This is a genomic window from Micromonospora sp. C97 (assembly GCF_018070385.1).
Taxonomy (GTDB): Bacteria; Actinomycetota; Actinomycetes; order Mycobacteriales; family Micromonosporaceae; genus Micromonospora; species Micromonospora parva.
Genome location: NZ_JAGPXU010000002.1, coordinates 1 through 57,671, shown reverse-complemented (window position 1 = coordinate 57,671; position 57,671 = coordinate 1). Strand labels below are relative to the sequence as shown.

At 70.6% G+C, this 57,671-nt stretch carries 46 protein-coding genes and 1 pseudogene (1 of these 47 running past the window's edge); 28 read left to right on the top strand and 19 right to left on the bottom strand.

Going from position 1 to position 57,671, the window contains the following annotated elements:
• A protein-coding gene (groL, locus tag KBX26_RS03390; RefSeq protein WP_030330049.1) for a chaperonin GroEL crosses the window boundary here: on the top strand, positions 1-1,398 show its 3' portion. Its footprint begins 243 nt before the window's first position; 1,398 of the gene's 1,641 nt are visible here — the last part of the coding sequence; the start codon falls outside the window, past its left edge; the stop codon is at positions 1,396-1,398.
• A 134-nt stretch (positions 1,399-1,532) separates the two neighbouring features.
• Positions 1,533-3,317 carry a molybdopterin-dependent oxidoreductase gene (locus KBX26_RS03385; RefSeq protein WP_210864725.1) on the top strand — a complete coding sequence of 595 codons (1,785 nt, stop codon included), beginning with the start codon at positions 1,533-1,535 and terminating at the stop codon, positions 3,315-3,317.
• 450 nt (positions 3,318-3,767) lie between these two features.
• Here the strand turns inward: KBX26_RS03385 and KBX26_RS03380 are convergent, their stop codons facing one another.
• Positions 3,768-4,331: a hypothetical protein gene (locus tag KBX26_RS03380; RefSeq protein ID WP_210864724.1), complete on the bottom strand. Its 564-nt coding sequence runs from the start codon at positions 4,329-4,331 to the stop codon at positions 3,768-3,770.
• Between the two features lie 1,136 nt (positions 4,332-5,467).
• Positions 5,468-5,851: a WhiB family transcriptional regulator gene (locus KBX26_RS03375; protein WP_030337862.1), complete on the bottom strand. Its 384-nt coding sequence runs from the start codon at positions 5,849-5,851 to the stop codon at positions 5,468-5,470.
• A gap of 253 nt (positions 5,852-6,104) precedes the next feature.
• Here KBX26_RS03375 and KBX26_RS03370 point away from each other — a divergent pair, with 253 nt between their 5' ends.
• Entirely contained in the window at positions 6,105-6,920 is an 816-nt protein-coding gene (locus tag KBX26_RS03370; RefSeq protein WP_030337861.1) for a response regulator transcription factor, read from the top strand.
• A gap of 93 nt (positions 6,921-7,013) precedes the next feature.
• Here KBX26_RS03370 and KBX26_RS03365 read toward each other — a convergent pair whose 3' ends face one another.
• A complete protein-coding gene (locus tag KBX26_RS03365; RefSeq protein ID WP_030337860.1) occupies positions 7,014-7,433 on the bottom strand; it encodes a DUF5319 domain-containing protein in 420 nt (139 codons plus the stop codon).
• 186 nt (positions 7,434-7,619) lie between these two features.
• On the opposite strand from KBX26_RS03365, the gene guaB reads away from it, so the two are divergent.
• Positions 7,620-9,182 carry an IMP dehydrogenase gene (guaB, locus tag KBX26_RS03360; RefSeq protein ID WP_030337859.1) on the top strand — a complete coding sequence of 521 codons (1,563 nt, stop codon included), beginning with the start codon at positions 7,620-7,622 and terminating at the stop codon, positions 9,180-9,182.
• 30 nt (positions 9,183-9,212) lie between these two features.
• Positions 9,213-10,331 (top strand): GuaB3 family IMP dehydrogenase-related protein, encoded by a 1,119-nt coding sequence (locus KBX26_RS03355; protein ID WP_210864723.1) that lies wholly within the window; start codon positions 9,213-9,215, stop codon positions 10,329-10,331.
• A 61-nt stretch (positions 10,332-10,392) separates the two neighbouring features.
• On the opposite strand, the gene KBX26_RS03350 is transcribed toward KBX26_RS03355, so the two are convergent.
• Entirely contained in the window at positions 10,393-11,502 is a 1,110-nt protein-coding gene (locus KBX26_RS03350) for a sugar phosphate isomerase/epimerase (RefSeq protein ID WP_210864722.1), read from the bottom strand.
• Positions 11,503-11,687: 185 nt separating this feature from the next.
• On the opposite strand from KBX26_RS03350, the gene KBX26_RS03345 reads away from it, so the two are divergent.
• On the top strand, positions 11,688-13,097 hold the full coding sequence (locus KBX26_RS03345; protein ID WP_210864721.1) for a M1 family metallopeptidase: 1,410 nt from the start codon (positions 11,688-11,690) through the stop codon (positions 13,095-13,097).
• A 110-nt stretch (positions 13,098-13,207) separates the two neighbouring features.
• The gene (locus KBX26_RS03340; protein ID WP_210864720.1) at positions 13,208-14,665 is read left to right on the top strand and encodes a M1 family metallopeptidase; all 1,458 of its coding nucleotides are present in this window, start codon (positions 13,208-13,210) and stop codon (positions 14,663-14,665) included.
• A gap of 7 nt (positions 14,666-14,672) precedes the next feature.
• Here KBX26_RS03340 and KBX26_RS03335 read toward each other — a convergent pair whose 3' ends face one another.
• Positions 14,673-15,791, bottom strand: a complete 1,119-nt coding sequence (locus tag KBX26_RS03335) for an LCP family protein (RefSeq protein ID WP_210864719.1) — start codon at positions 15,789-15,791, stop codon at positions 14,673-14,675.
• 144 nt (positions 15,792-15,935) lie between these two features.
• Here KBX26_RS03335 and KBX26_RS03330 point away from each other — a divergent pair, with 144 nt between their 5' ends.
• Together KBX26_RS03330 and guaA are read left to right on the top strand one after the other, a co-directional pair.
• On the top strand, positions 15,936-17,633 hold the full coding sequence (locus KBX26_RS03330; protein ID WP_210864718.1) for an FAD-dependent oxidoreductase: 1,698 nt from the start codon (positions 15,936-15,938) through the stop codon (positions 17,631-17,633).
• A gap of 152 nt (positions 17,634-17,785) precedes the next feature.
• The gene (guaA, locus tag KBX26_RS03325; protein ID WP_030337852.1) at positions 17,786-19,342 is read left to right on the top strand and encodes a glutamine-hydrolyzing GMP synthase; all 1,557 of its coding nucleotides are present in this window, start codon (positions 17,786-17,788) and stop codon (positions 19,340-19,342) included.
• A gap of 7 nt (positions 19,343-19,349) precedes the next feature.
• Here guaA and KBX26_RS03320 read toward each other — a convergent pair whose 3' ends face one another.
• Positions 19,350-19,718 carry a PspC domain-containing protein gene (locus KBX26_RS03320; RefSeq protein WP_210864717.1) on the bottom strand — a complete coding sequence of 123 codons (369 nt, stop codon included), beginning with the start codon at positions 19,716-19,718 and terminating at the stop codon, positions 19,350-19,352.
• A gap of 143 nt (positions 19,719-19,861) precedes the next feature.
• Between KBX26_RS03320 and KBX26_RS03315 the strand changes: the two genes are divergently transcribed.
• The 3 genes from KBX26_RS03315 to KBX26_RS03305 all read left to right on the top strand — a co-directional run bounded on the left by KBX26_RS03315 (position 19,862) and on the right by KBX26_RS03305 (position 23,437).
• Positions 19,862-20,812 (top strand): NUDIX hydrolase, encoded by a 951-nt coding sequence (locus KBX26_RS03315; RefSeq protein WP_030337850.1) that lies wholly within the window; start codon positions 19,862-19,864, stop codon positions 20,810-20,812.
• Between the two features lie 373 nt (positions 20,813-21,185).
• Positions 21,186-22,142 carry an NUDIX domain-containing protein gene (locus tag KBX26_RS03310; protein ID WP_247680185.1) on the top strand — a complete coding sequence of 319 codons (957 nt, stop codon included), beginning with the start codon at positions 21,186-21,188 and terminating at the stop codon, positions 22,140-22,142.
• A 344-nt stretch (positions 22,143-22,486) separates the two neighbouring features.
• Entirely contained in the window at positions 22,487-23,437 is a 951-nt protein-coding gene (locus KBX26_RS03305) for a phosphatidylcholine/phosphatidylserine synthase (RefSeq protein WP_030337848.1), read from the top strand.
• A gap of 56 nt (positions 23,438-23,493) precedes the next feature.
• On the opposite strand, the gene KBX26_RS03300 is transcribed toward KBX26_RS03305, so the two are convergent.
• From KBX26_RS03300 to KBX26_RS03290, 3 genes and pseudogenes are all read right to left on the bottom strand, one after another.
• Entirely contained in the window at positions 23,494-24,747 is a 1,254-nt protein-coding gene (locus tag KBX26_RS03300) for a phosphatidylserine decarboxylase (RefSeq protein ID WP_210864715.1), read from the bottom strand.
• 712 nt (positions 24,748-25,459) lie between these two features.
• Positions 25,460-25,643: pseudogene (locus KBX26_RS32905) on the bottom strand (hypothetical protein); the annotation flags it as partial.
• Complete coding sequence (locus KBX26_RS03290) at positions 25,640-27,436, bottom strand: PspC domain-containing protein (RefSeq protein ID WP_210864714.1); 1,797 nt, start codon at positions 27,434-27,436, stop codon at positions 25,640-25,642. The pseudogene KBX26_RS32905 and the gene KBX26_RS03290, both read right to left, overlap by 4 nt.
• Positions 27,437-27,591: 155 nt before the next feature.
• Between KBX26_RS03290 and KBX26_RS03285 the strand changes: the two genes are divergently transcribed.
• The 7 genes from KBX26_RS03285 (at position 27,592) to KBX26_RS03255 (ending at position 35,862) form a co-directional block, all read left to right on the top strand.
• Entirely contained in the window at positions 27,592-28,860 is a 1,269-nt protein-coding gene (locus KBX26_RS03285; RefSeq protein WP_030337844.1) for an ATP-binding protein, read from the top strand.
• A 2-nt stretch (positions 28,861-28,862) separates the two neighbouring features.
• Positions 28,863-29,549, top strand: coding sequence for a response regulator transcription factor (locus KBX26_RS03280; protein WP_030337843.1), 687 nt, complete (start codon positions 28,863-28,865; stop codon positions 29,547-29,549).
• Between the two features lie 578 nt (positions 29,550-30,127).
• Complete coding sequence (locus KBX26_RS03275; RefSeq protein WP_210857759.1) at positions 30,128-31,765, top strand: ABC transporter substrate-binding protein; 1,638 nt, start codon at positions 30,128-30,130, stop codon at positions 31,763-31,765.
• A 148-nt stretch (positions 31,766-31,913) separates the two neighbouring features.
• The gene (locus KBX26_RS03270; protein WP_030337841.1) at positions 31,914-32,840 is read left to right on the top strand and encodes an ABC transporter permease; all 927 of its coding nucleotides are present in this window, start codon (positions 31,914-31,916) and stop codon (positions 32,838-32,840) included.
• On the top strand, positions 32,833-33,801 hold the full coding sequence (locus KBX26_RS03265; protein WP_030337840.1) for an ABC transporter permease: 969 nt from the start codon (positions 32,833-32,835) through the stop codon (positions 33,799-33,801). Before KBX26_RS03270 ends, KBX26_RS03265 begins: the two co-directional genes overlap by 8 nt.
• A 26-nt stretch (positions 33,802-33,827) precedes the next feature.
• Entirely contained in the window at positions 33,828-34,856 is a 1,029-nt protein-coding gene (locus KBX26_RS03260) for an ABC transporter ATP-binding protein (RefSeq protein ID WP_030337839.1), read from the top strand.
• Positions 34,849-35,862, top strand: coding sequence for an ABC transporter ATP-binding protein (locus KBX26_RS03255; protein WP_210857758.1), 1,014 nt, complete (start codon positions 34,849-34,851; stop codon positions 35,860-35,862). The genes KBX26_RS03260 and KBX26_RS03255 overlap by 8 nt, the downstream gene beginning before the upstream one ends.
• A 130-nt stretch (positions 35,863-35,992) precedes the next feature.
• Here KBX26_RS03255 and KBX26_RS03250 read toward each other — a convergent pair whose 3' ends face one another.
• Positions 35,993-36,382 carry a chorismate mutase gene (locus KBX26_RS03250; protein WP_030337837.1) on the bottom strand — a complete coding sequence of 130 codons (390 nt, stop codon included), beginning with the start codon at positions 36,380-36,382 and terminating at the stop codon, positions 35,993-35,995.
• A gap of 326 nt (positions 36,383-36,708) precedes the next feature.
• On the opposite strand from KBX26_RS03250, the gene pcrA reads away from it, so the two are divergent.
• Positions 36,709-39,114 (top strand): DNA helicase PcrA, encoded by a 2,406-nt coding sequence (gene pcrA / locus KBX26_RS03245; RefSeq protein WP_210857757.1) that lies wholly within the window; start codon positions 36,709-36,711, stop codon positions 39,112-39,114.
• 98 nt (positions 39,115-39,212) lie between these two features.
• Here pcrA and KBX26_RS03240 read toward each other — a convergent pair whose 3' ends face one another.
• Positions 39,213-39,983: a M23 family metallopeptidase gene (locus KBX26_RS03240; RefSeq protein WP_030337835.1), complete on the bottom strand. Its 771-nt coding sequence runs from the start codon at positions 39,981-39,983 to the stop codon at positions 39,213-39,215.
• A 273-nt stretch (positions 39,984-40,256) separates the two neighbouring features.
• Complete coding sequence (locus KBX26_RS03235; RefSeq protein ID WP_030337834.1) at positions 40,257-40,964, bottom strand: M23 family metallopeptidase; 708 nt, start codon at positions 40,962-40,964, stop codon at positions 40,257-40,259.
• A 473-nt stretch (positions 40,965-41,437) separates the two neighbouring features.
• On the opposite strand from KBX26_RS03235, the gene KBX26_RS03230 reads away from it, so the two are divergent.
• The 3 genes from KBX26_RS03230 (at position 41,438) to sucD (ending at position 44,336) form a co-directional block, all read left to right on the top strand.
• A complete protein-coding gene (locus KBX26_RS03230) occupies positions 41,438-41,842 on the top strand; it encodes a cobalamin B12-binding domain-containing protein (RefSeq protein ID WP_030337833.1) in 405 nt (134 codons plus the stop codon).
• Positions 41,843-42,267: 425 nt separating this feature from the next.
• On the top strand, positions 42,268-43,446 hold the full coding sequence (gene sucC, locus KBX26_RS03225) for an ADP-forming succinate--CoA ligase subunit beta (protein ID WP_030337832.1): 1,179 nt from the start codon (positions 42,268-42,270) through the stop codon (positions 43,444-43,446).
• A 2-nt stretch (positions 43,447-43,448) separates the two neighbouring features.
• Positions 43,449-44,336 carry a succinate--CoA ligase subunit alpha gene (gene sucD, locus KBX26_RS03220; RefSeq protein ID WP_030337831.1) on the top strand — a complete coding sequence of 296 codons (888 nt, stop codon included), beginning with the start codon at positions 43,449-43,451 and terminating at the stop codon, positions 44,334-44,336.
• 73 nt (positions 44,337-44,409) lie between these two features.
• Here sucD and KBX26_RS03215 read toward each other — a convergent pair whose 3' ends face one another.
• Complete coding sequence (locus tag KBX26_RS03215; protein ID WP_030337830.1) at positions 44,410-44,676, bottom strand: hypothetical protein; 267 nt, start codon at positions 44,674-44,676, stop codon at positions 44,410-44,412.
• A gap of 200 nt (positions 44,677-44,876) precedes the next feature.
• Here KBX26_RS03215 and KBX26_RS03210 point away from each other — a divergent pair, with 200 nt between their 5' ends.
• Entirely contained in the window at positions 44,877-46,166 is a 1,290-nt protein-coding gene (locus KBX26_RS03210) for a DUF6350 family protein (protein ID WP_030337829.1), read from the top strand.
• A gap of 55 nt (positions 46,167-46,221) precedes the next feature.
• On the opposite strand, the gene KBX26_RS03205 is transcribed toward KBX26_RS03210, so the two are convergent.
• Positions 46,222-46,776, bottom strand: a complete 555-nt coding sequence (locus KBX26_RS03205; protein WP_030337828.1) for a DUF4190 domain-containing protein — start codon at positions 46,774-46,776, stop codon at positions 46,222-46,224.
• 290 nt (positions 46,777-47,066) lie between these two features.
• Between KBX26_RS03205 and purN the strand changes: the two genes are divergently transcribed.
• Complete coding sequence (gene purN, locus KBX26_RS03200; protein ID WP_210858644.1) at positions 47,067-47,687, top strand: phosphoribosylglycinamide formyltransferase; 621 nt, start codon at positions 47,067-47,069, stop codon at positions 47,685-47,687.
• Positions 47,684-49,255, top strand: coding sequence for a bifunctional phosphoribosylaminoimidazolecarboxamide formyltransferase/IMP cyclohydrolase (purH, locus tag KBX26_RS03195; protein WP_210858646.1), 1,572 nt, complete (start codon positions 47,684-47,686; stop codon positions 49,253-49,255). The genes purN and purH overlap by 4 nt, the downstream gene beginning before the upstream one ends.
• Positions 49,256-49,391: 136 nt before the next feature.
• On the opposite strand, the gene KBX26_RS03190 is transcribed toward purH, so the two are convergent.
• The 5 genes from KBX26_RS03190 to KBX26_RS03170 form a co-directional block, all read right to left on the bottom strand.
• Positions 49,392-50,426 carry an ABC transporter ATP-binding protein gene (locus KBX26_RS03190; protein ID WP_210858648.1) on the bottom strand — a complete coding sequence of 345 codons (1,035 nt, stop codon included), beginning with the start codon at positions 50,424-50,426 and terminating at the stop codon, positions 49,392-49,394.
• On the bottom strand, positions 50,407-51,438 hold the full coding sequence (locus tag KBX26_RS03185; protein ID WP_030338351.1) for an ABC transporter ATP-binding protein: 1,032 nt from the start codon (positions 51,436-51,438) through the stop codon (positions 50,407-50,409). The genes KBX26_RS03190 and KBX26_RS03185 overlap by 20 nt, the downstream gene beginning before the upstream one ends.
• A 6-nt stretch (positions 51,439-51,444) precedes the next feature.
• Positions 51,445-52,401: an ABC transporter permease gene (locus tag KBX26_RS03180; protein WP_030338353.1), complete on the bottom strand. Its 957-nt coding sequence runs from the start codon at positions 52,399-52,401 to the stop codon at positions 51,445-51,447.
• Positions 52,402-52,419: 18 nt separating this feature from the next.
• Positions 52,420-53,358: an ABC transporter permease gene (locus KBX26_RS03175; RefSeq protein WP_030338354.1), complete on the bottom strand. Its 939-nt coding sequence runs from the start codon at positions 53,356-53,358 to the stop codon at positions 52,420-52,422.
• A 197-nt stretch (positions 53,359-53,555) separates the two neighbouring features.
• On the bottom strand, positions 53,556-55,157 hold the full coding sequence (locus KBX26_RS03170) for an ABC transporter substrate-binding protein (RefSeq protein WP_210858651.1): 1,602 nt from the start codon (positions 55,155-55,157) through the stop codon (positions 53,556-53,558).
• 483 nt (positions 55,158-55,640) lie between these two features.
• On the opposite strand from KBX26_RS03170, the gene KBX26_RS03165 reads away from it, so the two are divergent.
• Together KBX26_RS03165 and mdh are read left to right on the top strand one after the other, a co-directional pair.
• Complete coding sequence (locus KBX26_RS03165; protein WP_030338359.1) at positions 55,641-56,501, top strand: bifunctional methylenetetrahydrofolate dehydrogenase/methenyltetrahydrofolate cyclohydrolase; 861 nt, start codon at positions 55,641-55,643, stop codon at positions 56,499-56,501.
• A gap of 138 nt (positions 56,502-56,639) precedes the next feature.
• Positions 56,640-57,590, top strand: coding sequence for a malate dehydrogenase (gene mdh, locus KBX26_RS03160; RefSeq protein ID WP_030338361.1), 951 nt, complete (start codon positions 56,640-56,642; stop codon positions 57,588-57,590).
• Positions 57,591-57,671 lie beyond the last annotated feature (81 nt).

Here is a 57,671-nt window from a genome sequence, read left to right as displayed (position 1 = left end):
GACGTCGCCGGCGACGGGACCACCACCGCGACCGTGCTGGCCCAGGCCATGGTCCGGGAGGGTCTGCGCAACGTGACCGCCGGGACCAACCCGGCCGGCCTCAAGCGGGGCATCGACGCGGCGGCCACCAAGGTCTCCGAGGCGCTGCTCGGCAAGGCTGCCGAGGTCACCAGCAAGGAGTCGATCGCGAACGTGGCGACGATCTCCGCGCAGGACTCCACGATCGGCGATCTGATCGCCGAGGCGATGGAGCGCGTCGGCCGCGACGGTGTCATCACCGTCGAGGAAGGCTCGATGCTCACCACCGAACTGGACGTGACCGAGGGTCTCCAGTTCGACAAGGGCTTCATCTCGCCGAACTTCGTCACCGACCTGGAGAGCCAGGAGTCCGTCCTCGAGGACGCGTACATCCTGGTCACCACCCAGAAGATCTCGGCGATCGAGGAGCTGCTGCCGCTGCTGGAGAAGGTCCTGCAGAACAGCAAGCCCCTGCTGATCATCGCCGAGGACGTGGACGGCCAGGCGCTCTCCACCCTGGTGGTCAACTCGCTGCGCAAGACCCTCAAGGTCTGCGCGGTCAAGGCCCCGGGCTTCGGTGACCGGCGCAAGGCGATGCTCCAGGACATCGCGATCTCCACGGGCGCCGAGCTGGTCGCCTCGGAGCTGGGCTACAAGCTCGACCAGGTCGGCCTGGAGGTGCTCGGCACCGCCCGGCGCGTCGTGGTCGACAAGGAGAACACCACGATCGTCGACGGCGGTGGCCAGAAGGCCGACGTCGCCGACCGGGTGTCCCAGATCCGCAAGGAGATCGAGGCCTCCGACTCCGAGTGGGACCGGGAGAAGCTGGCCGAGCGGCTGGCGAAGCTCTCCGGTGGCATCGCCGTCATCAAGGCCGGCGCGGCGACCGAGGTCGAGATGAAGGAGCGCAAGCACCGCATCGAGGACGCCATCGCGGCGACCAAGGCAGCGGTCGAGGAGGGCACCGTGCCCGGCGGCGGCGCCGCCCTGGTGCAGATCCTCTCGGTGCTCGACGACGACCTGGGCTTCACCGGTGACGAGAAGGTCGGCGTCTCGGTCGTGCGCAAGGCGCTCGTCGAGCCGCTGCGCTGGATCGCCCAGAACGCCGGTCACGACGGCTACGTCGTGACGCAGAAGGTCGCCGACCTCAGCTGGGGCAACGGCCTCGACGCCGCCAAGGGCGAGTACGTCGACCTGGTCAAGGCCGGCATCATCGACCCGGTGAAGGTGACCCGCAACGCGGTCACCAACGCCGCCTCGATCGCCGGTCTGCTGCTCACCACGGAGAGCCTCGTGGTGGAGAAGCCGGAGCAGGCCGAACCGGCCGCCGCCGGCGGGCACGGCCACGGTCACGGCCACCAGCACGGCCCCGGCTTCTGATCCGGTAGCGACACCCGTTCCGGGGCGCACCGCCGTACGGCGGTGCGCCCCGGCCCGTTTCCGTCGGCTGGCAGGTCATTACCGAACGCTGACGTTGTTGGCGACCGGCCGAGATGATCGCGCACACTGGGCCGATGAGCACCACGTCACGGCGGTACGCCGCGCTGGCCGGAATCACCGCCGCCGCCGTCGCGATCGGGATCGCCGAACCGGTAGCGGTGCTGACCGGCCCCCGGTCGGCACCCCTGGTCGCGGTCGGCGGGGTCATCGTCGACGCCGTCCCCGAGTCACTCAAGCAACTCGCCATCGACCTCTTCGGCACCGCCGACAAGATCGCGCTGCTGGTCGGCACCGCCGTGTTGCTGGGCGGCTTCGCCGCGCTCCTCGGCGTACTGGCGGTTCGTCGGCTGGCACTCGGCCTGGCAGGCATCGGCGTGTTCGGCGCCATCGGCGTCGCCGCCGCGTTGACCCGCTCCGGCGCGGATCTCGCCGACGCACTGCCGTCAGTGATCGGCGCGGGTCTCGGCGCCCTGGTGCTCTGGCTGTTCATCGCCGGCCCGTTCGAACTGAACCCCTGGCCCTGGTCACCACCCACGCCGACCGTGCGGTCCGCCGGCCCGGCGCCGTCCAACGGTCCTGTGCCGCCTGCCGGTGCGGCGCGGCCTGACGGTGCGGTGCCGCCTGCCGGGCCTGTGTCGTCCACCGGCCCGGGGTCGGAGTCGCGGGACGAGCTGCCGACGGGAGCCTCCTCAGCATCCGAGCGTCGGCCGGTGTCTCCGGCCGCGCCGGTGCCGGTGCCTTCGGCGGGGCCGACGCCGGCGGTTGAGCCGGTTGAGCCCGCCGAGGTGGACCCGGAGTCGCGGCGGCGATTTCTCACCGGGAGCGGGGTGCTGCTCGGAACGGCAGTGGTGGCCGGTCTCGGCGGGCGTTGGCTGGCAGGTCGGCGCGGCGTGTCCGCAGCCCGGGACGCGATCCGCCTGCCCGCGCCGGTCGCCCCCGCACCGGCCGTGCCGGCAGGCGCGAACCTCTCGCTGGCCCAACTGGCGCCGTACGTCACCCCGAACTTCGGGTTCTACCGGATCGACACCGCGCTGGTGGTGCCCCAGGTCGACCCGGACACCTGGCGGCTGCGGATCCACGGACGGGTCGGTAAGGAGCGCACCTACAGTTACGCGGATCTGCTGGCCCGACCGCTGGTCGAGCGGTACGTCACCCTGGCCTGCGTCTCCAACGAGGTGGGCGGGGACCTGATCGGCAACGCCCGCTGGCTCGGCGTACCCCTGCGGGAACTGCTGGACGAGGTCGAGCCCGACGACGACGCCGACCAGGTCGTCGGCCGGTCTGTCGACGGCTGGACCTGCGGCACCCCCACCGCCGCGCTGCGCGACGGACGGGACGCGCTGCTGGCCGTCGGAATGAACGGCGAGCCGCTGCCGGTCGAGCACGGCTTCCCGGTCCGGATGGTGGTGCCGGGCCTCTACGGCTACGTGTCGGCCTGCAAATGGGTGACCGAACTTGAGCTGACCCGGTTCGCCGACTTCGACGCGTACTGGGTGCCGCGCGGATGGTCCCGCGAGGGGCCGATCAAGACCCAGTCGCGGATCGACACGCCCCGCAGACGCAACCGGCTGACCGCCGGGCCGGTGACCGTCGCCGGGGTGGCCTGGGCGCAGCACCGAGGCATCCGCCGAGTCGAGGTACGCGTCGACGACGGCCAGTGGCAGGAGGCCGAACTGGCCCCCACCGTGTCGGTGGACACCTGGGTCCAGTGGTCCTGGCGCTGGGACGCCACACCGGGCGAACACCGGCTCCAGGTCCGAGCGACAGACGCGACCGGTGAAACCCAAACCGACCGTACCCAGGGCGTCGTCCCGGACGGCGCCACCGGCTGGCATACCGTCACCGTCACCGTCCGCTGACCCCGACACACCACGGCCCCTCCGGTCGACAGCGGGGAGGGCCCCACCTGACCGCGGGGTCCGTGGGTGATCTACCGCGGCTGCCTACCGACCTGGCTTGCGGGTCCGTGCCTGTCCTTCGGCGCGGCCGGCGGCTGATGGACCGGCGATGCTCGGACCGTACATGCAGATCTTGGACAGTTTCCGTTCTGTGCTAACGGAAACTGTCCAAGATCTGGAAACGCACGCCGCTTGATGACGCCATCCGCCTCCGCCGAGGAGCCCTTCAGCGCGGCATCTCCCGTTGCGGCCCGCTGCGGCGGTCGGTGGTCGGCGTCCCGGGGGCGGGCGTCCCGGCGGGCCGGCGGCAATGCAAAGGCCGCTGGCCGGCACCCCGGGTTGCGGGTGCCGGCCAGCGGTCGGTGGTCTTGGGTCTTACCGTGCGGTGGTGCTGGTGTGCGGTGGTGCGGGTCAGCTGTTCCAGTGCTGGGCGACGAGGTCGGTGGCCTGCTGCTCCCACTGGGCGTAGGCGTCCGGGTACGCCGAGACCTGCACCGTCTGCGCGGCCACGGTCAGCGGCATGTCCTGCCACCCGTCAACCTGCTTCAGACCCTTCAGGAACGCGGTCGTCGAGTACTCGGGGTCGGTGATCTGCTCCGGCGTACCCCAACCACTGGACGGGCGCTGCTGGAACAGGCCCAGCGAGTCATGATCGTTCCTGTCACCCAGGTGACCCAGGTTCTCCAGCTTCGACTCCTGCAGGCTCGTCGCGATCGAGATGACCGCGGCCCGTTCGGGCAGGCCGGCCTTCTTCGTCGCGGCGATGATCGCCTTGACGTTGGCCGTCTGCTCGTCGTTGAGGGTGATGTGCGACTGCTCGCCCTGCGGCTTCGCCGCCTGCACGGCCACCGCTGCGGCGGCGGGCTTGGCGTCCACGGCCGGGTTGGCGTGGGCGGCGATCGGGCCGGCGAAGACACCACCGGCGAACGCGAGACCAGCAACGGACAGCATGCTCTTACGGAAGATCGTGTTCATGGGGGTAGCTCCTTCGGGGGTAGGAACACCCGAACCGCCAAAGGGGGGAACGGCGGCAGGGTGTGAGCACCTCGTCCGGCGCTGCACAAACAAACCGGGAAAAGTCTGAGGGGTCGGCGGCCTGCGAGCGGGGCTCGTGGCGCCGGGGTCCAGGTGTAACGACCGGGGGGCCGGGGTCATTCCGGGGGTGGCCCATCCCGTCGGCACCCAGGTGGAGGCGATGCCTGCGGTCGATCGTGGGGATTACAACGACCGGGGGGCCGGGGTCATTCCCCGGTGGCCCAACCTGCCGGCACCCCCATCACGGCGGTGCCTGCGGTCGATCGTGGGGACCATAACGACCGGGTGGCGGCGGGCATTCCACCCTGCCGGACCTCGGATCCCGCGCCCGTGAAGACCGGGCGGCGGGAGGTGCTGCTGCGATCGTCAGGGTGTGTAACGACCCCGGCCCGGCCACGATTCCGGCCCACCGGTGAGACCGGTAACCAGGCAAAAGCCCCAAACCGTGCATAGCCTAACGGTACGTCACCCTGCAACGGCCCAGACCGGACAAATCTCCCCTGAGATCATCCCCCGCCGGCTGGTCCCGTGCGCACCAGGGCTTGATCCACTCGTCTTCAGTGAAATCGGGGTGTCCGGGCGAGCGGGACGCCCCGATATCAAGGACCTCGTGTTGATCACGGCCGTAACGGGGTCGGCATCGAGCGCGATGGTCGCGGGTTTGCCAGTTGCCTGAAGCCGTGCAGACCTCGCGAAGCCACCCCGAGCCCGTAACGTGACGCAGACCTCGCGAAGCCAGGCAGGCCCGTAAGGCCGCGCAGACCGGGAAGCAACCCAAGCCCGCAAGGCCGCGCAGACCGCGAAGCAACCCAAGCCTGCAAGGCCGCGCAGAACTCGGGAAGCAACCCAAGCCCGCAAGGACCGCGCAGACCTCGCGAAGCCACGCGAGCCCGCAACGCGGCGCGGACCCTGCGAAGCCACGCAAGCCCGGCAAGGCCGCGCAGACCTGCGGAGCTGCGTAGGCGGCGCGCCGCGCAGGCCGGGTGGACCCGCGCGTTGGTGCGAGACCGCGCACAACCGCGCGAACCGCGCTCCCAGGTCGGGGGCGCGGTTCGCGGATGTTGGGGACGGTCGGGTCAGGCGACCTTGCGCTGGGCCGGGACCGTCGACTTGTGCGGGCGGCCCAGGCGGGCTTCCAGTCGCGCGACGTCGACTCGGGCGTGCCGGCGGTCTGCGAGGTCCTCCCAGCCGACGGCGAGCAGTCGGAGACGCTCCGACTCGCTGAAGCCGCCCCACACGCCGTACGGCTCGCGCACTGACAGTGCGTGGGCGGCGCACTCGGCGCGTACGGGGCAGGTGCGGCAGACCGCCTTGGCGGAGGATTCGCGGCGCAGCCGGGACGAGCCTCGTTCACCGTCGGGGTGGAAGAACTGCGCGCTGTCGCGTCCTCGGCAGGCACCGAGTCGCTGCCAGTCCCAGAGATCGACGATGGGTCCGGGCAGTCTACGTACGTTCGACATCAGCACCCCTCCTCCCGCGCGGCTCCGCGAGAATCCTTGATGGCCGGCGTCCGGGCGGCGGGCCGCGCAGGCGCACCGTTCCCGGCCTGGATCTCCGGTACCCGGGCTTTCGTCAACTCACACGTCTGTGATCGAAAACCTCCGGGAAATTGCGGCTTTCGCCCTATCTGTCGGAAAAGTTCGAACGATTGCCCGGAACCACCTCCCCAGCCGACCGCGTCATGGTCTGCTCGTTGGCGGAGAGGAGACCACAGTGCGTACCGTCCTTGTGTGCGTTCGGACACCGCTCGCGGCCCAGCACCTTACTTCTGCTGCCGCGCGGCTGGGGTTGTCCGCGATCGTTCGTACCGCCGTCTCTGATCCCGAGGTGATGCTGCGGCTGGCGGAGCGGCCGGCCGACGTGGTGTTGGCGGACACCGCCCTCACCCGGCCGGACAGCGCCGGCTTCGTCCGCCGGGTGTTGGCGCGGGCCCCGCAGGCAGCGGTGCTGCTGCTCGGCACCGAGGAGTCCGAGGCTGCGGCGGCCACCATCAGTGCCGGCGCCCGGGGGCTCATCCAGAATGTCGACCACGACCTGACCAGCGCGGTGGCGAAGGCCCTACTGCTGCTCACCGCGCCCGGTCGAGCCTCCCGGCAGCGAAGCACCGATCCGGCCCGCGACGCGGCGGCGGTGGGTGGTTCCGGTCGCTCCGGGCCGGCGCCGCGCGGTTCCGGTGAGCCCGGTTGGACGGCGACGGCCGCTGACGGGTCGGCCGGTCTGGCGTCGGTGCCGGTGCAGCGGGGCGACGACGAGGCGGAGGCGGGGACCGGTGAGCCGGCGGCGCAGACCGACCCGGGCCGTCCCGTCCCGAACGCGCGACCCAGTCGGGCGTCCATCGGCCTCACCGAGCGTGAGCTTCAGGTGCTGCTGGGCATGGCCGAGGGCAAGAGCAACGCGGAGATCGGCCGGGAACTGTTCGTGTCGGAGGACACCGTCAAGACGCACGCCCGCCGGTTGTTCCGCAAGCTCGGTGCCCGGGACCGGGCGCACGCGGTGGCGGCGGGGTTCCGCGCCGGTCTGGTGGCCTGACGTCCGCGCAGCGCCGCCGCAGGGCACGCCGCGCGGAAGCGGGGCACGCCCGCACGGCACCCGAGAGCAGGGGTACGCCGCGCGCCGGTGTCGTCACTTGGTGGCGGTCGGGGCGCCCGGCTCGTCCTCGGTGCCCTCGGACAGGGTGTCGTGCACCCCGTCGGCGTACCCCCGGGCGTAGTCCCAGGTCACATAGTGATCCGGGTCGGGGTCGTACGCGGGCTCGTGCACCCGGGGTCGGCCGGAGTTGAGCAGGTGCCGCAGGTTGCCGCGGAGCAGGTCCCAGTCGAAGTAGTGCGGCTCCCGGCAGTCCTCGCATTCGATCACCAGCCCGCGGACCCCGATCGGGGCCAGCAGCGCCTGGTAGATCTCCAGGTCGGCGAGGTCCTCCAGCACATCCTGCCGCTCGACGTCGGTCAGCGGATCCGGCGTCGCGTCATCGCCCGGGTCATCCAGACCCGCTGTCGGATCGGCCGGGTCGCCATTGAACGGGTCGATGGGCTCGTCGTGCACCCCCTCACCGTAGACCCAACGCGGCGCGAACGTCCGCCCCCCGGCCTCCGCGCCGGGCCGGCCTGCCACGGACGGGTCGCCCAGCTCACTGGGTACGATGAGGCGACGTGCCGGCACCGTGGCGCGCTCCGGTGCCCGCCCGCGCCACCTCGCTGAAGCCCATCCGAGCAGCTCAGGGGAGCAATCGTGGAAAATTCGCCCAGCACCGATCTTCCGGCCGGCGTCGAGCACGCCGACCTGGGCGGCCACCTGCCTGAGCTGCCGGCCGGCTCCGCCCGGGTGGTTCCGCTCGGTCTGACCTTCGACGACGTGCTGCTCCAGCCGGGCGAGTCGGACGTGGTGCCCAGCCGGGTCAACACCCGGACGAAGCTCACCCGCAACATCGAGTTGTCCATTCCGCTGCTGTCCAGCGCCATGGACACGGTGACCGAGGCCCGGATGGCGATCGCCATGGCCCGTCAGGGCGGCATCGGTGTGTTGCACCGCAACCTCTCCATGGAGGACCAGGCCCTCCAGGTCGACCTGGTCAAGCGCTCCGAGTCCGGCATGATCACCAACCCGGTGACCGCCAGCCCGGACGACACGCTGCGTGAGGTCGACGAGCTGTGCGGGCGGTACCGCATCTCGGGCGTTCCGGTGGTGGACGGCGACGGCCAGCTGGTGGGCATCGTCACCAACCGGGACATGCGTTTCGTCTCCGAGCCGAACACCCCGGTCCGCGAGATCATGACCCGCACTCCGTTGATCACGGCCCGGGTCGGGGTGAGCAAGGACGACGCTCTGGCCCTGCTGCGTCAGCACAAGGTCGAGAAGCTGCCGATCGTCGACGACTCGGGCCGACTGCGCGGCCTGATCACGGTGAAGGACTTCACCAAGAGCGAGCAGTATCCGGACGCCAGCAAGGACGACGCCGGTCGTCTGCGGGTCGCCGCCGCCATCGGTGTCGGTGAGGACGCCTACAAGCGGGCCCGTGCCCTGGTCGACGCGGGCGTGGACGTGCTGATCGTGGACACCGCGCACGGTCACCAGCGGGCCGTGCTGGACATGGTCCGCCGGCTCAAGGCCGACGTGGCGGTCGACGTCATGGGCGGCAACGTGGCCACGTACGCCGGCGCGAAGGCGCTCGTCGACGCCGGCGCCGACGGCGTCAAGGTGGGTGTGGGGCCGGGCGCGATCTGCACCACCCGGATCGTCGCCGGGGTCGGCGTGCCGCAGGTGACCGCGATCATGGAGGCGGCCCGGGCCGCCCGCCCGGCCGGCGTGCCGGTGATCGGCGACGGCGGCATTCAATATTCCGGTGACATCGCCAAGGCCCTGGTCGCCGGCGCCGACACGGTGATGCTCGGCAGCCTGCTGGCCGGCTGCGAGGAGAGCCCCGGCGAGCTGATCTTCGTCAATGGCAAGCAGTTCAAGACGTACCGCGGGATGGGGTCGCTCGGCGCGATGCAGTCCCGGGGTCAGGCCAAGTCGTACAGCAAGGACCGCTACTTCCAGCAGGACGTGCTCAGCGACGACAAGCTGGTCCCGGAGGGCGTGGAGGGCCAGGTGCCCTACCGGGGGCCGCTCTCCCGGGTGGCCCACCAGCTGGTCGGCGGTCTGCGACTGGCCATGGGGTACGCCGGTGCGGAGAACATCCCCGATCTGCACCGCCGGGGCCAGCTCATCCGGATCACCGCGGCCGGCCTGAAGGAGAGCCACCCGCACGACATCCAGATGACCGTCGAGGCGCCCAACTACCACACCCGCTGACCCACCACCCCCAACCACCTGGAGTCCCCCATGCGTGACGTGGTCGAGATCGGGCTGGGCAAGACCGCGCAGCGCGGCTACCACCTGGACGACATCGCCATCGTGCCGAGCCGCCGCACCCGGGACGTCGACGACGTGTCGACGTCCTGGCAGCTCGACGCGTACCCGTTCGGCATTCCGTGCGTCGGCCACCCCTCCGACGCCACCATGAGCCCGTCCTCGGCGGTGCGTCTCGGTCAGCTCGGCGGCCTCGGCGTGCTCAACGTGGAGGGGCTCTGGACCCGCTACGAGAACCCGACGAAGGTGCTGGACGAGCTGGCCGGCCTCGACGAGGACGCCCGCGCCACCAAGCGGCTCCAAGAGGTGTACGCGGAGCCGATCCGCCCGGACCTGATCGCGGAGCGGGTCCGTGAGCTGCGCGCCGGTGGCGGCACGGTGGCGGTGCGGGTCTCCCCGCAGCACACCCTGGCGCTGGCGCCGGTGATCCTGGACGCCGGTGTGGACATCCTGGTCATCCAGGGCACCATCGTCTCGGCCGAGCACGTGTCGACCACTGACGAGCCGCTGAACCTCAAGGAGTTCATCGCCGACCTCGACCTGCCCGTGATCGTCGGTGGCTGCACCGACTACAAGACGGCGCTGCACCTGATGCGCACCGGCGCGGCCGGGGTGATCGTGGGCATCGGTGGTGACGAGTGGTCGACCACCGAGTCGGTGCTGGGCATCCGGGTGCCGATGGCCACCGCGATCGCCGACGCCGCGGCGGCCCGCCGTGACTACCTGGACGAGACCGGCGGCCGGTACGTGCACCTGATCGCCGACGGTGACATCCAGACCTCGGGTGACATCGCCAAGGCGCTCGGCTGCGGCGCTGACGCGGTGATGCTCGGTGAGCCGCTGTCGCTGTGCGAGGAGGCCCCCGCCGGTGGTGCCTGGTGGCACTCGGCGGCGAGCCACCCGTCGCTGCCCCGGGGTGCCTTCGAGGTTTCCGGTGATCCGCTCGGGTCGATGGAGCAGTTGCTCTTCGGGCCGGCCGACGAGGCCGACGGTCAGCTGAACCTGTTCGGCGGGCTGCGTCGGGCGATGGCCAAGTGTGGTTACCGCGACCTGAAGGAGTTCCAGAAGGTCGGTCTGGTCCTCGACCGCTGACCGCTCCTGACGTCCGAAGGCCGGCCCGCACGGGCCGGCCTTCGTCGTGTTCAGCCGGCTGTCACTTCTCCAGGTAGATGGTCAGGTCGGACATGTTGCGGTAGCTGGTCGCCGCGAAGTCGAGCGACTGGCCCTTGTTGTCAGCGCCGCCGGGGGCGGTGTCCATCTCCCAGTTGGCGTGGTGGAAGTTGCGCTCGCCGATGGTCTGGAAGAACTGCTGGAAGTTGAGGTCGCCGTCGCCCAGCGGGGTCATCTGGTACCCGTTGGGGACAGTGGTGTCCCGGTCGCCGTCCTTGGCGTGGAAGAGCGGGAACCGGGTGGTCCGGTCGGCCACGGTGAGGATCGGGTCGAACAGGTCGGTCACCTCCTGGCCGGCCGGGTTGATGTACTTCTGGTGCTTGTAGCGGGCCACGTAGGCCCAGTAGATGTCCAGCTCGAAGAAGACGTACCGCGGGTCGGTGATCTCGAAGAAGTACTCCAGGCGGCGGATGCCGGAGGACCGGGTCTGCCGGCCCTGCGCGTCGCGCGGGCCCCGGTCGATCAGGAAGCTGTACGCGGCGTCGTGGTTGTGCGTGTAGAGCCGCATGCCCCGGGCCCTGGCCTGCCGGCCCAGCTCGTTCCAGATGTCCGCGGCGGCGTCCCACTCGGCCTTGTACGCGCTGTTGGTCGGGTCGCTGCCGGTGCCGATGTTCTTCATGCCGAGTTCCTCGGCGATGTCCAGTTGTTGCTGGAAGGTGGCCGGCTGGATCGTGGCGTGGGTGCCGTTGGCCACCAGGCCGTTGTCGTCGAGGATCTTGCGGATCTCGGCGGGGGTGATCTGCCGGCCCAGGATCTCGGTGCTCTGGGTGTAGCCGGCGAACTCGATCTCCTTGTAACCGATTTCGGCGAGTCGGGCGAGGACGCGCTCGAAGCCGTACGGGACTCCGCTGTCGTCGGGCGCGGCGGTGATCCGGTCGCGGACGCTGTAGAGGATGATGCCGCGGTTCTTCGCCGGGATCAGCGGTTCGACCCGCAGCTTGCTCTTGGGGTTGGCGAGCGCGGGGGTGCCGGTGGCCAGGACGGGCAGGCCGGCCGCGCCGATCGCGGCGGCGGCGCCGGCGGACGCGGCGAGCAGGGACCGACGGCTGAGTCGGCCGGTGGGGGTGGCGTCGGGGGCGGTGTGGTCGGGCATGGTTCCACCTTTCGCGACGGTGGTCGGGAACAGACACTAACGTCGGTCTAAGTCGAAAGAAAGGTTCGATCGACGTCGTCTTTTGTTTGATTCAACGAAAGTTACTGATGATCGTCGATACCGGCCGCGCGGCCCGCGATGCTGGCTAGGCTCGGCCTGAGCGGAGTGCCGCAGGAGGAGTGCGCATGGTCCTGACCGGACGGAGACTGCGGGTCGCCGCCGCGCTGACCTGCGTCCTCGGGCTGGTCGCGGCGGCCGGCTGTACGGGCGATGAGCGCGACGGCTTCCGGCCCGGCGCGGCCGACGTCGGCGACCCGTACGTGCCGGGGCGCGGCAACGGCGGCTACGACGTCGCGCACTACGGTCTCGACGTCCGCTACGACCCGTCGACCGACCGGCTGACCGGGAAGGCCGTCATCACCGCCACCGCCACCCAGGACCTGTCCCGGTTCAACCTGGACCTGGCCGGCCTGGAGGTCGGCGCGGTCAGCGTGGGCGACGCGGCGGCCGAGTACCGGCGCGGCGACGGCGAACTGGTGGTGACGCCCCGCGACGGCGTACCGCGGGGGCGGCAGTTCACCGTGACCGTCGACTACGCGGGCGTACCGACTGCCGTCGACGACGGGGCATTGGGCAGCGGCGGTTTCCTGCACACCAGCGACGGCGCGGTGGCGCTCGGCCAACCCCACTCGGCCGCCACCTGGTTCCCGGTCAACGACCACCCTTCGGACAAGGCCACCTACGAGCTGGCGGTGACCGTCCCGGACGGCCTGGCCGCGCTGAGCAACGGCGTGCCGCTGCCGAGGAGCAGCGCCGACGGGTGGACCACCTGGCGGTGGTCGGAGCGCACCCCGATGGCCAGCTACCTGAGCACCCTCGTGATCGGTGACTACCGGGTGGTGACCGGCACGCACGCCGGCCGGCCGATGGTGACGGCGGTGGCCGCGAGCCTGCCGGCGACCGGTGGGGCGGCCACCTCGCTGGCCCGCACCGGCGCGATCGCCGACTTCCTGGCCAGCCGCTTCGGCCCGTACCCGTTCGACTCGTACGGGGGGATCGTGATCGCCGACGACCGGGTCGGGTACGCCCTGGAGACCCAGTCCCGACCGGTCTACGGGCCGGCCTTCTTCGCCGACGACCGGCCGAACCCGAGCGTCGTCGCACACGAGCTGGCGCACCAGTGGTTCGGCGACAGCGTGTCACTGACCAGGTGGGGTGACATCTGGCTCAACGAGGGTTTCGCCAGCTACGCCGAGTGGCTGTGGGAGGAGCACGACGGCGGCCGGACCGCCCAGCGCAACTTCGAAATGCAGTACGCGGCGACCGACTGGAGGCAGCCGTCGGTCGAGCCGGGCCGGGAGCAGATGTTCGGCACTGCCGTCTACAAGCGGGGTGCGCTCGCCGTGCACGCGTTGCGCCGCACCGTCGGTGACGACCTCTTCTTCCGCATCCTGCGCACCTGGACCGCCGAGCGGGCGGGAGGCAACGCGACCACCGCGGACCTCGTCTCGCTGGCCGAGCGGGTCGCGCAGCGGCAACTGCGCCCGCTCTTCGACGCCTGGCTGGTGGGTGGGTCGGCCCCCACACTGCCGTGACCCGGCCCGGCCGCCCGGTCGATATGCTGCCGCCGGTGAACGGCGGGTAGGCGCCCGTTCGTGCGGAGCGGCGGAGGCCGTGACCGGCCACCGTGCGGAGAGGGTGTGGGATGCGGGGGACGCGGCACAGACTGCGGACGGGTGCCGCTCTGGTGGTGACCGGTGCGCTGGCACTGTCCGGATGCGACTCGACGGGCCCGGAGACGGCACCGTCACCGAGCACGTCCTCCGCCACGGCGCGGACGTTCACGGCGGGTGCCGACGGGGTCGGCGACACCTACTTCCCGACCTACGGCAACGGCGGCTACGACGTCGGCCGGTACACCGTGAAGGTGCGCTACGACCCGGCCAAGGACCAGTTGACGGGTACGACCACGGTGCGGGCCACCGCGACCACCGACCTGTCGACGTTCAACCTCGACCTGGCCGGCCTGACCGTCAGCGCGGTCACCGTGGACGGCGCACCGGCGACGCACAGCCGCAAGCGCAACGAGCTGGTGATCAAGCCGGCGTCCGGCCTGATCAACGGCAACGGGTTCGTCGTCGAGATCACCTACGCCGGCAAGCCGAAGCCGTTGAAGAACGAGACGCTCGGTGACGGCGGCTTCCTGCACACCGCCGACGGTGCCATCGCGCTGGGTCAGCCCGAATCGGCCAGCACCTGGTTCCCGGTCAACGACCACCCGTCGGACAAGGCGGCCTACGACTTCGAGGTCACCGTTCCGGACGGGCTGACCGCGATCAGCAACGGCGTTCCCGGCGGGAAGGTCAGCTCGGGCGGTTGGACCACCTGGAAGTGGTCGGAGAAGTCGCCGATGGCCAGCTATCTGAGCACGCTGGTGATCGGCAAGTTCCGGATCACCACCGGTGAGCACAAGGGCCGCCCGGTCTACAACGCTGTCACCACCAACCTGGCCAAGGGGAGCGCGGACGCGTCGATCGCCCGGACCGTGGACGTGGCCGACTACCTGGAGAGCGTGTTCGGGCCGTACCCGTTCGACGCGTACGGCGGTGTGGTGGTCTCCGACAGCCGGATCTCCTACGCCCTGGAGACGCAGAGCCGACCGGTGTACGCGGCGAGCTTCTTCCGGCAGGGCGAGAACACCGAGGTCGTCGCCCACGAGTTGGCCCACCAGTGGTTCGGCGACAGCGTCGCGTTGGCCAAGTGGGAGGACATCTGGCTCAACGAGGGCTTCGCGACGTACGCGGAGTGGCTCTGGGCGGAGCACACCGACGAGTACACCGCCAAGGAGGCGTTCGACACCCGCTACGTCGAGATGTCCGCGCAGGTGTGGCAGACACCGCCGGGCAAGCCGGGTGCGGAGAAGCTGTTCAGCGAGTCGGTCTACCAGCGCGGCGGGATGACGGTGCACGCCCTGCGGGTGGCCGTGGGCGACGAGGCGTTCTTCGAGATCGTCAAGACCTGGGCGGCGGAGAAGCGCGACGGCACCGCCACCACCGCCGAGTTCGTGGCCCTCGCCGAGCGGGTCTCCGGCAAGAAGCTCGACGCGCTCTTCGACGCCTGGCTGTACGGCACCAAGAAGCCCGCCCCGCCCAAGCGGCTCTGAGCGCCGGTCAGTTCTTGACGACCAGCTTGGGGTGGGCGTCCAGGTACGCGTCGGCGCGACCGGCGCGCAGTTCGGTGAGGAACGTGCGGCCCTCGGCGGTCAGCTGCTCACCCCGGTAGGCGCTGCCCTTGCCGACACCGGAACCGGGCAGCCCGACCAGCGTGAAACGGTTCTCCGGCAGGCCACTGAGGGCGTACGCGATGTCGACGATCCGGCGTCCGCCGACGTAGACCAACGTGTCGCCCAGCGCGGAGACCACCTTGTCGACGCGCTCCGGTTGCTTGGCCAGGCCCTCGTCCAGGATCTTGCGGGTCATCGCCCGGATCAGCTGCTGCTGGTGACGCTGCCGGGCGTAGTCGCCGCCGGTGATGTAGCGCTGCCGCGCGTAGTCCAGCGCCTGCCAGCCATTGAGGTGCCGCTCGCCCTTCTCGTAGACCTGCTGCGGCCCCTTGTACCCGCCCGGCGCGGGCTCGCGGTACTTGCCGTCCGGTCGACGGTGCAGCGACTCGACCCGCTGGTCGACGTAGATGTCCACCCCGCCCAGTTCGTCGACCAGCCGGTCGAACCCGTTGAACGTGAGCACCGCGCCAGCGTCGATGCGCAGCCCGGTGTAACCGCTGACCGTGCTGCGCAGCAGCTCGTACCCCTGGGCGGTGCTGGGTTGTTTGGGTTTGCCCGGCACCCGGCTGCCGAAGCTCATCGCGTGGGTGAGCTTGGTCTTGCCGCCCTTGTAGCCGGCCTTCGGGAACGCCGGGATGTCCACGAGCAGGTCGCGGGGGAGTGAGAAGAGGTACGCCCGGTTCAGTCCCTTGGGTACGTGCAGCACCAGCACGGCGTCCGAGTGCGGCTCCCATCCGGGCACGCTGACCCGGGTGTCCACACCGACCAGCAGCAGGTTGAGTGGGCCGGTGATGTCCGCGCCCGGCGGTGGACCGCTGGGGCTCGGGGTGGGCGTGCCGACCGGCGACGGGGTCGGTGAGCCGGCCACCGGAGCGCCGCCCGGCGTGTTGTCACCGGTCAGCCGGGTGGCCACCACGGCGCCGGCCGCGATCAGCGCGACCACGGCGAGGGCCGTGAGCCCCAGCAGCAGCCACCGTCGGCGTGGTGCCATCGACCCGAGAACCATGTGGATTCCTCCCACCCGTCTGGTGAACAACGCTCCGACGGGTGCTCCGGGTTGCGGCCGGGAGGCGCCGGGTCGGTCGGCCGGAGCATGATCGCGCGAAAAGTGCCGCTGGCGCGAGCGCTACTCACGAGTAATGATGCCTTCATGCGGTACGACGTGGTCGTCATCGGGTCCGGCTTCGGTGGCAGCGTCACCGCGCTCCGACTCGCCGAGAAGGGTTACTCGGTGGCGGTGCTGGAGGCCGGCCGCCGCTTCACCGACGAGGAGTTCCCGCAGACGTCCTGGCGGGTCCGCCGGTTCCTCTGGGCACCGAAGCTGGGCTGCTACGGCATCCAACGACTCACCCTGCTCCGCCCGGCCGACCGACGATCCGGCGGTGGGGTGCTGGTGCTCTCCGGCGCCGGGGTGGGCGGCGGTTCGCTGGTCTACGCGAACACCCTCTACGAACCGCTGCCGGCCTTCTACGACGACCCGCAGTGGCGGGACATCACCGACTGGCGCGACGAGTTGGCCCACCACTACGACCAGGCGAAACGGATGCTCGGCGTCACCACGTACCCCGTGCACACCGGTGCGGACCGGGCCATGCGGGCGGTGGCCGAGCGGATGGGGGTGGGGCACACCTTCCACGCCACCCCGGTGGGCGTGCACATCGGCCGGCCCGGCCAGCGGGTCGCCGACCCGTACTTCGGTGGCGCCGGCCCGGAGCGCACCGGCTGCACCCACTGCGGCTCGTGCATGACCGGCTGCCGGCACGGGGCGAAGAACACGCTTGTCAAGAACTACCTCTGGCTCGCCGAGCGGCTCGGGGTCACGGTCCGCCCGTTGACCACCGTGACCGCCGTCCGGCCCGCCGACGGCGGCGGCTACCAGGTGCACACCGAACGCACCGGCGCCTGGCTGCGCCGGGGGCGGCAGGTCATCCACGCCGACCAGGTGGTCTTCGCCGCCGGGGCGCTCGGCACCCAGCGGCTGCTGCACGCGATGCGCGCCGACGAGGCGCTACCCCGGCTCTCGCCGCGCCTCGGCGAGCTGACCCGAACCAACTCGGAGGCGATCCTCGGCGCCTCGGTGCCACGACAGCGCGCCCGCTCCGAGCGGTTGGACTACACCGAGGGGGTGGCCATCACCAGTTCGTTCCACCCCGATCCGCAGACGCACATCGAGCCGGTCCGCTACGGGCGCGGCTCCAACGCGATGGGGCTGCTCCAGTCGCTGCTGGTCGACGGCGGCCCGCACCGGGTACGCCGCTGGCTGGGCAGCATCGTGCGGCAGCCCAGGTTGGCTGCCCGGATGGTGTCGGTCCGGGGCTGGTCGGAACGGACGGTGATCGCCCTGGTCATGCAGTCGGTGGACAACTCGCTGACCACCCGGTGGCGGCGTGGCCCACTGGGCCGCAGGCTGGTCACCGGCCCGGGTCACGGCACCCCGAGCCCGACCTGGATCCCGGCCGGCAACACAGCGGCCCGGCTGCTCGCCGACGAGATCGGCGGCACCGCCGGCGGCTCGCTCACCGAGCCGTTCGACATCCCGGTGACCGCGCACATCCTGGGCGGGGCGGTCATCGGCGCGACAGCGGCCGACGGAGTGATCGATCCCTGGCACCGGGTGTACGGGCACGCCGGGCTGCACGTGGTCGACGGCGCGGCGGTCTCGGCCAACCTGGGCGTGAACCCCTCCCTGACGATCACCGCCCAGGCGGAACGGGCCATGTCCTTCTGGCCGAACAAGGGCGAAGAAGATCCCCGACCGCCGCTCGGCGGCCCGTACCGCCGGCTGGCCCCCGTACCCCCGAGGAACCCGGCGGTCCCCCCGGGCGCCCCAGGCGCGCTGCGACAGTGACCCGCCGCCACTTCCGCGATCTTGCACTTTCGGTCGTCGTTACGCGGCATTCGTGGCTTTTGTCGGGACAGAAAGTGCAAGATCGCGGGGAGAGTGGATTGCTGGCGAGCCGGTGCCGGGAGCGGGGGTGACACTCGGTAGGCTTTGTGCACATGAGCCTGCCTCGCCCTGTCCTCGTGGTGGACTTCGGAGCCCAGTACGCCCAGCTCATCGCCCGTCGGGTCCGTGAGGCGAAGGTCTACTCCGAGATCGTGCCGCACTCGATGCCGATCGCCGAGATGCTGGCGAAGAACCCCGCCGCGATCATCCTGTCCGGTGGCCCGGCCAGCGTCTACGCCCCGGACGCGCCGCAGATCGACGCGGGGGTGTTCAACGCCGACGTGCCGGTCTTCGGCATCTGCTACGGCTTCCAGGCGATGGCCCAGGCGCTCGGCGGCACGGTCACCAGGACCGGCAACCGTGAGTACGGCGGCACCCCGCTGCGCCCCCGCCTGCTCGACCCCGGTGTGCTGCTGCGGGACCTGCCGGCCGACCTGCCGGTGTGGATGAGCCACGGCGACTGCGTCACCGAGGCGCCCGAGGGCTTCACGGTGACCGCCGAGTCGGCGGGCGCCCCCGTCGCGGCATTCGAGGACCTGGCCGGCCGGCGGGCCGGCGTGCAGTTCCACCCGGAGGTCGGGCACACCGCGCACGGCCAGGAGATGCTGACCCGTTTCCTCTACGACATCGCCGGCATCGAGCCGACCTGGACGCCCGAGAACATCATCGACGAGCAGGTCGCCCGGATCCGCGCCCAGATCGGCGACAAGGAGGTCATCTGCGGCCTCTCCGGCGGGGTGGACTCGGCGGTCGCCGCGGCGCTGGTGCACAAGGCGGTCGGTGACCAGCTCACCTGCGTCTTCGTCGACCACGGCCTGCTGCGCGCCGGCGAGGCCGAGCAGGTGGAGAAGGACTACGTCGCCGCCACCGGCATCAAGCTGAAGGTGGTCGACGCCGCCGACCGGTTCCTCGGCGCGCTCGCCGGGGTGACCGACCCGGAGCAGAAGCGCAAGATCATTGGCCGGGAGTTCATCCGGGTCTTCGAGGCGGCGGCCCGCGAGATCGCCGCGCACGGTGACGTGGAGTTCCTCGTCCAGGGCACCCTCTACCCCGACGTGGTGGAGTCCGGCGGCGGCACCGGCACCGCCAACATCAAGAGCCACCACAACGTCGGCGGCCTCCCGGAGGACCTGAAGTTCGCGCTGGTCGAGCCGCTGCGCACCCTGTTCAAGGACGAGGTCCGAGCGCTCGGCCTCCAGCTGGGTCTGCCCGAGGCGATGGTCTGGCGGCACCCGTTCCCCGGCCCCGGCCTCGCCATCCGGATCATCGGCGCCGTCGACCAGGAGCGCCTCGACCTGCTTCGCCAGGCCGACCTGATCGCCCGCGAGGAGTTGACCGCCGCCGGCCTCGACCGGGGCGTGTGGCAGTTCCCGGTGGTGCTGCTCGCCGACGTGCGCAGCGTCGGTGTGCAGGGAGACGGACGCAGCTACGGGCACCCCGTGGTGCTGCGCCCGGTCTCCAGCGAGGACGCGATGACCGCCGACTGGTCCCGGCTGCCCTACGACGTGGTGGCCCGGATCTCCACCCGGATCACCAACGAGGTCGCCGAGGTCAACCGGGTGGTCCTGGACGTCACCAGCAAGCCGCCGGGCACCATCGAGTGGGAGTGAGCGCCGCTCAGGCGGCCGGCGGCGGGCTGGACGGGGTCGTCGGCGGGTAGGGCGGCGTCGGGGCGTACCCCTGCGGTGGGCCGCCGGGCGCGGGCCCGGCGGTGGGCGGCGGGCCGTTCTGCGGCGTGACGCCCGCGGCGTGCGGCCAGGCCGGCGCGCCGGCGGGCTCCTCCGGCATCAGGAACCACATGATCGGGTACGCGAACAGCGCGAGCCCGCCGGTGAGCAGGCCGGTGACCGCGAAGATCACCCGGACCAGTGTGGGGTCGATGTCGAAGTAGCGGCCGATGCCGCTGGCGACCCCCGCGACCATGCGGTCGGTGGTGGGTCGCCGAAGCTGCTTGTACGGGGCGTGGGGTGCGGTGGTCGATGTCATACCCCCACGGTCCGCGCTGGCGTCCGCCCCGCCCTCGGTGACCGCCCGGATCATTACCCTGACCAATCCCTGATCGGGGCCGGACAGTCAGGAATCCGACTCTTTTCCGTTCCGGTAACCCGGCCCGGGGAGAATTTGCTTCCGTGACCACCTTGCTCAAGCCGCTCCGCAGGATCGCGGCATACGCAGTTTGTGCTGATTCAAGCGGCCGCGTCCTGCTGGTCCGCGCATCGGAGCACTCCGGGACCCCCGGGGCGTGGTCGCTGCCCGGCGGGGCCGTCGACCACGGCGAGGACCCGAACCACACCGTCGTCCGCGAGACCGCCGCCGAAACCGGCCTCTCGGTCGCCGTCTCCGGCCTGGCCGACGTGCTCGCCGACATGCGGGCACTCCCGGATCGCGGCATCACCATCCACACCGACCGGCTGATCTACCGGGTGGCCGTGCGCGGCGGCACCCTCGCGGACCGGGCCGGCGAACGCCCCACCGACCTCGCCCGGTGGTACACCCTCGACGAGGCGCGCGAACTGCCGCTGCGCTCGTTCACCGCACGCGCCCTCGGGCTGCCCGCCTCCTCGGCCGACGTGGTGCCCGACGAGGCACCCGAGTTCCCCTCCTTCTACGCCGTGCCCGGCCCCGACGGGCTGCACCGGGCCCAGCGCTTCGCCGCGTACGCGGTCTGCACCGACCCGGCCGGTCGCGTCCTGCTCACCCGGGTCTCCGACGGCTACCCCGGTGCCGGCTGCTGGCACCTGCCCGGCGGCGGCACCGACTACGGTGAGCAGCCCGGCGCGGCCCTCATCCGGGAGTTGGTCGAGGAGACCGGCCAGACCGGCCGCCTCGTCGAGTTGCTCGGCGTCGCCAGCCACCGCGACGCCGCCTCGCTCGGCCCGGAGGGCTACCCGATCGACTGGCACGGCGTACGCGCCTTCTACCGGGTCGTCGTCGACCAGCCCAACCCGCTGACCGTGGCTGACGTGGGCGGCTCCACCTGCGAGGCCCGCTGGTTCGGCCGCGAGGAGTTGGGCGCGCTCCCCACCGACCGCCTCACCGAGGTGACCGCCGAGGCGGTGCAGGCGGCCCAGCTAACCTGACCCCGGCCGGTCTACGAGGAGACGGCCCAACGGTCGCGCCCCCGTCCGGCACGACCTGCCGGCTTGCCGCCGGCTGCCCGTGGTCGCGCCCCGCCGCTGCGCAGTGGCCTCGCCCTGTGATCGACTGGCCTCACCCCCTTGATCAACTCGGGTTCCTTGAAGGCGCGGTATCCCGGCGCGCGGGACACCGCGCCTTCCGTGAACCCGAGTGGATCACGCTTCGTCCTGAGTGACGCCGGTTCGCCAGCTCCGTGGGTTCCCATGCGCCACCTCGCGTTGATCATGAAGTTATTGTCAGAGTGCGAGATGGATGGCGATAACTTCATGATCAACGGCATGGGGTGCGAAGCGGGGGCGAGCAAAGGTGCAATTGATGCGGCGGGTCGGGGTCTACGGGCTCATCAGGGATTCGGGCCGTGTCCTGGTGGTTCGGGACGGGGTTGAAGGCGAATTCCCGGGTCTCTGGCGGTTGCCGGGCGGTGCCGTCGGGCATGCCGAGGACCCGGAGCGTGCAGTGGTCCGCGAGGTCGCCGAACAGGTCGGGTTGACGGTGACGGTGTCTCGACTGCTCGCGGTGGTCGCCGATGTGGCCACTTCTTCGGAGGGCAGGATCTCGCTGCACACCGACCGGCTGTTGTTTGAACTCAGCACGCCCCACGGCGCTCTGTCCGATGCCCCGCGACCCCAGGCGGCTCAGCCGCAGGATGCGCAGCCCCAAGGCGCGCAGCCCGAGGCCGGGGCTGGTCTGGTTGATCAGTCTCGCTGGCTCTCCCCGGCGGAGGTGGCGCAGGTGCCGCTGACCCCGTTCACCGCCGAGGCGCTCGGTGTGCCGGTCACCCCACTGCCGCCCGGGACGCACCGGCTGCGGCATCCGGCTGCGCCGCCACACCCCGATCGTCGGCTGCGCTTCGGGGCGTACGGGCTGGTCACCGACCCTGCTGGGCGGATTCTGCTGACGCAGATCGCGCAGGGCTATCCGGGGGCCGGTCTCTGGCATCTGCCCGGCGGTGGCACCGATCACGGTGAGCAGCCAGCCACCGGGTTGCTCCGGGAGCTGGTCGAGGAGGGTGGGCAGGTGGGCCGGGTGGTGGAGCTCCTCGGCGTCAACAACCTGCACAATCCGGCCGCGTACGGCCCGGAGGGCCGTCCGCTGGACTGGCATGGCGTACGGGTGATCTATCGGGTGTTGGTGGACGTACCTACTGACGCGACGGTCACCGAAGCCGCCGGAGGGTCGACGGCCCGGGCGGGGTGGTTCACCCGGGCCGAGGCGGTTGACCTGCCGTTGAGCGACATCGCTGCCGTGGCAATCGGACAGAGTGGCCGATAGCACTCGGCTCACTGAGCCGAGTTGGTGACCCTCCGGTACAGTCAAAGGCGGGAATGATGGAGGAAACGGGCGATGAGGCCCGGGATGGGAACAAGCGAGCGGTTCGAGCGGTTTAAGCCAGTTATAAGTACCGCCGGCAGCTATCGCCAAGCCATGTTCCCCTATGCGATGGTGTACTCCGCAAAACGGCTGCCGGGCCATGCAAGGTCCGGCACGAGACAGCCGGACACCGCCCCACGGCGGCCAGCAGATCCGGTGATGGAGGAAACGTGCCGAGAGCCCCATGGCGCCGGCGTCGTACTACTGACAGTCCGCGCCCCGCAGGGCGTCGCTGGGCGGGCCGGTTGCGCCGCAGCAGCACGTTCGCCCGCCAGGTGCTGTTGGTCCGGGTCGGTCGCCGCGACGGCGACCTGCACCCGACCGACCTGACCCCGACCGAGCACCGGTACGCCGACCGGCAGCGCCGTCGTTACGGCCTGGACCGGCTCAGCCGACCGACGCTGGGTGTGGACCCGACACTGGGCCTGGACCGGGCGGACATCGACGCGGTCGTACCGGTCAGCCCGGCGATGCCGCCGATGGCGCAGGTCGACGAGGCCCGCTCGATCCCGCTGCTTCCCGGCGAGCGCACCATCGCGCGCCGGATGAAGTTCGGCCTGGTCAACGCCTGCACGCTGGCCAGCCTGATGCTCGGCATGCTGGCCATCTTCCTGGCCATGCAGGGTGAGGTGCGTATGGCCGCGCTCTGCCTGATCGCCTGCGTCGGCTTCGACGGTCTGGACGGCGCGCTGGCCCGACGCCTCGGCGTGGCCAGCCCGTTCGGCGCTCAGATGGACTCACTGGCCGACATGTGCTCGTTCGGCCTGGCCGCGCCGGTCGTGGTCTACGCGTCGCTCGCCGGCTCGGTCTCCACGGCCGCGGCGGCGGTGGCCTGCGCCCTGGTCGCCGCGTGTGCCGCGATCCGACTGGCCCGGTTCAACGTCTCGCCGAAGGACGGCCGCTTCTTCTGCGGTGTGCCCACCACCATGGCCGCCGCGGTGCTCGCCGTGACGGTGGCGATCGGCCTGCCGGTGCCCGGTGCCGTGCTGGTCGCCGGGGTGGCGTTGCTGGCGTTCGCGATGGTGTCGAGCTTCCCGTACGCCAAGCTCGCCCGCCTGGTGAAGCTGCCGCCGTGGCTCTGGTTGGCTCCGGTGATCGGCGCACTGGTCGACATCCGGCTGACGTTCGCCCTGATCGTGGTGGGTTACCTGGTCAGCGGGCCGGTTCTCTGGCTGCGGCAGCGTCGTACCGCCTGATTGAGCAGACGGAACGGGGCGCCGCGGACCGCGGCGCCCCGTTCGTCGTCAGCGGGTCAGCGCCAGCGGGCGATGACCGTGGACCCACCGACCACCTTGTCGCCCGGCCCGACCAGCGGGTCCGCGGCCTCGGCGGGCAGGTAGACGTCGGTCCGGGAGCCGAACCGGATCAGCCCGAAGCGCTCGCCCTTGGCCAGCAGTGCGCCGATCGGCGCGCGCTGCACGATCCGACGGGCGATCAGCCCGGTCCGCTGCGCGACCACCACAGTGCCGCGCGCGGTGTCCAGCACGGTGTACGCGGCGACGTTGTGCTCGGCGTCCGGCTTCATCGCGTTGACGAAGCCGCCGTCGGCGACGAAGTAGTCCACCACCTTGCCGGCGACCGGTGCGCGGTTGACGTGCACGTCCAGCACCGACAGGAACACCGCGACCCGCAGCCACTCGCCGTCGCCGAAGCGCTCGTCGTGCAGCCGCTGAACCGACAGGACCTTTCCGTCCGCGCTGGCGACCACGGCGCTCGGGTCCTCCGGCACGTCCCGCTCTGGGTCCCGGAAGAACGCGGCGACCGGCCCGGCGGCCAGGGCCGGCAGCAGCCACAGCTTGGACGACGGACGCGCCACCCGGGTGAGCGCGGCGAGGCCCAGCGCGATGCCCGCCGCCGCCACACCGTTGGAGTCGATGTGCATGCTTCGGGTCACCGGCACACTCGACGGCCGGTACGCGGGGGCCAGGCTGTCGGCGGTGGCCGGGCTGGCCGGGGTGAACCGCAGTCGGTAGACCCGCACCGGTGGCGAGTTGCGCAGCACCAGGTCGGCGCCGACGCCGTAGAGGGCGTCCTGTCGGGCCAGCTCGGCGGCGGCGCCCTCGGTCCGGCCGGGCGTGGCGACTGTCGCCACGCTCAGCACCGCCCCGTCGGTCAGGTACTTGGCCAGCCCTTCGACGCCGCCGCGGGTCGCCTCGGCGGTGCCGGTGAACACCTCACCGGCGATGACGACCGCGGCGGGCTCGGCTTCGGCCAGCGAGTCGACGACGTTCACCCGGTCGGCGACCCAGCGGCCCTGGGCGGTGACGTGCTCGCGCAGCGCGGCGGCGCCGAACGGCTCGGTGGGCACCACGGTGAGCCGGTCACCGGGGAGCAGCGCCTCGATCGCCGCGGCCAGCACCGCGGAGGCCGGGTGCACCCCGACCAGCAGGGCGGCCTTGGCGTCGTTGATCCGGGCCAGCTCGGCGACGAGGGTACGGGAGGCTCGCTCGCCGATGCGGACCGGACCGGACCGGCCGGTGGTACGCACGGCGGGGGACTGGGTCATGTCGGGCGGGCTCCTGACGGGGGTAGAGACGGGAATCGCGGCGGGACCGCCATGGGCGGGACGGGCCGGCCGGCGGAGGCGAGATCTCCACCGGCCAGCATATGCGCCCGTCCGCGCCGGTCCCACCGCCGTGCGGCTGTGGTGGACCGACGCGGGTCAGGCGCCCGGGGTCAGGCTTCCCGGCGCGGACCCTCCCGCTCGTCGCGGGTCTGGTCGCCGCCGCTGGCTGCCGCATCGTCGGCGGCGGCCGTGCCCGGGTGGTCACCGCCGGCCGCGACCGGTTGGTCGGACCGGGTCGGCTCGTCCCCGTCGGACGTCACCGGGCGGGCGAGGACCCCGAGAGTCGGCTCCTCGTCCGCGCCGCCGGACCGGCCCGGGATCGGCTCGGTCGGCGGCTCCGACGGCGGATGTGCCAGCCAGGCCGGGTGGATCACATCGGTGATCGGCGCATCCTCCGCCCGCACCTCGGCGGTCGGCGTCTCCAGCGACCGGTCCGAGGCGAACGTCGGGTCCGAGATGCGCGTCGGGTCCGGGGAGGGGGTGTCCCAGGTGGAGCGTTCGGCCTCCCAGACCGGCAGGGCCGCACCGGAGGTCGACGTGGCGGCACCGGAGACCGGCGCGGGCGCACCGGAGCTGGGCGCACCGGAGACCGACGTGCCGGAAACGGGCACGACGGCCTCGGCGACCCCGGCGGTCGGCTCCGGCTGGCTCGGTCGACCCGAGCGCAGCGCGCCGACCAGCCCGAAGACCCCGATCAGGATGAGTGCGCCGGCCAGGAACCAGCCGACCGGCGGCAGCGCCAGCCCGAGCAGTTGGGCGAGCAGCCACCAGGCGGACAGCGCCAGGAACACGAGCCCGAAGGCGAACGACACCAGATCCGTGCGGTGAGCCTTCACCGGGTCACCTCCAGGTTGCCCGCGTTGACGTGGATGTAGAGGCGCAGGGTCCCGCCACCGGGCCCGTCCGCGCCGAGGTCGGTGGATTCCCGCAGACGGCCGTCCAGGCCACCGGAGCGGTTGCCGAAGACGGTGGCGTCACCCGCGTTGACGTCGGCCACCGTCGTGACGTCGACGTTCGGAGGCACGACCACTGTCGCCTGGCCGAAGTTGACGGCCACCGTCACCTGGCTCTCCCGTTTCGCGAAGTCGATCCCGCGCAGGTCGAGCACGGCGTCACCGAAGCTGTTCTCGTACCGGTCCGCCAGGTCGCGGTAGTCGGTGGGCGCCCAGGTCACCGCGCCGTCGACCCCTCGGATCCGGTCGTAGGACTCGGCGACGGTAGCCGTGCCCAGCGCCGCGGCGGTCACCAGGCCGAGCGCGATGAGCCAGCGGGCCCGCCCGAACCAGGTGCCGACCAGCAGACCCAGCGCGATGGTGGCCAACGCGGCGGCGAAGTACGCCGAGGCGCTGATGGCGAAGACGTCCAGCAGGTCGAGCAGGGCGACCAGACCGAGCACCAGGAAGATCAGCGAGAAGGTCACCGCGCCGAGTGGTGACCGCTCCTTCGGGCGCTTCGGCGGCTTCGGTGGCTTGGGCGGAGGCGGCGCGGCCGGGGTCGGCGAAGCGTACGGGCCGTGCGGCGCGAACGGCGGGCGGTAACCGGAGGGCGGCGGGGCGGTCGGATAGCCGGCCGGGGCAGCGGGTGCGCTGCTCACCGGTGGCGACGGCCAACCGGAGCTGGGCATGGCGGTGCTCGGCCAGCCGGGCTGGGCAGCCGTCGTGCCGGCCGGTTGCCCGGACACCGGACCCATCCCGGACACCTGCTGGGTCGCGGTGGCCGGCTGCGGGCCGCTGGTCGGCGGCGTGTCGTACCCCGGGATGGTGGCGGTGGGGGCTGCCCCCGTGGTCGCGGTGGCGTACCCCGGACCGGTGCCGAACATCGGCGGCGTCATCGCCGGGCTGGTCGACGGCGCCGCGCCGTACGACGGTGCGGGCCAGGCCACCGGTGGGACGATCGGGCCGGCCGGGTTGCCGGCCGGTGGCGGACCGCCCGGGTTGCCGGGCCGTGGGTTGCGGCCGTCCCGGTTGAGCAGGAGCGCGCCGGCGACCAGGATGGCGGCGCCGAGCAGCACCGCGCGGAAGGCGTCGGTGACGATGTACGCGAAGCTGGCCGCGACCAGGATGCCCAGGACGATCACGGTCACCGGCGACATGCTGGAGCGACCGCGGCCGAGCATGGATTCGACAGGGGAGGCGGTGTCGCCCTCGTTCGGGATGATCAGCCAGGCGGCGACGTACACCAGAATGCCGATGCCCCCGAAGAAGCCGAGCACCGCGAGCAGCACCCGCCAGAGCACCGGATCGGTGTTGGTGGCGCGCCCGATGGCCGCGCAGACCCCGGCCAGATACCGCCCGTCGCGCGGTCGGACCAGCCCGTACCGTGAGGTGAAGCTGGTGCCGCCCAGCGGCGGTGGCGGTGCGGACGGTCCGGGACCACCGGGTGGCGTGCCGCCCGGACCGTAGCCGGTGCCCGCCGCGAACCCCGGGCCTGGACCGTAGCCCGCAGCGGGCGGCGCGTAGCCGTCGGCCGGATCGCCGGGTGCGGTGTCGGCGGGCGCGTCGGTGCCAGCGTGCGGACCGAAGGTGCGGGGCTCGGTCCATTCGGTGGGCGTGGTGGCGGGCGGGGGCGGTGCTGAACCGCCCGACTGTGCCGACCCCGGTCGGGGCGGCGGGGCAGCTTCCTCGGTCATGCTTCGATCCTGCTGCCCGGCGCACCCGAACGACCTCAGGACCCGACCCTGACCCCACCCTGAGATCCGGCGGCCGGAATGTCGGGGGCGTCCCCGTGGTCACCGACGCCGCAGCGTGTGACGATCGAGTCACCGACCTCGACCTGTCCGCCACCGTGACCAGGGAGCCTCCGATCAGCAGCACCGTGACCCCACCCCCGCGGCTCTACCGCGCCCCCGAGCACCGGATGGCCGCCGGCGTCGCCGCCGGTATCGCCGACCACCTCGGCATCTCGGTGCTGCGGGTGCGCGTCGCGTTCATGGTCCTGCTCGGGCTGAGCGGGCTCGGTCTGCTGCTCTACGCGGCCTTCTGGGCGGTGGTGCCGCTGCGTCCCGGTGACACTGCGGTGCCGCCCCGGCGGGATGTCGCCCAACTCCTGCCGTTCGTGGGGATCGGGCTCGGTGTCCTGCTGATCCAGGTGATGGTCTTCGACTCGGTGGGCGCGGCGGGCACCGCCGGCTGGTTGGTGGCGATCATCGCGGTCGGCGCCGGGGTCATCTGGCACCAGTCCGCGCCCGAGCGGCGGCGGCAGTGGGGCGACGCGATGCCGGTGCCCTGGCTCGGCGCAGTCGTCGAGGAGAGCGACCGCCGGGCCTTCGTGCTCCGGTTCATCGGCGGTGGAGTGCTGGTCGCGGTCGGCATCATCGGTGTCGCGGCCGTCTACTCGCCGGCACAGAACTTCGACGCGGTGATCAACGGCGTGATCTTCGCGCTGGTCGGGCTGGCGGGCGTCGGCGTGGTCGCCGCGCCGGTGCTCTGGCGGACGTACAGCCAGCTCCGCTCGGAGCGCGAGGGGCGCATCCGCGAGCAGGAGCGGGCCGAGTTGGCCGCCATGGTGCACGACCAGGTGCTGCACACGTTGGCCCTGATCCAGCGCAACGCCGGTGACGTGAAGACCGTGCAGCGGCTGGCCCGAGGGCAGGAGCGTTCGCTGCGCAACTGGCTCTACAAGCCCACCGCCTCGCCGAGCGAGCGCTTCGCCGCCGCCCTGGAGCAGGCCGCGGCCGAGGTCGAGGACACCTTCGCGATCAGCGTGGAGACGGTGGTGGTCGGCGATCGGGAGACCGACGAGAAGGTCGGGGCACTGGTGGCGGCCGCCCGCGAGGCTCTGGTGAACGCGGCCCGGCACGCCGGCGTGCAGACCGTGTCGCTCTACGCCGAGGTGGAGCCGGATCAGGTCAGCGTCTTCGTTCGGGACCGGGGGAAGGGCTTCGATCCGGATACCGTGGAGGACCACCGGCACGGCGTACGCGGCTCGATCATCGGGCGGATGAAGCGGCACGGCGGACGGGCCGAAATCCGGTCCGGCCCGGGGGAGGGGACCGAGGTCCGGTTGATCCTGCCGATCTCCCGGGACTCGTCCGCAGCGGAAAGGAACAGATGACCATGGCCGAGCAGTCGACCGAGCACCTCGACCCGGCGGATGCCCGCCCCGAGCGGCTGCGGGTGTTCCTGGTGGACGACCACGCCATGTTCCGGGCCGGGGTGCGCGCGGAGTTGGGCGCCCACGTCGAGGTGGTGGGCGAGGCGAGCACGGTGGCCGAGGCGGTCACCCGGATCGCCGCCGTCGGCCCGGACGTGGTCCTGCTCGACGTGCACATGCCCGACGGTGGCGGTCGCGCGGTGCTGGAGGCGATGCGGCGTACCCATCCGCAGGTCAAGTTCCTGGCGTTGAGCGTCTCCGACGCGGCGGAGGACGTGATCGGGCTGATCCGTGCCGGTGCCCGGGGGTACGTCACCAAGACCATCTCCCCGGACGAGTTGGCTGCCGCGATCCGTCGGGTGGCCGACGGCGACGCGGTGTTCAGCCCACGGCTGGCCGGGTTCGTGCTGGACGCCTTCGCGGCCCGGCCGGACGCCCCGGTGGCCGACCCGGAGCTGGACCAGCTCACCAACCGTGAGCGGGAGGTGCTGCGGCTGCTGGCCCGGGGGTACGCGTACAAGGAGATCGCCAAGGAGCTGTTCATCTCCATCAAGACGGTGGAGACGCACGTGTCCAACGTGCTGCGCAAGCTCCAGATGTCCAACCGTTACGAGCTCTCCCGGTGGGCGGCGGATCGCCGGCTCGTCTGACGTGGGTCGCCAGCGGCGAGGATCAGAGAAACGTCCGGCGCACCCTCGTCCACCCAGCCGGTGATCGTGGCCGGGTAGTCCTGGGCACCCTCATCCGGATGGCTCGAAACGTGAGTGGTGACGGACGTCCCACCGGGCCCGGGTGACCTCGGGGACGCGCACGGGCTGAGGCCTCGTGTTCGGGCGGCGCAACGTATTTCCTGCTCAACGCTGCCTGCGGCGACCGTTTTATGATCATTTTTCAAGTATCGGCAACGTGGCGGGCAACTAACGGCTTGATAACGGCACCTTCACGGAAGCGGCCAGTGGGTGTCACAGTGGCAGCACCTCACCATCGGTGTGTGGCACTCCGTACGCCCCACGACCACGAATCTGCCGATCACGGCGGCCCGTGGCTGTGTCGGTTGCGTCGTGTCGCGCCTCGTTGGTGAGGGAGCCCGGCGGATCGGAACATCAGGGGTGTCCCCAACTTCCCTGTGGTCCCGGCGACCCGCGCCCCGGGGTGGTCGGGCGGTGTCACCCCCAAACGTGCGTGAAACCCACGACGGAACCTGGTTAGAAAGAGGAGGCCCCTCGGAATGAGAGTCTCGAAGCGGGCGACGAGCGCCATCGCGCTCAGCGCGGCTGCCGCGCTTGTCGCGAGCGGTTGCTCGAGCGGCGGCGACGGCGATACTGCCGCCAGCGCGGACGGCTCGATCGTTGTGCACGGCGTCCAGCCGGAGAACCCGCTGGTCCCGTCGAACACCACGGAGACCGGCGGCGGGAAGATCGTCGACTGGCTGTGGACCGGCCTGGTCGAGTACCCGAACGACGGTGGGGCCCCGCGTAACGCGCTGGCGGAGTCCATCAACACCACGGACTCCAAGGTCTTCACGATCAAGATCAAGGCCGGTACCAAGTTCCACGACGGTACCGAGGTCAAGGCGAAGAACTTCGTCGACGCCTGGAACTGGGCCGCCTACTCGCCGAACGGCGCGCAGAACGGCACCTTCTTCGCCGACATCGCGGGCTTCGACCAGACCTACACCACGGACCCGGACGGCCCGGACGGCCCGAAGAAGGCCCCGACGCCGACGACCGACAAGATGTCCGGCCTGAAGGTCATCGACGAGCAGACCTTCGAGGTCACGCTGTCGGCGCCGACCGCGGTCTTCCCGACCAAGCTCGGCTACAGCGCCTTCATGCCGCTGCCGGACGTGTTCTTCACCATGAAGCCCGAGGAGTTCGGCCGCAAGCCGATCGCCAACGGCCCGGTGAAGTTCGTGTCGTGGGAGGACAACTCCCTCATCAAGCTGACGCGCTTCGACGACTACAATCTTCGCGACAAGATGAAGATCAAGGACGTCGACGTCAAGCTGTACCAGGACGACAACGCCGCCTACGCCGACCTGCTGGCGAACAACCTCGACTTCATGGAGGTTGTCCCCACCTCGGCGCTCGCCGGTGACAAGTGGAAGACCGACCTCGGTGACCGGGGCCGCTCGACCGTCACGCCGTCGACCGCGTTCATCGCGTTCCCGATCTACGACAAGCGCTTCCAGAACCCGAAGCTGCGTCGTGCCGTGTCGCTGGCGGTCAACCGGCAGGAGATCTCGGACAAGATCTTCTTCGGCACCCGCAAGCCGGCCGACAGCTGGGCGAACCCGCTGACCCCGGGCGCCAAGCCGGGCAACTGCACCGCCTGCAAGTTCGACCCGGAGACGGCCAAGACGCTGCTCGCCGAGGCCGGTGGCTTCACCGGTGAGATGGTCTTCTACTACAACGCGGACTCCGCCCACAAGGACTGGATGGACGCCGTCGCGCAGCAGATCAAGACCAACCTCAACATCAACGCTCGGGCTGAGGGCGTGCCGACCTTCGCGGTCTTCCGCCAGAACATCAACGCCCACACCATGAAGGGCCCGTACCGCGCCGCCTGGCAGCAGGACTACCCGGACGTGGAGAACTGGGTGAACCCCCTGTTCGTCACCAACGGCTCCTCCAACGACGGTCTGTACAGCAACCCCGAGGTCGACGCGCTGGCCAAGCAGGCCAGCGGCGCGCCGAGCCTGGAGGCCTCGCACGAGGCGTTCGCCAAGGCCGTCGAGAAGGTCGACCAGGACGTCCCGAGCATCCCGGTCTACTTCTACGGCCAGCAGTCCGGCCACTCGGAGAAGATCAAGAAGCTCGAGCTGAACAACGTCGGCGAGATCGACATCACCTCGGTCGAGCTCTGATCCGAACGGTCTGACCCCGGGTCGGGCTCGCCACATCCGGTGAGCCCGACCCGGGGCCGTTCCGCGAGTGGGTGTTACAACGCTCCACTCGCACGTTGTCACCACCGTGTCGGCCGTCCGACGCGCCCCCTGTCTGGAGGACCACCCCATGGGCCGTTATCTGTTGAGACGGCTGCTCCAACTCGTGCCGGTCTTCATCGGTACGACGTTCCTGATCTACTGGCTCGTCTGGGCCGTCCCCGGCGACCCGTTCGCCGGCAAGTGCGGTGAGCGCCGCTGCCCGGACCAGTACATCGCCTTCATGACCGAGAAGTACCACCTCGACCAGAACGTCTTCGTGCAGTACGGCAGCTACATGAAGAACCTGCTCCAGGGCGATTTCGGTCAGACCTTCTCGCAGCGCGAGATCAGCGACATCATCATGACCTCGTACCCGAACACGCTGAAGCTGGCGCTCGTGGCGCTCGCCATCGAGGCGATCATCGGCCTCGGTGCCGGCGTGCTGAGCGGCCTGCGGCGTAACGGCTTCCTGGACAACCTGGTCCTGGTCTCCACCCTCTTCCTGATCGCGCTGCCGGTCTTCGTGGTCGGCTTCGTGCTGCAGTGGCTGCTGGGTGTGCAGTGGGGCATCATCAAGCCGACCGTCTCCTCGGAGATGCGGTGGTCCGAGCTGATCGTGCCGGGCTTCGTGCTCGGTAGCGCGTCGGTGGCGTACATCGCCCGGGTGGCACGAACGAGCATCGCGGAGAACCGTCGCGCGGACTACGTGCGTACCGCGATCGCCAAGGGCCTGCCGATGCGCCGGGTGGTGGGCGTGCACCTGCTGCGCAACTCGCTCATCCCAGTGGTGACCCTGCTCGGCACCGACCTCGGCGCCCTGATGGGTGGCGCGATCGTCACCGAGGGAATCTTCGGCATCAACGGAATCGGCCGCCAGGTCTTCCGGGCGATCATCACCAAGGAAAGCGCCACGGTGGTAGGAATCGTGGTCGTCCTGGTGCTGGTCTATCTCGTGATGAACCTGCTGGTTGACCTGCTCTACGCCGCCCTGGACCCGAGGATCCGTTATGAGTGACCCGAGTACCGCATCGATCGTCAGCACCCCTGGCGCACACCCGACCGACTCCGCCGCCCCCGCCACCGCGGGTCAGCCGCAGAGCAACGAGAAGCCGCGCGGCCTGCTCGCCGACGCCTGGCGTGACCTGCGGCGCAAGCCGCTGTTCTGGATCTCGGCCACGCTGATCCTGATCTTCCTGCTGATGGCGGCCTTCCCGGCGCTCTTCGCCCCGGGCGACGCGGTCAACGGTTCGCTGTCCCGCAGCCTCGACAAGCCGTCGGCCAATGGCTGGTTCGGCTACGACGTGCAGGGCCGTGACGTCTACGCCCGGGTCATCTACGGCGCACGGGCTTCCGTCGTGGTCGCCGTGCTCTCCGTGCTGGGCACCCTGCTCATCGGCGGAACGATGGGCATCATCTCCGGCTACCGCGGTGGTTGGGTGGACGCGCTGCTGAGCCGGATCGCCGACGTCTTCTTCGGTCTGCCCTTCGTGCTCGGCGCGATCGTCATCCTGACCACGTTCAACGGGTCGGGCTCCGGCAACAGCAAGGCCCAGATCATGGGCCTGGTGATCGCGTCGCTGATCGTGCTGAGCTGGCCGGTCGTGATGCGGCTGATGCGCTCCTCGGTGCTCGCCACCAAGGAGGCCGACTACATCGTCGCGGCCCGCGCACTGGGTGCCGGCACCGGCCGGATCATCCTCAAGCACCTGCTGCCGAACTGCCTGGCCCCACTGCTGGTCTACGGCACGATCATGGTCGGCTCGTTCATCGGCGCCGAGGCCACGCTGTCGTTCCTGGGCGTCGGTCTGAAGTCGCCGGTGGTGTCCTGGGGCATCATGATCAGTGATGGGCAGCAGTTCGTCCGGGTCGCGCCGGGGCTGGTGTTCTTCCCCGCCGCGTTCCTCGTCACCGCAGTGCTGAGCTTCGTGATGCTCGGTGAGTCGGTCCGCGAGGCCCTCGATCCGAAACTCCGCTAGGGGAGATCCAGTTGTCCGACATTCTCGTGTCCGAGCAGTCAGCGCCGGGATCCGGCGGCTCCGGGCGTCCCTCCGGCCGGCTGCTCGAGGTCGACGACCTGCGGGTGGAGTTCCGTACCCGGGACGGCGTCGCAAAGGTCATCAACGGGGTCACGTACCACGTCGACGCGGGGGAGACCCTCGCCGTGCTCGGCGAGTCCGGCTCCGGTAAGAGCGTCACGGCGCAGACCATCATGGGCATCCTCGACACGCCGCCGGGCTTCGTGACCGGTGGGCAGGTCCGCTTCCACGGCAAGGACATGCTGCGCATGTCCGACGAGGAGCGCCGCCGCATCCGCGGCGAGGGCATCGCGATGATCTTCCAGGACGCGCTCTCCGCGCTGAACCCCGTCTTCACCGTCGGGTTCCAGATCGCCGAGCAGTTCCGGGTCCGGCGGGGCATGGGTCGCGCGGAGGCCAAGAAGCGCGCGATCGACATGCTCGACCAGGTCAAGATCCCGAACGCCAAGGGTCGGTTCAACAACTACCCGCACCAGTTCTCCGGCGGTATGCGGCAGCGCGCGATGATCGCGATGTCGCTGGCGCTCGACCCGGAGGTGCTGATCGCGGACGAGCCGACCACCGCTCTCGACGTGACCGTGCAGGCCCAGATCATGGACCTGCTGGCCGAGCTCCAGCGTGAGCGGCAGATGGGCATGATCCTGATCACCCACGACCTCGGCGTGGTCGCCGACGTCGCGGACCGGATCGCGGTCATGTACGCGGGCCGGATCGTCGAGGAAGCGGACGTGTACGACCTGTACGCCAAGCCGGCGCACCCGTACACGATGGGTCTGATCGACTCGATCCCGCGGATGGACGAGAAGGGGCAGCAGCTCCGGACGATCAAGGGCCTCCCGCCGAACCTGATGAACATCCCGCCGGGCTGCCCGTTCAACCCGCGCTGCCCCATGGCTCAGCCGGTGTGTCGGGAGAAGGTCCCGCCGCTGCTGCAGGTGGGCAATGCCCGGGCCAGCGCCTGCCACTTCGCCGAGGAGCTGGTGAACCGTGTCTGAGAACATCCTCGAGGTCCGTGACCTGGTCAAGCACTACCCCGTGACGCAGGGTGTGGTGTTCAAGAAGACCGTCGGTCAGGTCAAGGCGGTCGACGGGGTCTCCTTCGATCTGCGCGCCGGCGAGACGCTCGGCGTGGTCGGCGAGTCCGGCTGCGGCAAGTCGACGCTCGCCCGGGTGCTGATGAACCTGGAGAAGCCGACCGAAGGCAGCGTCCTCTACAAGGGTCAGGACATCTCCAAGCTGTCCGGTGGTGCGCTGCGGCGCCTGCGCCGGCAGATCCAGCTGGTCATGCAGGACCCGTACACCTCGCTGAACCCGCGGATGACCGTCGGTGACCTGCTCGGTGAGCCGTTCGAGATCCACCCGGAGGTGGCGCCGAAGGGCAGCCGCCGGGCGAAGGTCAGGGAGCTGCTCGACCTGGTCGGGCTCAACCCCGAGCACATCAACCGGTACCCGCACCAGTTCTCCGGCGGTCAGCGTCAGCGCATCGGCATCGCCCGTGCGCTCGCGTTGCGGCCCGAGATCATCGTCTGCGACGAGCCGGTGTCGGCGCTCGACGTCTCCATCCAGGCCCAGGTCATGAACCTGCTGGAGCAGCTGCAGGGCGAGTTCGGGCTGTCGTACGTCTTCATCGCGCACGACCTGTCGGTGGTCCGCCACCTCTCGGACCGGGTCGCGGTGATGTACCTCGGCAAGATCGTGGAGATCGGCACCGAGGACGAGATCTACGAGCGGCCGACCCACCCGTACACCCAGGCTCTGCTCTCCGCGGTGCCGGTGCCGGACCCGACGCAGCGGCACAACAAGACGATCATCCGGCTCACGGGTGACGTGCCGTCGCCGATCAGCCCGCCCTCGGGCTGCCGGTTCCGGACCCGCTGCTGGAAGGCGCAGGACGTCTGCGCCGAGCAGGTCCCGCTGCTGGAGGTCCGGCCGGGCTCGGACCACCCGAGCGCCTGCCACTTCGCCGAGAAGCGCGAGATCGTCGCCACCCACGAGGTGTGAGTCACCGAAACCGCCTGCCGCCGTCATCGCGACGACGGCAGGCGGTTTCGTCTGTCAGAGACCCCTGGACGAGTGCTGCACGCGGCCATGGTTCAGCGCGTAGGGTGATCCGACGGCCGGCCGGTGTGGCTCACAGCGGGCCGCGGCCGGCGCGGAGCAGCAGCAGGGCCAGCTGGGTGCCGTCGGCGCCGAGCGCGACCCGGAACCGCTCCAGGATCTCCCGTTCCCGGGAGAGCACCAGGCGGGTCCCACCGGACGCCATCCGGGTCGCCCCGACCTCCTGGGACAACGCGGCCCGCTCCTGCCAGAGCGTGATCAACGCGTTGTCGATCTCGTCGATCCGTTCCCTGATCTGCACGATCCGCGCGGAGGCGGACGGCTCCTCGGTGCCGGTCTGCTGCTCGGCCGGTTCGGTGTGCCCACCCGTCGGCGGTGTGGCCGCCACCGGCCCAGCGCCCTGCGCTGCGGGCTGCCCCGGTCGGGTCGGGCCGCCGCTCTGCTCCATCACGTCTGTCATCATCGGGTACCTCTCGCAGTGTGGTGCCCGGTGCCCGGAACCTGGGACGGAAAAAGCCCCGGACTCCAGGAGCCCGGGGCTTTAGCAGGTCTGAATCGATCAGGCGCGACCTACGACAGCCGGACTCCCGGTGCCATAGTAAAAGTAGTAGCGCGCAGCGATCACGCCGTCGAGTATGCCCACGTCGTTGCCCGGCGCGCAAGCAGTCCGGGTCGAGAAGGGCAGCTTTCCCGACGGTGGGCGCACCCGGTGGTGGTGCGCGGTGTCGGGCACGAGCCGCTGAGCGCCGAAGGCACAGTGTCGGGCCGGCGGCATAGACTTGTCGGGCGATGCATCCTCTCTTCGACATCCCCGCGTCCCCGCCTGCGCCGGAGTCCGCGCCGGCCCGCCCGCACCGACCCGGGGCGGTCGCCGCGCGTCTCGATCCGCAGCAGCTCCTCGACGGGCTGAACGGGCCGCAGCGCGACGCCGTCAGTCATGCCGCCTCGCCGCTGCTGATCGTGGCCGGCGCCGGGTCGGGCAAGACCCGGGTGCTCACGCACCGGATCGCCTACCTGCTCGCCGCTCGGGACGTGCACCCCGGTGAGATCATCGCGATCACCTTCACCAACAAGGCCGCCGGCGAGATGAAGGAGCGCGTCGCCGCGCTGGTGGGCCCCCGGGCCCGCCTGATGTGGGTGTCGACGTTCCACTCGGCCTGCGTGCGGATCCTGCGCGCCGAGCACGAGCACGCCGGCCTCAAGTCGACGTTCTCGATCTACGACGCGGACGACTCCCGCCGGCTGATGCAGTTGGTGACCCGCGAGCTGGATCTCGACCCGAAGCGCTACCCGGCGCGAGGGCTCGCCGCCCAGGTCTCCAACCTCAAGAACGAGCTGGTCGACCCGGAGCAGTTCGCGGCGCGGGCCACCGGCCCCAACGAGCGGGCACTGGCCGAGGCGTACACGCTCTACCAGCGCCGGTTGCGTGAGGCGCACGCCCTGGACTTCGACGACCTGATCATGACCACGGTGCACCTGCTCCAGTCCCACCCGCACGTCGCGGAGAGCTACCGGCGGCGGTTCCGGCACGTGCTGGTGGACGAATACCAGGACACCAACCACGCCCAGTACGTCCTGATCAAGGAGTTGGTCTCCGGCACCGACGGGTTGGCGCCCGCCGAGCTGTGCGTGGTCGGCGACGCCGACCAGTCGATCTACGCGTTCCGGGGTGCGACGATCCGCAACATCCTGGAGTTCGAACGGGACTTCACCGACGCCCGGACGATCCTGCTGGAGCAGAACTACCGCTCCACCCAGACGATTCTCAACGCGGCCAACGCGGTGATCGACCGCAACACCTCCCGCAAACCCAAACGGCTGTGGAGCGAGGCCGGCGCCGGCGAGCAGATCGTCGGCTACGTGGCCGACACCGAGCACGCCGAGGCCGACTGGGTGGCCCGCGAGATCGACCGGCTGGTCGACGCCGACGAGACCCGCCCCGGCGATGTGGCGGTCTTCTACCGCACCAACGCCCAGTCCCGCGTCTTCGAGGAGGTGTTCATCCGCGTCGGCCTGCCCTACAAGGTGGTCGGCGGGGTGCGCTTCTACGAGCGCAAGGAGGTCCGCGACGCCCTGGCGTACCTGCGTTCGGTGGTCAACGACGACGACACGGTGAGCCTGCGGCGGGTGCTCAACACCCCGCGCCGGGGGATCGGCGACCGGGCCGAGGCGTGTGTCGAGGCGCTCTCCAGCCGTGATCGGATCTCCTTCGGCGCGGCCCTGCGCCGGGCCCGGGAGGCGCCGGGCATCTCCAGCCGGGCGGCGAACGGCATCGCCGACTTCGTGGCGCTGCTCGACGGCGCCCGTGAGCTGGCCGAGACCGGCACCCCCGAGGAGGTGCTGGAGGCGCTGCTGACCCGCTCCGGCTACCTCACCGAGCTGGAGGAGAGCCTGGACCCGCAGGACGCCGGTCGGGTGGACAACCTCCAGGAACTGGTCAGCGTCGCCCGCGAGTACACCGAGCGGATCGAGGCGCTCGGCGCCGACGGGGAGCGGGCCACCCTGGCCGGCTTCCTGGAGCAGGTGGCGCTGGTCGCCGACGCCGACCAGATCCCCTCCGACGACCCCGACCACCAGGGCGTGGTCACCCTGATGACGTTGCACACCGCCAAGGGGCTCGAGTTCCCGGTGGTCTTCCTGACCGGGTTGGAGGACGGCGTCTTCCCGCACCTGCGCTCGCTCGGCGACACCCGCGAGCTGGAGGAGGAGCGCCGGCTGGCGTACGTCGGCATCACCCGCGCTCGGCAGCGGCTCTACCTCTCCCGGGCGGTGACCCGCTCGGCCTGGGGGCAGCCGTCCTACAACCCGCCGTCGCGCTTCCTGGAGGAGTTGCCGACCGAGTTGGTGCACTGGGAGCGCACCGAGGGGTCGTACACCTCGTGGGCCGGCGGGGGCGGCGGCGTCGGCGGCCGTGCGGACCGCGCGCCCGGCGGCCGTGGCACCTTCACCGGTGGCACGCCGAAGGCGGCGCAGCTGGCCCAGCGGCTCGGCGTGGACGCCAGCCGGCTGACCACGGCCAGCGAGCTGCCGCAGGGGCCGAAGGTGTCAGCGGGCGACCGGGTCAATCACCAGCGGTACGGGCTGGGCCGGGTGCTCGCCGTCGAGGGCCACGGCCCGGGTGCCCGCGCGCAGATCGACTTCGGCGACCAGACCATGTGGCTGGTGCTTCGGCACGCCCCGGTCGACAAGCTCTGACCCGGCACGCCGGAGATCGCACCAGATCAGGGAAAGAGTGGTCTCAGCGCTGTCTGAGGCCACTCTTTCCCTGATGTTGTTCCGGAGACGTGCAGGCGTCAGCAGCCCAGGTCGACGCCGCGCGCCCGCATGAACGGGGCCGGATCGATCTGGTTCCACATGCCCTGGTGCACCTCGAAGTGCAGGTGCGGGCCGGTGGCGTCGCCGGTGGCGCCCTCGTAGCCGATGACCTGGCCGGCCTTGACCGCCTGCCCGACCGTGACCGCGATGCGGCTCTGGTGGGCGTAGTGGGTCAGGTAGCCGTTGCCGTGGTCGACGAAGACGGAGTTGCCGTACCCGTCGGAGGCGTCGCCGGCCTGGGTCACGGTGCCCGCGGCGGCGGCGCGGATCGGCGTACCGGAGGGCAGCGCCAGGTCGATACCGGCGTGCAGGGTGCCCCAGCGCTGCCCGTAGCAGGAGGTGACGGCTGCTCCCGGCATCGGGTTGACCCAGGCAGGCGCGGGCTTGGTGGTCTTCTTCGGCTTCGGCTTGGCCTTCGCGACGGCCGTCCTGGTGGGGGTCGGGCTGGCGCTGACCGCGGACGGGCTCGGCGTCGGGCTGATCGAGGGGGTGGCCGGCGCGCTCGACTCGCGTACCGAGCGGTCGGCCCGGCCCGCGGCCTCGGCCCGGGACTGGGTGTCGAGGGAGACGGCGGCGGGTGCCGGGTGGTCGGTGCCGCTGGTGGCGACGGCGACCCCACCGAGGCCGAGGGCTACCAGGGCGGCGGCCCCGAGCACGATGAGGCGGTTCCGTCGGCCGGTGCGCCGCGGCTGCGCGGTCTGGCTGGTGTCGGGGGTGTTCTCGTTCTGGACGGGGCTGTCTTCCTGCACGGCGGACCTTCACAGTCGAGGGGCACTTGACCTCGAAATACTGGTGTCGGGCCGAGTTGCGGCAGGCGCGGGGACCGAACGGTCGGAGCACCAACGGACGGCCGGCTGCCCGGATATGACCCGCTCTGGTGCGCTACTTCCGGAAAAGTGATCATGTTTGCCCGTGGCGTCGGTCACAATCGCCGCTGTGACCCGGGATACATCAGCCAGAGCCGCCGCACGAAAAACCGCCCGGATCGACAGATCCGGGCGGTCAACGGTCGTGACGAAGCGTCAGGAGGCGGCTACCTCGCTGTAAATTGCCTCGACTTGCAGCTTGATGTCCACTCCGCGCTCCTGGAGGAACGGCACCGGGTCCTTCGGCTGCCCCTTGACATGGATCTCCAGGTGCAGGTGGGTGCCGTACGCGTGGCCGGTCTGACCCACCAGGCCGAGCTGGTCGCCCGCCTTGACCTGCTGGCCTTCCTTCACGCTGACCGCGGAGGAGTGGCCGTAGATGGCCTCGCTGCCGTCGGCGTGCTGGACGATCACCGCGTTGCCGTACCCGCCGAACCAGCCGGCCTTGGTGACCAGGCCATCGTGGATCGCCACATAGGGAGTGCCCTCGGCGGCGACCAGGTCGACGCCGGTGTGCAGCTTGCCCCAGCGCATCCCGTACGGGGAGTTGAAGTCGTAGCCCTGCAGCGGCAGCAGCCAGACCTCGGGCTCGGCGCTGTCCTCCTTGCGGCTGTCCCGGGAGGCGCGGTCGGCGTTCTCCGAACGGGCAGCGGCATCCTGGCTGGTGACCGACGCCTGCTTGAGCTCGTCGAGGACCGACGGGCTGACGTCCTTGGCGTCCGGCAGGGCGCTTGCGCCGAGGGCCACGATGCCGGCACCGACGAACGCGGTGGTGACGACAGCGGCGTAACGGCTGCGGGGTGGGGTGGGTACGCGGCGGCGACCGCGATATCGATCGGGCTCAGACGACAGGCGCTGGCGCACGCACACCCTCCGTTGTCGGGGTTCCGAAGCGGCCGGTGGGCGTCCTCTGAAGTTCCAGTGAACGTCCGCTGACCGCGTCGTCACCCGTCCATGGACCTGATGACAACCGTGGACACGTTAGCCATTCGCCAGGCGAGTCACAAGCTAGAGCGAGAAATTGGCGTGTCGATCTGTCCGTTTGCGTCCATGATTGTCATGCATCGCGACGCCGAACGGTGCCCCCGTCGCTGCCCGTTCGTCGCCGAGCGTGACCGTTCCGGCGGACTCGTCCGGCTTGACTCCGCACCGCGCCGGGATCGTGTCGACGGCACTGTCCAGGAGGTGGCGGGAGGGTTCGCGGCCTGAGCACCCGGGGTTGCCGGGCGGCTGCGCCGGGTAACGGCCGGTGACGGAGCCCGGATTTCCCGGGCCGGGCCCGCCGGGTTACCGTTCGTTAAGGTGAAGGCGGTCAAGCCGGTGAAAGGTGTGCGCTGATGAGCTCTCGTATCCGGGTCGTCGTCGCGAAGCCTGGCCTGGACGGCCACGACCGAGGCGCGAAGGTCGTCGCGCGCGCCCTGCGGGACGCCGGGATGGAGGTCGTCTACACCGGCCTGCACCAGACTCCCGAGCAGATCGTGGAAACCGCCATCCAGGAGGACGCCGACGCGGTCGGCCTGTCCGTGCTCTCCGGCGCGCACATGACGCTCTTCCGGCGGGTGCTGGAACTGCTCGCTGAGCGGGACGCCCGCGACATCGTCGTGTTCGGCGGCGGCATCATTCCGAACGGCGACATTCCCGAGTTGGAGAAGCTGGGCGTGGCGAAGATCTTCACGCCGGGCGCCACCACTCAGGCGATTGTCGACTGGGTCCGGCAGAACGTGGCCCAGCCGGTTTCCTGAGAAACACGCCAGGCGACCGGATCTGGGCACGGGGGAGGGGCCGGACGCACCCCTCACACGTCCGGCCCCTCTATGCACGATGCCCCGCCGCCACCCCTCGACCGACAGGGCATCGGCCGTCTCCCGTCATTGCGCTGTTCAGCGCTCCGACATCTGACTCAACGACGCCCCCACGGCAGGGTTACGCAAGCCGGACAACATCGCTCGGACGGTGGATGTCACCCGGGTGATGACCGGAAACCGGCCACACCTGATGTCCGGTTGTGCATTACCGCACACCGTGCACCCGCTCGGTTGCCGGCGGTGCCGACCTCGCTAGGCTGCGGCCAATGGCCTGTTTCAACTGATGACAGGCGTCAAACTGTTTTCTGAACGCTGGTGGCGGCGCGACGGCGCGCCGCGGAGACGGGACGGGACGCGCAATCGTGGACCTGTACGAGTACCAGGGGCGGGACCTGTTCGAGCGGCACGGCTTGCCCGTGCTGGCCGGCGGCGTCGCCACTACCCCGGAAGAGGCCCGCGCGATCGCCGAACGCCTCGGCGGCCGTGTGGTCGTCAAGGCGCAGGTAAAGGTCGGCGGCCGAGGTAAGGCCGGCGGCGTCAAGCTGGCCGAGGGCCCGGATGAGGCGGTGGCTCGGGCCACCGACATCCTCGGCATGGACATCAAGGGTCACACCGTCCACAAGGTCATGATCACCGTGACCGCGGACGTGGCCGAGGAGTACTACTTCTCGTACCTGCTCGACCGGGCGAACCGCACCTTCCTCTGCATCGCCAGCGTCGCCGGCGGCATGGACATCGAGCAGGTCGCCGCCGACACCCCCGACAAGGTCGTGAAGGCCCCGATCGACGCCGTGAAGGGCGTGGACGAGGCCAAGGCCCGCGAGATCGTGACCGCTGCCGGCTTCCCGACCGCTGTCGCCGACCAGGTGGTCGAGATCGCCGTCGGCCTGTGGCAGGCGTTCGTCGCCGAGGACGCCACTCTGGTCGAGGTCAACCCGCTCGCCAAGAACGGCGACGGTCGGATGCTGCTGCTCGACGCCAAGATCAGCCTGGACGAGAACGCGGCGTTCCGGCACCCGGACCACGAGGCCCTGGTCGACCAGGCCGCTGTGGACCCGCTGGAGCAGGCCGCCAAGGCCAAGGACCTCAACTACGTCAAGCTCGACGGCGAGGTCGGCATCATCGGCAACGGCGCGGGTCTGGTCATGTCGACCCTCGACGTGGTCGCGTACGCCGGTGAGCGGCACGGCAACGTCAAGCCGGCCAACTTCCTCGACATCGGCGGCGGCGCGAGCGCCGCGGTGATGGCGAACGGGCTGGAGATCGTGCTCTCCGACCCGGCCGTGAAGAGCGTCTTCGTCAACGTCTTCGGCGGCATCACCGCCTGCGACGAGGTCGCCAACGGCATCATCCAGGCGCTGGCCCTGCTGGAGCAGCGCGGCGAGCGGGTCACCAAGCCGCTCGTCGTCCGGCTCGACGGCAACAACGCCGAGGCTGGCCGGGCGATCCTGGACAGCGCGAACAACCCGCTCGTGCAGCGGGTGGACACCATGGACGGTGCGGCCGAGCGGGCCGCCGAGCTGGCAGCTGCGGGGGTCTGATCATGGCTATCTGGCTGACCAAGGACTCGAAGGTCATCGTCCAGGGGATGACCGGTTCCGAGGGTTCCAAGCACACCCGGCGGATGCTGGCCGCCGGCACCAACGTGGTGGGCGGCGTCAACCCGCGCAAGGCGGGCCAGACTGTCGACTTCGACGGCACCGAGCTGCCGGTCTTCGCGTCCGTGGCGGACGCGATGGCCGAGACCGGGGCCGACGTCACCGTCATCTTCGTGCCGCCGCAGTTCACCAAGGCCGCCGTGGTCGAGGCGATCGACGCCGCGATCCCGTTGGCGGTCGTGATCACCGAGGGCGTCCCGGTGCACGACACCGCGTCGTTCTGGGCGTACAACGTGGCGCAGGGCGAGCGGACCCGGATCATCGGGCCGAACTGCCCGGGCATCGCCTCGCCGGGCGCGTCCAACGCCGGCATCATCCCGGCCGACATCACCGGCTCCGGCCGGATCGGTCTGGTCAGCAAGAGCGGCACGCTGACCTACCAGATGATGTACGAGCTGCGCGACATCGGCTTCTCCACCTGCGTCGGCATCGGCGGCGACCCGATCATCGGGACCACCCACATCGACGCCCTCGCGGCGTTCGAGGCCGACCCGGAGACGGACGCCATCGTCATGATCGGTGAGATCGGTGGCGACGCCGAGGAGCGGGCCGCCGAGTTCATCAAGGCGAACGTCACCAAGCCGGTGGTCGGCTACATCGCCGGCTTCACCGCGCCTCCCGGCAAGACCATGGGTCACGCCGGGGCGATCATCTCCGGCTCGGCCGGCACCGCCGAGGCGAAGCAGGCGGCGCTGGAGGCGGTCGGCGTCAAGGTCGGCAAGACGCCGACCGAGACGGCGAAGCTGATGCGGGAGATCATGTCCGGCAGCTGAGCCGGTCAGGCAACACGAAGGGGGTCGACCGGTCGCGGTCGGCCCCCTTCGGCGTACCTGTGCTCGCCGCCGGTCAGTCGTTGTTCCAGAACGGGTAGTTGCCGGTCGCCCGCAGGATCGCGCCGCCGATGATGTTGATCACGCCGAACGCGATGGCGAGGTAACCGAGCAACGGCGACTGCCCGTACCGCCGGGCGTCGCGGATGGACAGGTAGCCGAAGATGATGCCGAGGATGCCGCAGCAGATCAGCCCCAGCACGATGCCCAGCACGCCCCAGAGGGTGGTCCGGTCGCGTCCCTGCGCCGGTGGTGGCGGGGGAGGCGGGTATGGCGTCGTCACAACTTCCTCCGAACGCTCATGGGCGACGTGCCGGCCCGGACGCCGGCCGGCGGACCCGTCCCGGGTGGCGGCGACTCGCGCCCCCTCTGGGCCGAGGCTAGACCGGCCCGGGTGGGCAGGACGCCGGTTCGGTGAACTCGCGGTCCTTAGGAGGGGTTAACGGACTGCCACCGCCCGCGCGACGTGCCAGAGTAGAGCTGATGTCCCCCGTCACCCCTGATCGTCCCAGCCGTCCCGGCGGTGTGAGCGCCGACGACCGGCCGGTCGACCGTGCCGCGTCGGCCCGGCGGGTGCCCGCGCCCCGCGCGGGTGGGTCGCCGCGCGGGCGTGCGCCGTTGCCCGTCGCCGCCGGGGTGGCCGCCTGTTGGGCCGCGCTCACCTCCTACCTGCCGGTCGCCATCGTGCTCGGCCTGGTGCAGCTCGGCACGGACTCCACCACGCTGACCGGCACCCTGCGCACCGCGCTGGCCGGTTGGCTGCTCGGGCACGGTGTGCCCCTGCGCACCGAGTCCGGCCCGCTCGGGCTCGCCCCGCTCGCGCTGACGGTGCTCGCGCTCTGGCGGCTGACCCGTGCCGGCGTGCACGTCAGTCGGGCGATCGGCGCCCGCGACACCCGCTCGCCCCGTCGGGCACTGCTCGCCGCGGCTGCGGTCGGCATCGCGTACGCGCTGCTCGGCGCGCTCGCGGCGGTGCTGGTCGGCACCGGCGGACCGGAGGTGTCGCTGATCCGGGCGGGCGCCACGTTCGCGGTGGTCGGCACACTCGCCGCGCTGGTCGGCGCGGTCCGGATCACCGCCGTGACCCGGCTGCTCGTCGCAGGGCTGCCCGGCCCGGTGCGCGACGGTGTGCGCACCGGTCTGGTGGCCGGGCTGCTGCTGCTCGGCGCGGGCGCTGGCGCGGCCGGCCTGGCGGTGGCCACCGGCGGCGGCGACGCGGCCGACATGATCGGGGCGTACCGGACCGGGGTCGCCGGGCAGGCCGGCATCACACTGGTCAGCGTCGCCTACGCGCCCAACGCGGCGGTCTGGTCGACCAGTTACCTGCTGGGGCCGGGCTTCGCGGTCGGGACCGACACCGCGGTGCGCACCAGCGAGGTGTCGGTCGGCGCGCTGCCGGCCGTGCCGCTGCTCGCTGGCCTGCCGCGCGGCCCGGTGGACGGCTTCGGCGCGCTGCTGCTCGCGGTGCCGGTGCTGGCCGGAATGGTCGCCGGCTGGCTGCTCGCCCGTCGGGTGGCTCGACTCGCCGGGCCGGAGCGGGCCGCCGGACGCTGGGCCCAGTTGCTGGCGCCGGCGGCGTTGGCCGGGCCGGTGGCCGGGGTGGTGCTCGGTGCGGCCGCCGCGGTCTCCGGTGGGCCGCTCGGCGCCGGTCGGCTGGCCCAGGTCGGGCCGGTGGGTTGGCAGGTCGGTGCGGTGGCGGCCGGTGTCATCGCGGCCGGCGCGCTCCTGGGCGCCGCCGCCACCCGCGTGCTGACCCGCAGGCCGGCACAGTAGACGAGCGCGGGGCGCCCCGGGTGAACCCCGGAACGCCCCGTCGAATCCGAGCCCGTCAGGGCTGGGTGGGCAGGTTGACCTGCGCCACGACGCTCAGGATGAGCAGCAGGATGCCCAGCCCGACGCCGACCGCGCCGCAGATCAGACCGGCCTTGGCCTGGCCGGCGTTGTTGGCCTGGCCCTGCGCCACCTTCTGCTTGGCGAGATAACCGGTCACGATGCCCGCGATGCCGACCGGGATGCCCAGGTACAGGCAGCAGACCAGCGGGATCGACGCGATACCGAGGATCATCGACACCAGGCCGAGGGTGTTGTTCTGCCCCTGCGCCTGCGGGTACCCGGCGTTCGGGTACGTCGGGGCGCCGTACGGGGGCTGCTGCTGGGCGTACGGGTCCTGGTACGGCGGCTGCTGGCCGTACGGCTGCCCCGAGGTGGGCTGCTGACCGTACGGTGCCTGCGGTGCGGCGTACGGGTCCTGGTTGGGCTGCTGGCCGTACGGCTGGCCGGAGGTGGGCTGCTGGCCGTACGGGGCGGCCGGCGGCTGGGGAGCGGTCGGGTCCTGGTTGGGCTGCTGGCCGTACGGGTCCTGACCGGGGTTACCGGGCTGCATTCGAGAAGCTCCTTGAACTGGGTTCCGTCAGTTGGTGCTCTTTGTTTCCATCCATGATCGCGGTCAGTCCTCCCAATGCCCAGTGATGCGGCCGGAGGACATTCTTTCCTAAAGCACGTGAACAGCCCTTGTCGGCCGCTTCGTTGTGCCGGATCAGGGGCGGTGTGTGGGCCGGTGCGGCGTTCAGCCCGAGCGAGCGGCAGCGTACCGGGTCGAGGCACGTGGTCGCTGGTGATGACGGCGCACCGCCCAGCCGATGGGCATCCCTGACCTGCCGATAGGGTGACCCGGTGACCGAGCCCGCGTCTGTCGCCCGCATCGTCGTCCTCATCTCCGGCTCCGGGAGCAACCTTCAGTCGCTGCTGGATGCCGCCGCCGACCCCTCGTACGGCGCGCAGGTCGTCGCGGTCGGCGCGGACCGCGACGGCATCGCGGGCCTGGACCGGGCCGAGGCGGCGGGGGTGCCGACGTTCGTGGAGCGGGTCCGCGACCACGACACCCGGGAGGCCTGGGACCGTGCGCTCACCGCGCACGTCGCGAAGCATCAACCCGACCTGGTCATCTCGGCCGGTTTCCTGAAGTTGGTCGGGCCGCACTTTCTCGCCGCCTTCGGCGACCGCTACCTGAACACCCACAACACGCTGCTGCCGGCGTTTCCCGGCATCCACGGCCCGCGTGACGCCCTCGCCTACGGCGTGAAGCTCACCGGGGCCACCCTCTTCTTCGTCGACGCCGGCATGGACACCGGGCCGATCGTCGCGCAGGTCGCGGTGCCGGTGCTGGACGACGACGACGTGGACACGCTCACCGAGCGCATCAAGGAAGCCGAGCGGCGCCAGCTCGTCGAGCAGGTCGGTCGCCTGGTCCGCGAAGGCTGGACCATCACCGGAAGGAAGGTCACGGTTCCGTGAGTCCCACTCAGGACGGGCGCCGCCCGATCAGGCGGGCGCTGGTCAGCGTCTACGACAAGACCGGGCTGGTCGAGCTGGCTCAGGCCCTGCACGCGGCCGGCGTGGAGATCGTCTCCACCGGCAGCACCGCGGGCACCATCGCCGCCGCCGGGGTGCCGGTGACGCCGGTGGAGACGGTGACCGGGTTTCCCGAGGTGCTCGACGGCCGGGTGAAGACCCTGCACCCGAAGGTGCACGCGGGTCTCCTCGCGGACCTGCGCAAGGACACGCACGTCACGCAGCTCGACGAGTTGGGCGTGGCGGCGTTCGACCTGCTGGTCTCCAACCTCTACCCGTTCCAGGCGACAGTCGCCTCCGGCGCCGGCGTCGAGGAGTGCGTGGAGCAGATCGATATCGGTGGCCCCGCGATGGTGCGGGCCGCCGCCAAGAACCACGCCTCGGTCGCCGTGCTCACCGACCCGGCCGGTTACCCGGCGCTGGTCGACGCGCTCAGCGAGGGTGGCTTCACACTGGCCCAGCGTCGTGCGCTGGCGGCGCGGGCGTTCGCCGACATCGCCGAGTACGACGTGGCCGTCGCGCAGTGGTGCGCCCGGGAGTTGGCGCCGGCCGACGACTCCTGGCCGACGTTCACCGGTTCGGCGCTGCGTAAGTCGGCGGTGCTGCGCTACGGCGAGAACCCGCACCAGCCGGCAGCGCTCTACGTCGACCCGGACGCCCCGGCGGGGCTGGCCCAGGCGGAGCAGCTGCACGGCAAGGAGATGTCGTACAACAACTACGTCGACGCGGACGCCGCCTGGCGGGCCGCGAACGACTTCGCCGACCAGCCGGCGGTGGCGATCATCAAGCACGCCAACCCGTGCGGCATCGCCATCGGCGCTGACATCGCCGAGGCGCACCGCCTGGCGCACGCCTGCGACCCGGTGTCGGCGTTCGGTGGCGTCATCGCTGTCAACCGGCCGGTCTCGGTCGAGCTGGCCCGGCAGGTCGCCGAGATCTTCACCGAGGTGGTGGTCGCCCCCGGTTTCGACGAGGGCGCGGTCGAGGTGTTGCAGGGCAAGAAGAACATCCGGCTGCTGCGGGCGCCGGCCTGGACGCCGGCCCGGGTGGAGGTGCGGCAGGTGACCGGTGGCGTGCTGGCCCAGGTCGCCGACCGGGTGGACGCCCCCGGTGACGATCCGGCCAACTGGCGGTTGGTGACCGGTGAGGCCGCCGACGAGGAGTTGCTGCGGGACCTCGCGTTCGCCTGGCGGGCGGTCCGCGCGGTGAAGAGCAACGCGATCCTGCTCGCCAAGGACGGCGCCACCGTCGGGGTCGGCATGGGTCAGGTCAACCGGGTCGACTCGGCGCAGCTGGCGGTCACCCGTGCCGGTGCCGACCGGGCCCGCGGCTCGGTCGCCGCCTCGGACGCGTTCTTCCCGTTCGCCGACGGGCCGCAGATCCTCATCGACGCCGGCGTCCGTGCCATCGTCCAGCCGGGCGGCTCGATCCGCGACGAAGAGGTCATCGAGGCGGCCAAGAAGGCCAACGTGACCATGTACCTAACGGGAACCCGCCACTTCTTCCACTAACCCCCCGCCCCCCGCCCCCCCGGGCCCACCGCCCAATGGGTTGATCATGAGGTTGACGGGCGACAAGCCGGATGAAACGGCCCGTCAACCTCATGATCGCCGTGGGTGGGCGGCGGGCCGGGGTCGGCCGGGTGGGTCAGGCCGGGGTGGGGCGTAGTTCGGCGAAGTGGCAGGCGGAGGGGTGCGGGTCGGCCGCCCGGGGGACCGTTTGCGGGTCTTCCACGGCGCAGATCTCCTGGGCCTTCCAGCAGCGGGTCCGGAAGTGGCATCCGCTCGGCGGGTCGGCCGGGCTGGGCACGTCGCCGACCAGCCGGATCATGGTGCGCTGGTCCCGGGCCTCCGGGTCCGGCACCGGCACGGCAGAGAGCAGAGCCTGGGTGTACGGGTGGGTGGCCCGCTCGTAGATCTCGTCCTCGGTGCCGATCTCGACGATCCGACCGAGGTACATCACGGCGACGCGGTCGGCGATGTGCCGCACCACTGACAGGTCGTGCGCGATGAAGATGTACGAGAGCCCGAGCTCACCCTGCAGCTGCTTGAGCAGGTTGATCACCTGCGCCTGGATGGAGACGTCCAGCGCCGACACCGGCTCGTCGCAGACGATCACCTCGGGCTTCAGCGCGAGCGCACGAGCGATGCCGATGCGCTGACGCTGACCGCCGGAGAACTGGTGCGGGTACCGGTTGATGTGCTCCGGGTTGAGCCCGACCAGGTCCAACAGCTCCTGGACCCGCTTGGCCTTGCTGCCCTTCGGCGCCGCATCCGGGTGGATCTCGAACGGCTCGCCGATGATGTCGCCGACCGTCATCCGCGGGTTCAGCGAGGTGTACGGGTCCTGCATGACCATCTGCATGTTGCGGCGCAACCGGCGCAGTTCGCCCCCGGAGGCCTTGAACAGGTCCCTGCCCTCCAGGGTGGCGCGCCCCGAGGTGGGCGTCTCCAGCCGCATCAGCAGTCGGGCGAGGGTGGACTTGCCGCAGCCGGACTCGCCGACCACGCCGAGCGTCTCGCCCCGACGCAGCTCGAAGCTCACCCCGTCGACGGCCTTCACCGCCCCGATCTGCCGCTGGAACAGCACGCCCTGAGTGATCGGGAAGTGCTTCACCAGGTTGTCGACGGAGAGGATGGTCTCGCCGCGGACCTTGGTGGGGTTAGCGGGCGACGCTGTCATCACGGACCTCCTGCGCGAAGTGGCAAGCGCTGGTCCGGCCGTCGCCGAGGACCAGGTCGTGCGGCACCTCGTCCACGCAGACCTGCTGCACGTACGGGCACCGGGGGTGGAACGGGCAGCCGGACGGGATGCGCATCAGGTTCGGCGGCAACCCCTTGATCGTCGACAGTTCCTGGCCGCGGACGTCCAGGCGCGGGATCGACTCCAACAACCCCTTGGTGTACGGGTGGGCGGGCGCCTTGTAGAGCGAGCGGACGTCGGCGTGCTCGACGATCCGGCCGGCGTACATGACCGCGATCCGGTCCGCGACACCGGCGACCACACCCAGGTCATGGGTAATCAGGATCATCGCCATGTTGAGTTCGCGGCGCAGGTCGGCGAGCAGGTCCATGATCTGGGCCTGCACCGTCACGTCGAGCGCCGTGGTGGGCTCGTCGGCGATCAGCACCTTCGGGTCCAGCGCCAACGCCATGGCGATCATGACGCGCTGCCGCATACCGCCCGAGAACTGGTGCGGGTAGTCCCCGATCCGCTTGGCGGCACCCGGAATCTTGACCAGATCCATCAGCTCGATGGCACGACGTCGAGCGTCGGCCCGGGACATGCCGGCGCGCTGACGAAGCGTCTCACCGATCTGCCAACCGACCGGGAAGACCGGGTTGAGGGCGGAGAGCGCGTCCTGGAAGATCATCGCGATCTCCTTGCCGCGTACCTGCCGGCGCTGCTCCTCGGAGCGGGTGAGCAGGTCCTCGCCCTGGTAGAGGATCTGGCCGGAGCGGACGAACGCGGGCGGGGTGTCCAGGATGCCCATGATCGCCTGGGCGGTGACCGACTTGCCCGAGCCGGACTCGCCGAGCACCGCGAGGGTCTCGCCGGCGTCCAGGTGGTACGACACGCCGTTGATCACCCGGGCGACACCCTCGTTGGTGCGGAACTCGACGTGCAGGTCCCGCAACTCCAACAGGTGGCCGCCCTCGGGCGTGGCGGAGGCGGGCGTGGGATTGATGGTCATGAGGGATCACCGCAGCTTCGGATCGAAGGCGTCACGGATCGCGTCGCCGAGCATGATGAACGCCAGCACTGTCAACGCCAGGAAGGTCGACGGGACGATCAACGGGGTGGCCGCCTCCCGCATGTGGATCCGGCCGGTGTCGATGTCCTGCCCCCACGAGATGGTGGGCGCCTTCAGGCCGATACCGAGGAAGGAGAGCGTCGCCTCGGCCGCGATGAACGAGCCGAGCGCGATGGTCAGTACCACGATCGCCGGGGCCAGCGAGTTCGGCAGGATGTGCCGCCACATGATCCGGCTGTTGCCGGCGCCGAGCATCCGGGCCGCCGCGACGTAGTCCTGCTCCTTCGCGGTGATCACCGACGACCGGACCACGCGGGCGGCGGTGGTCCAGCCGAGGAGGGCCAACACGAAGACGACAGCGCCGATGCGCGCCCACTGGCTGTCACTGGAGACCCGCTTGAGCAGCACGATCGCGGCCAGCAGCAGCGGGATGCCGAGCACCACGTCGATCACCCGGGAGAGCACCGCGTCGACCCAGCGGCCGAAGTAGCCGGCCAGCATGCCGACCACCAGCGCGATGATCCCGGTGCCGAGCGCGGCCAGGGCGCCGACCAGCAGCGACGCCCGGGTGCCGTAGACCGCCCGGGAGTACGTGTCGCAGCCCTGGAAGTCGTACCCGAAGATGGCCCCGCCGGACGGCCCGGCGTGCTGCCGGGAGAGCAGGCAGTCGTTCGGGCTGTTGGCGGTGAACACGCCGGGGAGCAGCGCCATCAGGGTGAAGATGACCACCAGCGCCAGCGAGATCCAGAAGATCGGGTTGCGGCGCAGGTCGCGCCAGGCGTCCCCGGCCAGGCTGCGGGGCTTGTTCGCGGCGCCGACCTGGTTGGGGGTTCCCGGCTCACCCGAGGGGCCCCGTCGCGCGGCCTGGTTCTCGGTGGCCGCCACGGTCTCAAAGTCGCTCATGCCGGCACCTCGCTGCGGTCACTCATAGCGGATCCTCGGGTCGAGTACGGCGTACAGGACGTCCACCACCAGGTTCGAGACCAGGTAGACCACGACGAGCACGCTGACGATGCCCACCACCAGGGGGCCGTCCTCGGTGCGGATGCCGCGGAAGAGGTTGAAGCCCACGCCGGGGATGTTGAAGACGCCCTCGGTGATGATCGCGCCGCTCATCAGGTTGCCCAGTTCCACACCGAGGAAGGTGACCACCGGGATCAGCGAGTTGCGCAGCACGTGGACGATGACGATGCGCCGCTTGACCAGGCCCTTGGACCGGGCGGTCCGGACGTAGTCGGCGCGCAGGTTCTCCGCCACCGAGGCCCGGGTGAGTCGCAGGGCGGTGGCCAGCGACAGGGAGCCGAGCACGATGCCCGGCAGCAGGAGCGCGTAGAACGTCGGGTCGGAGCCGGCGGTGGGTGGGAAGAGTTGCCACTTGACGCCCAGGAGGTACTGCGCCAGCGGGGCCAGCACGATGGTCGGGATGCCCAGCACCAGCAGGGTCAGCACGAGCGTCGAGTTGTCGAAGATGCTGGCCCGGCGGATGCCGGCGAGCACACCGGCGGTGACGCCGAAGATGATCGCCACTGCGAGCGCGATGAGCGCGAGCCGCACGGTGACCGGCCAGGCCTGCTGGAGGATGTCGCCGATGTTCCGACCGGTGAGTGACTCGCCCAGATTGCCCTGGAGCAGGTTCTTCACGTAGTCGAAGTAGCGGTAGAAGAAGCCGCCGACGCCGGTGGCGTCCAGGTGGTACTTCTCGGTCAGGTACGCCCGTTGCGCCGGCGTCACCGGGCGTTCGCCGGCGAGCGCCTGGATCGGGTCGCCCTGCCCGGCGAATGTCAGCGCGTAGACGATCAGGGTGGTCCCGAAGAAGGCCAGGACCATCTGCAGTAGGCGCCGCAGGATGTAGCGGAACATGCTTAGCAGTCTCTCCGGAAATGTGCGAAAGGGTCGCAGGACGGCATCTCTGGTCGTACCCGAAATGTCGGAGACGTGCCGTCCGGCCCGGGGGAGCCGGCACCACCGACGCCGGGTCCGCTGCTGCGGCCCGGCCCCGGTGGCGCGGATTGGGCCACCCGGGCTTCGTCGCCCGGGTGGCCCGCACCATGCTCAGCTCAGCTGGCTGCTTCGATCTTGACGAGGTTGACCCGCTGGAACAGGTCCATCTCGACGTTCTTGACCTTGGACGAGTGGCCGAACACGTTCTCGCCGAAGCGGAGCGGGATCACCGGCATGTCCTTGGCCAGGATGTCCTCCGCCTGCTGGTACTTGGCGATCGCCTCGTCCTGCGTCTTGGCGGCGGCACCCTCCTTGACCAGCTTGTCGAACTCCGGGTTGCTGTAGCCGTAGTAGTTCGACGAACCGTTGGTGCTGTACAGCGGGCCGAGGTAGTCCTCCATGGTGGGGTAGTCCATGACCCAACCCATCCGGAACGCACCCACCGGCGTCTTGTTCTCGACCTTGGTGAGCAGGTCGGCGAACTTCGGCTCGGCCGAACCCACCGCGTCCACGCCCAGGTTGGTCTTGAGCTGGTTGACGGTGGCGTCGACCCAGTCCTTGTGCCCGCCGTCGCCGTTGTACGAGATGACGATCTTCGACGGACCACCGGCGGCCTGGTAGAGCTTCTTGGCCTCGGTCGGGTTGAACTCGCCCGACTTACCCGTGGTGTCGTCCCGGTAGCCCGGCAGGACCGGCGAGACGAAGGAGCGCGCCGGCGTCTGCGAGCCCTTGAAGACCGACTTGGTGATCTCGTCACGGTCGATCGCCATCGAGATGGCCTTGCGGACGTCCGGGTTGCTGTAGTCCTTGTCGAACGTCGGGAACGCCAGGAACTGGAACGACGACATCGGGCTGGTCTTGTACCGGTCACCCAGGTCGCTCGGCGCGGTGCTCAGGCTCTCGGTCGGGATCGTGGGCAGCACGTCCAGGTTGTCCGCCAGGACGTCCGCGTAGGCCGCGGTGAGCTGCTGGTAGATCCGGAACTCGACGTTCTTCACCTTGGGCTTCTCACCCGGGAAGGCGTCGTAGCGCTCGACCTCGATCTTGCTGTCGTGCTGCCAGGTGCCCTTCATCTTGAAGGGGCCCTGCCCGATCGGCGCCTGCTCGTAGGAGTCCTTGAGCACGCCCGGGGCCGAGAACGCGGCGTCCGGCATCGGGAAGAACGCGTTGTAGCCCAGCGTGGTCTTGAAGTCGATGTACGGCTCGTTGAGCGTCACGGTGAAGGTGAGGTCGTCGACCTTCTTCAGCCCGGACATCTCCTTGGCCTTCGGCTCCTTGCCCTGCAGGTCCGCGTAACCAGCGATCTTCTCGAAGAACGGGTTGGTGTCCTGACCGTTGGGGCCGTACGCGCCGTAGTTCCAGGCGTTGATGTAGCTCTGGGCGGTGACCTTCTCGCCGTTGTGGAAGGTGTAGCCGTCCTTGATCTTGATCGTCCAGACCTTGTTGTCGGTCGAGGTGACCGAGTCGGCCGCGACCTCGTACGGCTTGTTCTGGGCGTCGTAGTCGACGAGCGGGCTGAACAGGCCGGCGATGACCTGCGAACCCGACGTCTCGGTGGTGTTGGTGGGAACCAGGTGCTTCGGCTCGGCGATCTGGATGCTGACCACCGAACTGTCGCTGCCACCGGATCCACCGTCTCCGCCGCTGCCGCAGGCCGCGAGGCCCAGCGTCACCGCGAGCGGGAGGGCGGTCCAGGCGGCGAGTCTACGAACTCGCATTGAGCCTCCTCATCTCCTCACGCTGCGCAGTCAAGCCCGACGCTGGGTTACGCTGCGCAACAAGCGGTAACGGTAGGTCGGCGGCGAGCCTTCGGCAACGACGCGGTTGCGGGTGGGTAACGGTCCGGGCTCTCCCTCCTTGTCGAAGGCGGGTGAATCTGCTAGCCGAAACCGGGTTTGCTGGCAATATCCTGCGGATATTCGGGCGGCTGGCGAGCTGATTGGGCTCGGTTGGGTTGGCTCGACACCTGCTGGGACGAAGGTCCGGTCTCCGTTTCGCCGACCCGGTCTGTCTGGTTCGACAGTGATCGAACCCACAAACTGTGACCGAGAGTGACTAGCGACACGTCACACACCGTCACGCAGGCGGTAGCCAGTTCGGCTCGGCCCGAACGTTGGGCAACCAGCACCTGGCAGTGGCGGCGGACCGCCCCGAGCTGAGGTCGTCTGAACCGCGGGTGCCGGTCGTGAGACGATCTGGTCGTGACGGCGACGCTTCTGGACGGCAAGGCAACCGCAGCGGAGATCAAGGACGAGCTGCGCATTCGGGTGAAGGCCCTCGCGGAACGCGGCATCACCCCGGGGCTCGGCACGGTCCTGGTCGGGGCGGATCCGGGCAGCCAGGCGTACGTCAACGGCAAGCACCGCGACTGCGCCGAGGTGGGCATCGCCTCGATCCGCCGCGAACTGCCGGCCGACGCCACCCAGCAGCAGGTCGACGACGTGCTGGCCGAGCTGAACGCCGACCCGGCGTGCCACGGCTACATCGTCCAGTTGCCGCTGCCGGCCCACCTCGACACCCAGCGGGTGCTGGAGTTGATCGACCCGGACAAGGACGCCGACGGCCTGCACCCGGTCAACCTGGGTCGGCTCGTGCTCGGCTACGACGGGCCGCTGCCGTGCACCCCGCGCGGCATCGTCGAGCTGCTCCGCCGACACGACGTGGCGCTGCGCGGTGCCACCGTCGCGGTGGTCGGCCGGGGCAACACCGTCGGGCGCCCACTCGGCCTGCTGCTCACCCGGCGCAGTGAGAACGCCACAGTCACCCTGTGCCACACCGGCACCCTCGACCTCGCCTCGCACACCCGCGCCGCCGACATCGTCATCGTCGCGGCCGGCGTACCCGGTCTGCTCACCGCCGACATGATCAACCCTGGCGCGGTGGTGGTGGATGTCGGCATCACCCGCGTGATCGGCGCGGACGGCAAGGGCCGCTACACCGGCGACGTGGACCCGGAGGTGGTCCAGACGGCCGGCGCGCTCGTCCCCATGCCCGGCGGCGTGGGCCCGATGACCCGGGCCATGCTGCTCACCAATGTCGTGGAGCGCGCCGAGCGCGGCTGACCCGCACGTCGGCGCACCGAACCAGGACGGCGGTGACGTTCGCCCCATCCCGGCGATGCCCGCCGCCCCTGGCCGGATCGGTGCCAGGATGACTGATACGGTCCGGAAAACCGACTGGTATCAGGGAGTGGGACGACCATGGGTAAGAAGGTCACTGTCGTCGGGGCTGGCTTCTACGGCTCCACCACCGCACAGCGCCTGGCCGAGTACGACGTCTTCGACACCGTAGTGATCACCGACATCGTGGAGGGCAAGCCCGCGGGCCTGGCACTCGACCTCAACCAGTCGCGGGCCATCGAGGGCTTCGAGACCAAGGTCGTCGGCGTGACGACCGGCCCCAACGGTGAGGGCTACGAGCAGATCGAGGGCTCCGACGTCGTCGTGATCACCGCTGGTCTGCCGCGCAAGCCCGGCATGAGCCGGATGGACCTGCTGGAGACCAACGCCAAGATCGTCCGCCAGGTCGCCGAGAACGTCGCCAAGTATGCCCCGAACGCCGTCGTCATCGTGGTCTCCAACCCGCTGGACGAGATGACCGCGCTGGCCCAGCTCGCCACCCAGTTCCCGAAGAACCGGGTGCTCGGCCAGGCCGGCATGCTGGACACCGCCCGGTTCAGCAACTTCGTCGCCGAGGCGCTGAACGTGCCGGTGGCGTCGGTACGCACGCTGACCCTGGGCTCGCACGGCGACACGATGGTCCCGGTGCCCTCGAAGAGCACCGTCAACGGCAAGCCGTTGCGTGACGTGATGCCGGCCGAGCAGATCGAGGAGCTGGTCGTCAAGACCCGCAACGGTGGCGCCGAGGTGGTCGCCCTGCTCAAGACCGGTTCGGCGTACTACGCCCCGTCCGCCGCCGCGGCCCGGATGGCGAAGGCCGTCGCCGAGGACTCCGGCGACGTCATGCCGGTCTGCGCCTGGGTCGACGGCGAGTACGGCATCTCCGGTGTCTACCTGGGTGTCGAGGCCGAGATCGGCGCTCAGGGCGTCAAGCGGGTCGTCGAGACCGACCTGGACGCCGACGAGCTGGCCAGCCTCAAGGAGGCCGCCGAGGCCGTCCGTGCCAAGCAGGCTGACATCTCCAGCATGTAGTTCCCCGAACCACCGAAAGGGCGCGCCGGCAGAGCCGACGCGCCCTTTCCCCGTCCCACCCCGTCCCACCCCGTCCCACCC

Coding starts and splice junctions, on each gene's coding strand:
- KBX26_RS03210 (WP_030337829.1), top strand. CDS start 44,877: ATGTCCCCCGTCACCCCTGATCGTCCCAGCCGTCCCGGCGGTGTGAGC.
- KBX26_RS03270 (WP_030337841.1), top strand. CDS start 31,914: ATGGGCCGTTATCTGTTGAGACGGCTGCTCCAACTCGTGCCGGTCTTC.
- KBX26_RS03290 (WP_210864714.1), bottom strand. CDS start 27,436: ATGACCGAGGAAGCTGCCCCGCCGCCCCGACCGGGGTCGGCACAGTCG.
- KBX26_RS03265 (WP_030337840.1), top strand. CDS start 32,833: ATGAGTGACCCGAGTACCGCATCGATCGTCAGCACCCCTGGCGCACAC.
- KBX26_RS03330 (WP_210864718.1), top strand. CDS start 15,936: ATGCGGTACGACGTGGTCGTCATCGGGTCCGGCTTCGGTGGCAGCGTC.
- KBX26_RS03345 (WP_210864721.1), top strand. CDS start 11,688: ATGGTCCTGACCGGACGGAGACTGCGGGTCGCCGCCGCGCTGACCTGC.
- KBX26_RS03320 (WP_210864717.1), bottom strand. CDS start 19,718: ATGACATCGACCACCGCACCCCACGCCCCGTACAAGCAGCTTCGGCGA.
- sucD (WP_030337831.1), top strand. CDS start 43,449: ATGGCTATCTGGCTGACCAAGGACTCGAAGGTCATCGTCCAGGGGATG.
- pcrA (WP_210857757.1), top strand. CDS start 36,709: ATGCATCCTCTCTTCGACATCCCCGCGTCCCCGCCTGCGCCGGAGTCC.
- KBX26_RS03340 (WP_210864720.1), top strand. CDS start 13,208: ATGCGGGGGACGCGGCACAGACTGCGGACGGGTGCCGCTCTGGTGGTG.
- guaA (WP_030337852.1), top strand. CDS start 17,786: ATGAGCCTGCCTCGCCCTGTCCTCGTGGTGGACTTCGGAGCCCAGTAC.
- KBX26_RS03335 (WP_210864719.1), bottom strand. CDS start 15,791: ATGGTTCTCGGGTCGATGGCACCACGCCGACGGTGGCTGCTGCTGGGG.
- KBX26_RS03375 (WP_030337862.1), bottom strand. CDS start 5,851: ATGTCGAACGTACGTAGACTGCCCGGACCCATCGTCGATCTCTGGGAC.
- KBX26_RS03180 (WP_030338353.1), bottom strand. CDS start 52,401: ATGAGCGACTTTGAGACCGTGGCGGCCACCGAGAACCAGGCCGCGCGA.
- KBX26_RS03205 (WP_030337828.1), bottom strand. CDS start 46,776: ATGCAGCCCGGTAACCCCGGTCAGGACCCGTACGGCCAGCAGCCCAAC.
- KBX26_RS03250 (WP_030337837.1), bottom strand. CDS start 36,382: ATGATGACAGACGTGATGGAGCAGAGCGGCGGCCCGACCCGACCGGGG.
- KBX26_RS03230 (WP_030337833.1), top strand. CDS start 41,438: ATGAGCTCTCGTATCCGGGTCGTCGTCGCGAAGCCTGGCCTGGACGGC.
- KBX26_RS03275 (WP_210857759.1), top strand. CDS start 30,128: ATGAGAGTCTCGAAGCGGGCGACGAGCGCCATCGCGCTCAGCGCGGCT.
- KBX26_RS03380 (WP_210864724.1), bottom strand. CDS start 4,331: ATGAACACGATCTTCCGTAAGAGCATGCTGTCCGTTGCTGGTCTCGCG.
- KBX26_RS03185 (WP_030338351.1), bottom strand. CDS start 51,438: ATGACCATCAATCCCACGCCCGCCTCCGCCACGCCCGAGGGCGGCCAC.
- KBX26_RS03350 (WP_210864722.1), bottom strand. CDS start 11,502: ATGCCCGACCACACCGCCCCCGACGCCACCCCCACCGGCCGACTCAGC.
- KBX26_RS03355 (WP_210864723.1), top strand. CDS start 9,213: ATGCGTGACGTGGTCGAGATCGGGCTGGGCAAGACCGCGCAGCGCGGC.
- mdh (WP_030338361.1), top strand. CDS start 56,640: ATGGGTAAGAAGGTCACTGTCGTCGGGGCTGGCTTCTACGGCTCCACC.
- KBX26_RS03170 (WP_210858651.1), bottom strand. CDS start 55,157: ATGCGAGTTCGTAGACTCGCCGCCTGGACCGCCCTCCCGCTCGCGGTG.
- KBX26_RS03310 (WP_247680185.1), top strand. CDS start 21,186: ATGCGGCGGGTCGGGGTCTACGGGCTCATCAGGGATTCGGGCCGTGTC.
- KBX26_RS03300 (WP_210864715.1), bottom strand. CDS start 24,747: ATGACCCAGTCCCCCGCCGTGCGTACCACCGGCCGGTCCGGTCCGGTC.
- KBX26_RS03175 (WP_030338354.1), bottom strand. CDS start 53,358: ATGTTCCGCTACATCCTGCGGCGCCTACTGCAGATGGTCCTGGCCTTC.
- KBX26_RS03280 (WP_030337843.1), top strand. CDS start 28,863: ATGGCCGAGCAGTCGACCGAGCACCTCGACCCGGCGGATGCCCGCCCC.
- KBX26_RS03190 (WP_210858648.1), bottom strand. CDS start 50,426: ATGACAGCGTCGCCCGCTAACCCCACCAAGGTCCGCGGCGAGACCATC.
- KBX26_RS03385 (WP_210864725.1), top strand. CDS start 1,533: ATGAGCACCACGTCACGGCGGTACGCCGCGCTGGCCGGAATCACCGCC.